Origin of the sequence: Amycolatopsis sp. cmx-11-51, from assembly GCF_047608665.1 — a bacterium.
GTDB lineage: Bacteria > Actinomycetota > Actinomycetes > Mycobacteriales > Pseudonocardiaceae > Amycolatopsis.
This window is the reverse complement of sequence record NZ_JADNQO010000007.1, coordinates 286,407-341,859: the sequence shown is the minus strand read 5'-3', so window position 1 is coordinate 341,859 and position 55,453 is coordinate 286,407. Positions and strand designations below refer to the sequence as shown.

57 protein-coding genes, 2 tRNA genes, 1 other RNA gene and 1 pseudogene (2 of these 61 only partly in view) are annotated in these 55,453 nt (G+C 64.3%); 28 read left to right on the top strand and 33 right to left on the bottom strand.

Translation table 11 applies throughout. From position 1 onward, the window contains the following. On the bottom strand, positions 1-176 hold the 5' portion of the coding sequence (locus ACM6LU_RS25025) for a DUF4191 domain-containing protein (protein ID WP_016331624.1). It extends 553 nt beyond the left edge of the window; 176 of the gene's 729 nt are visible here — the first part of the coding sequence; its start codon is at positions 174-176; its stop codon lies off the left edge, out of view. Between the two features lie 63 nt (positions 177-239). Here ACM6LU_RS25025 and ACM6LU_RS25020 point away from each other — a divergent pair, with 63 nt between their 5' ends. From ACM6LU_RS25020 to ACM6LU_RS24995, 6 genes are all read left to right on the top strand, one after another. Continuing rightward, positions 240-2,327 (top strand): ATP-dependent DNA helicase UvrD2, encoded by a 2,088-nt coding sequence (locus ACM6LU_RS25020; RefSeq protein WP_414940184.1) that lies wholly within the window; start codon positions 240-242, stop codon positions 2,325-2,327. 218 nt (positions 2,328-2,545) lie between these two features. Continuing rightward, a complete protein-coding gene (locus ACM6LU_RS25015; RefSeq protein ID WP_414940183.1) occupies positions 2,546-2,815 on the top strand; it encodes a hypothetical protein in 270 nt (89 codons plus the stop codon). Between the two features lie 167 nt (positions 2,816-2,982). Further along, positions 2,983-3,366: a WhiB family transcriptional regulator gene (locus tag ACM6LU_RS25010; RefSeq protein ID WP_414940182.1), complete on the top strand. Its 384-nt coding sequence runs from the start codon at positions 2,983-2,985 to the stop codon at positions 3,364-3,366. Next, positions 3,363-3,620 carry a hypothetical protein gene (locus ACM6LU_RS25005; RefSeq protein ID WP_414940181.1) on the top strand — a complete coding sequence of 86 codons (258 nt, stop codon included), beginning with the start codon at positions 3,363-3,365 and terminating at the stop codon, positions 3,618-3,620. Before ACM6LU_RS25010 ends, ACM6LU_RS25005 begins: the two co-directional genes overlap by 4 nt. A gap of 104 nt (positions 3,621-3,724) precedes the next feature. Next, positions 3,725-4,594 carry a class I SAM-dependent methyltransferase gene (locus ACM6LU_RS25000; RefSeq protein WP_414940180.1) on the top strand — a complete coding sequence of 290 codons (870 nt, stop codon included), beginning with the start codon at positions 3,725-3,727 and terminating at the stop codon, positions 4,592-4,594. Beyond that, the gene (locus tag ACM6LU_RS24995) at positions 4,591-4,770 is read left to right on the top strand and encodes a hypothetical protein (protein WP_414940179.1); all 180 of its coding nucleotides are present in this window, start codon (positions 4,591-4,593) and stop codon (positions 4,768-4,770) included. Before ACM6LU_RS25000 ends, ACM6LU_RS24995 begins: the two co-directional genes overlap by 4 nt. Positions 4,771-4,775: 5 nt before the next feature. Here the strand turns inward: ACM6LU_RS24995 and ACM6LU_RS24990 are convergent, their stop codons facing one another. From ACM6LU_RS24990 to ACM6LU_RS24980, 3 genes are all read right to left on the bottom strand, one after another. Further along, complete coding sequence (locus tag ACM6LU_RS24990) at positions 4,776-5,690, bottom strand: hypothetical protein (RefSeq protein ID WP_414940209.1); 915 nt, start codon at positions 5,688-5,690, stop codon at positions 4,776-4,778. A 142-nt stretch (positions 5,691-5,832) separates the two neighbouring features. Further along, entirely contained in the window at positions 5,833-7,173 is a 1,341-nt protein-coding gene (locus tag ACM6LU_RS24985) for an ABC1 kinase family protein (RefSeq protein ID WP_414940178.1), read from the bottom strand. Positions 7,174-7,250: 77 nt separating this feature from the next. Next, positions 7,251-8,285: a TOMM precursor leader peptide-binding protein gene (locus ACM6LU_RS24980; protein WP_414940177.1), complete on the bottom strand. Its 1,035-nt coding sequence runs from the start codon at positions 8,283-8,285 to the stop codon at positions 7,251-7,253. Between the two features lie 154 nt (positions 8,286-8,439). Here ACM6LU_RS24980 and ACM6LU_RS24975 point away from each other — a divergent pair, with 154 nt between their 5' ends. Next, positions 8,440-9,009, top strand: a complete 570-nt coding sequence (locus tag ACM6LU_RS24975; protein WP_414940175.1) for a M48 family metallopeptidase — start codon at positions 8,440-8,442, stop codon at positions 9,007-9,009. Positions 9,010-9,018: 9 nt separating this feature from the next. Here the strand turns inward: ACM6LU_RS24975 and ACM6LU_RS24970 are convergent, their stop codons facing one another. Next, entirely contained in the window at positions 9,019-10,374 is a 1,356-nt protein-coding gene (locus tag ACM6LU_RS24970; RefSeq protein WP_414940174.1) for a zinc-dependent metalloprotease, read from the bottom strand. Between the two features lie 203 nt (positions 10,375-10,577). On the opposite strand from ACM6LU_RS24970, the gene ACM6LU_RS24965 reads away from it, so the two are divergent. Then, a complete protein-coding gene (locus ACM6LU_RS24965) occupies positions 10,578-11,582 on the top strand; it encodes a PDZ domain-containing protein (RefSeq protein ID WP_414940208.1) in 1,005 nt (334 codons plus the stop codon). A gap of 129 nt (positions 11,583-11,711) precedes the next feature. Here the strand turns inward: ACM6LU_RS24965 and ACM6LU_RS24960 are convergent, their stop codons facing one another. Continuing rightward, positions 11,712-12,260 carry a PPA1309 family protein gene (locus ACM6LU_RS24960; RefSeq protein WP_414940173.1) on the bottom strand — a complete coding sequence of 183 codons (549 nt, stop codon included), beginning with the start codon at positions 12,258-12,260 and terminating at the stop codon, positions 11,712-11,714. Between the two features lie 155 nt (positions 12,261-12,415). Between ACM6LU_RS24960 and ACM6LU_RS24955 the strand changes: the two genes are divergently transcribed. Both ACM6LU_RS24955 and ACM6LU_RS24950 read left to right on the top strand, forming a co-directional pair. Then, the gene (locus ACM6LU_RS24955) at positions 12,416-15,409 is read left to right on the top strand and encodes a UPF0182 family protein (RefSeq protein WP_414940172.1); all 2,994 of its coding nucleotides are present in this window, start codon (positions 12,416-12,418) and stop codon (positions 15,407-15,409) included. Positions 15,410-15,476: 67 nt separating this feature from the next. Then, positions 15,477-15,550, top strand: a tRNA-Met gene (locus ACM6LU_RS24950). A gap of 162 nt (positions 15,551-15,712) precedes the next feature. Here ACM6LU_RS24950 and ACM6LU_RS24945 read toward each other — a convergent pair. Beyond that, on the bottom strand, positions 15,713-17,164 hold the full coding sequence (locus tag ACM6LU_RS24945) for an FAD-dependent monooxygenase (RefSeq protein ID WP_414940171.1): 1,452 nt from the start codon (positions 17,162-17,164) through the stop codon (positions 15,713-15,715). Positions 17,165-17,256: 92 nt separating this feature from the next. Here ACM6LU_RS24945 and ACM6LU_RS24940 point away from each other — a divergent pair, with 92 nt between their 5' ends. From ACM6LU_RS24940 to ACM6LU_RS24905, 8 genes are all read left to right on the top strand, one after another. After that, positions 17,257-17,850, top strand: coding sequence for a TetR family transcriptional regulator (locus ACM6LU_RS24940; protein WP_414940170.1), 594 nt, complete (start codon positions 17,257-17,259; stop codon positions 17,848-17,850). A gap of 83 nt (positions 17,851-17,933) precedes the next feature. Beyond that, positions 17,934-18,007, top strand: a tRNA-Met gene (locus ACM6LU_RS24935). Positions 18,008-18,285: 278 nt separating this feature from the next. Continuing rightward, complete coding sequence (locus tag ACM6LU_RS24930; protein WP_414940169.1) at positions 18,286-18,786, top strand: PadR family transcriptional regulator; 501 nt, start codon at positions 18,286-18,288, stop codon at positions 18,784-18,786. 66 nt (positions 18,787-18,852) lie between these two features. After that, on the top strand, positions 18,853-19,956 hold the full coding sequence (gene prfB, locus ACM6LU_RS24925; RefSeq protein WP_414940168.1) for a peptide chain release factor 2: 1,104 nt from the start codon (positions 18,853-18,855) through the stop codon (positions 19,954-19,956). Positions 19,957-20,091: 135 nt separating this feature from the next. Beyond that, on the top strand, positions 20,092-20,781 hold the full coding sequence (gene ftsE / locus ACM6LU_RS24920) for a cell division ATP-binding protein FtsE (RefSeq protein ID WP_005168409.1): 690 nt from the start codon (positions 20,092-20,094) through the stop codon (positions 20,779-20,781). A gap of 51 nt (positions 20,782-20,832) precedes the next feature. After that, positions 20,833-21,726 carry a permease-like cell division protein FtsX gene (gene ftsX / locus ACM6LU_RS24915; RefSeq protein ID WP_101612636.1) on the top strand — a complete coding sequence of 298 codons (894 nt, stop codon included), beginning with the start codon at positions 20,833-20,835 and terminating at the stop codon, positions 21,724-21,726. Positions 21,727-21,778: 52 nt separating this feature from the next. Beyond that, the gene (gene smpB, locus ACM6LU_RS24910; RefSeq protein ID WP_101612637.1) at positions 21,779-22,261 is read left to right on the top strand and encodes an SsrA-binding protein SmpB; all 483 of its coding nucleotides are present in this window, start codon (positions 21,779-21,781) and stop codon (positions 22,259-22,261) included. Beyond that, entirely contained in the window at positions 22,258-23,154 is an 897-nt protein-coding gene (locus tag ACM6LU_RS24905; RefSeq protein WP_414940167.1) for an amidohydrolase family protein, read from the top strand. The genes smpB and ACM6LU_RS24905 overlap by 4 nt, the downstream gene beginning before the upstream one ends. On the opposite strand, the gene ACM6LU_RS24900 is transcribed toward ACM6LU_RS24905, so the two are convergent. The 5 genes from ACM6LU_RS24900 to ACM6LU_RS24880 all read right to left on the bottom strand — a co-directional run bounded on the left by ACM6LU_RS24900 (position 23,144) and on the right by ACM6LU_RS24880 (position 27,409). Further along, positions 23,144-24,469 (bottom strand): acyltransferase family protein, encoded by a 1,326-nt coding sequence (locus ACM6LU_RS24900; protein WP_414940166.1) that lies wholly within the window; start codon positions 24,467-24,469, stop codon positions 23,144-23,146. The genes ACM6LU_RS24905 and ACM6LU_RS24900 overlap by 11 nt on opposite strands. Before the next feature lie 93 nt (positions 24,470-24,562). Further along, positions 24,563-24,814 carry a hypothetical protein gene (locus ACM6LU_RS24895; RefSeq protein ID WP_414940165.1) on the bottom strand — a complete coding sequence of 84 codons (252 nt, stop codon included), beginning with the start codon at positions 24,812-24,814 and terminating at the stop codon, positions 24,563-24,565. 81 nt (positions 24,815-24,895) lie between these two features. After that, entirely contained in the window at positions 24,896-25,537 is a 642-nt protein-coding gene (locus tag ACM6LU_RS24890) for a response regulator (protein WP_414940164.1), read from the bottom strand. Between the two features lie 52 nt (positions 25,538-25,589). Further along, positions 25,590-26,729 carry a sensor histidine kinase gene (locus ACM6LU_RS24885; protein ID WP_414940163.1) on the bottom strand — a complete coding sequence of 380 codons (1,140 nt, stop codon included), beginning with the start codon at positions 26,727-26,729 and terminating at the stop codon, positions 25,590-25,592. Then, positions 26,726-27,409, bottom strand: a complete 684-nt coding sequence (locus ACM6LU_RS24880; RefSeq protein ID WP_414940162.1) for a sensor domain-containing protein — start codon at positions 27,407-27,409, stop codon at positions 26,726-26,728. Before ACM6LU_RS24880 ends, ACM6LU_RS24885 begins: the two co-directional genes overlap by 4 nt. 156 nt (positions 27,410-27,565) lie before the next feature. Between ACM6LU_RS24880 and ssrA the strand changes: the two genes are divergently transcribed. Then, positions 27,566-27,938: a transfer-messenger RNA gene (ssrA, locus tag ACM6LU_RS24875) on the top strand. Positions 27,939-28,635: 697 nt separating this feature from the next. On the opposite strand, the pseudogene ACM6LU_RS24870 reads toward ssrA, so the two are convergent. From ACM6LU_RS24870 to ACM6LU_RS24820, 11 genes and pseudogenes are all read right to left on the bottom strand, one after another. Then, positions 28,636-29,643, bottom strand: a pseudogene (locus ACM6LU_RS24870) (recombinase family protein); the annotation flags it as partial. Positions 29,644-29,662: 19 nt separating this feature from the next. Next, a complete protein-coding gene (locus tag ACM6LU_RS24865; protein WP_414940161.1) occupies positions 29,663-29,824 on the bottom strand; it encodes a hypothetical protein in 162 nt (53 codons plus the stop codon). A gap of 174 nt (positions 29,825-29,998) precedes the next feature. Beyond that, on the bottom strand, positions 29,999-31,129 hold the full coding sequence (locus ACM6LU_RS24860) for a hypothetical protein (protein WP_414940160.1): 1,131 nt from the start codon (positions 31,127-31,129) through the stop codon (positions 29,999-30,001). Positions 31,130-31,153: 24 nt separating this feature from the next. Next, positions 31,154-32,194, bottom strand: a complete 1,041-nt coding sequence (locus ACM6LU_RS24855; RefSeq protein WP_414940159.1) for a DNA-methyltransferase — start codon at positions 32,192-32,194, stop codon at positions 31,154-31,156. After that, the gene (locus ACM6LU_RS24850; RefSeq protein ID WP_414940158.1) at positions 32,191-33,006 is read right to left on the bottom strand and encodes a replication-relaxation family protein; all 816 of its coding nucleotides are present in this window, start codon (positions 33,004-33,006) and stop codon (positions 32,191-32,193) included. Before ACM6LU_RS24850 ends, ACM6LU_RS24855 begins: the two co-directional genes overlap by 4 nt. 115 nt (positions 33,007-33,121) lie before the next feature. Next, positions 33,122-35,302 (bottom strand): type IV secretory system conjugative DNA transfer family protein, encoded by a 2,181-nt coding sequence (locus ACM6LU_RS24845; RefSeq protein ID WP_414940157.1) that lies wholly within the window; start codon positions 35,300-35,302, stop codon positions 33,122-33,124. Positions 35,303-35,849: 547 nt separating this feature from the next. Next, on the bottom strand, positions 35,850-36,062 hold the full coding sequence (locus ACM6LU_RS24840; RefSeq protein WP_414940156.1) for a hypothetical protein: 213 nt from the start codon (positions 36,060-36,062) through the stop codon (positions 35,850-35,852). After that, positions 36,059-36,322 carry a hypothetical protein gene (locus ACM6LU_RS24835; RefSeq protein ID WP_414940155.1) on the bottom strand — a complete coding sequence of 88 codons (264 nt, stop codon included), beginning with the start codon at positions 36,320-36,322 and terminating at the stop codon, positions 36,059-36,061. The genes ACM6LU_RS24840 and ACM6LU_RS24835 overlap by 4 nt, the downstream gene beginning before the upstream one ends. Beyond that, entirely contained in the window at positions 36,322-36,567 is a 246-nt protein-coding gene (locus ACM6LU_RS24830; protein ID WP_414940154.1) for a hypothetical protein, read from the bottom strand. The genes ACM6LU_RS24835 and ACM6LU_RS24830 overlap by 1 nt, the downstream gene beginning before the upstream one ends. Further along, positions 36,561-36,881 carry a hypothetical protein gene (locus ACM6LU_RS24825; protein ID WP_414940153.1) on the bottom strand — a complete coding sequence of 107 codons (321 nt, stop codon included), beginning with the start codon at positions 36,879-36,881 and terminating at the stop codon, positions 36,561-36,563. Before ACM6LU_RS24825 ends, ACM6LU_RS24830 begins: the two co-directional genes overlap by 7 nt. A 322-nt stretch (positions 36,882-37,203) precedes the next feature. Beyond that, on the bottom strand, positions 37,204-37,410 hold the full coding sequence (locus ACM6LU_RS24820; RefSeq protein WP_414940152.1) for a hypothetical protein: 207 nt from the start codon (positions 37,408-37,410) through the stop codon (positions 37,204-37,206). A gap of 85 nt (positions 37,411-37,495) precedes the next feature. On the opposite strand from ACM6LU_RS24820, the gene ACM6LU_RS24815 reads away from it, so the two are divergent. After that, a complete protein-coding gene (locus ACM6LU_RS24815) occupies positions 37,496-39,547 on the top strand; it encodes a hypothetical protein (RefSeq protein ID WP_414940151.1) in 2,052 nt (683 codons plus the stop codon). A 6-nt stretch (positions 39,548-39,553) separates the two neighbouring features. Here the strand turns inward: ACM6LU_RS24815 and ACM6LU_RS24810 are convergent, their stop codons facing one another. Genes ACM6LU_RS24810 through ACM6LU_RS24795 form a run of 4 tightly spaced genes read right to left on the bottom strand, consistent with a single transcriptional unit; the run spans position 39,554 to position 41,399 of the window. Next, positions 39,554-40,297 carry a hypothetical protein gene (locus ACM6LU_RS24810; RefSeq protein ID WP_414940150.1) on the bottom strand — a complete coding sequence of 248 codons (744 nt, stop codon included), beginning with the start codon at positions 40,295-40,297 and terminating at the stop codon, positions 39,554-39,556. Next, complete coding sequence (locus tag ACM6LU_RS24805) at positions 40,298-40,693, bottom strand: hypothetical protein (RefSeq protein ID WP_414940149.1); 396 nt, start codon at positions 40,691-40,693, stop codon at positions 40,298-40,300. A 20-nt stretch (positions 40,694-40,713) separates the two neighbouring features. After that, positions 40,714-40,983, bottom strand: a complete 270-nt coding sequence (locus tag ACM6LU_RS24800; protein ID WP_414940148.1) for a hypothetical protein — start codon at positions 40,981-40,983, stop codon at positions 40,714-40,716. Further along, a complete protein-coding gene (locus tag ACM6LU_RS24795; protein WP_414940147.1) occupies positions 40,980-41,399 on the bottom strand; it encodes a hypothetical protein in 420 nt (139 codons plus the stop codon). The genes ACM6LU_RS24800 and ACM6LU_RS24795 overlap by 4 nt, the downstream gene beginning before the upstream one ends. 536 nt (positions 41,400-41,935) lie before the next feature. Here ACM6LU_RS24795 and ACM6LU_RS24790 point away from each other — a divergent pair. The 3 genes from ACM6LU_RS24790 (at position 41,936) to ACM6LU_RS24780 (ending at position 44,966) form a co-directional block, all read left to right on the top strand. Next, the gene (locus ACM6LU_RS24790) at positions 41,936-43,321 is read left to right on the top strand and encodes a helix-turn-helix domain-containing protein (RefSeq protein ID WP_414940146.1); all 1,386 of its coding nucleotides are present in this window, start codon (positions 41,936-41,938) and stop codon (positions 43,319-43,321) included. Further along, on the top strand, positions 43,318-43,875 hold the full coding sequence (locus ACM6LU_RS24785; RefSeq protein WP_414940145.1) for an NUDIX domain-containing protein: 558 nt from the start codon (positions 43,318-43,320) through the stop codon (positions 43,873-43,875). The genes ACM6LU_RS24790 and ACM6LU_RS24785 overlap by 4 nt, the downstream gene beginning before the upstream one ends. 62 nt (positions 43,876-43,937) lie before the next feature. Next, a complete protein-coding gene (locus ACM6LU_RS24780; protein WP_414940144.1) occupies positions 43,938-44,966 on the top strand; it encodes a toll/interleukin-1 receptor domain-containing protein in 1,029 nt (342 codons plus the stop codon). Here the strand turns inward: ACM6LU_RS24780 and ACM6LU_RS24775 are convergent. From ACM6LU_RS24775 to ACM6LU_RS24755, 5 genes are all read right to left on the bottom strand, one after another. Beyond that, positions 44,959-45,399 carry an HIT family protein gene (locus ACM6LU_RS24775; RefSeq protein WP_414940143.1) on the bottom strand — a complete coding sequence of 147 codons (441 nt, stop codon included), beginning with the start codon at positions 45,397-45,399 and terminating at the stop codon, positions 44,959-44,961. The genes ACM6LU_RS24780 and ACM6LU_RS24775 overlap by 8 nt on opposite strands. Beyond that, a complete protein-coding gene (locus tag ACM6LU_RS24770; protein WP_414940142.1) occupies positions 45,396-46,262 on the bottom strand; it encodes a macro domain-containing protein in 867 nt (288 codons plus the stop codon). The genes ACM6LU_RS24775 and ACM6LU_RS24770 overlap by 4 nt, the downstream gene beginning before the upstream one ends. Beyond that, on the bottom strand, positions 46,259-46,777 hold the full coding sequence (locus ACM6LU_RS24765) for a TIR domain-containing protein (protein ID WP_414940141.1): 519 nt from the start codon (positions 46,775-46,777) through the stop codon (positions 46,259-46,261). The genes ACM6LU_RS24770 and ACM6LU_RS24765 overlap by 4 nt, the downstream gene beginning before the upstream one ends. A gap of 109 nt (positions 46,778-46,886) precedes the next feature. Next, positions 46,887-47,609, bottom strand: a complete 723-nt coding sequence (locus ACM6LU_RS24760) for a hypothetical protein (RefSeq protein ID WP_414940140.1) — start codon at positions 47,607-47,609, stop codon at positions 46,887-46,889. 215 nt (positions 47,610-47,824) lie between these two features. Then, positions 47,825-48,136, bottom strand: coding sequence for a resolvase (locus ACM6LU_RS24755; RefSeq protein WP_414940139.1), 312 nt, complete (start codon positions 48,134-48,136; stop codon positions 47,825-47,827). A 585-nt stretch (positions 48,137-48,721) separates the two neighbouring features. Between ACM6LU_RS24755 and ACM6LU_RS24750 the strand changes: the two genes are divergently transcribed. Then, complete coding sequence (locus ACM6LU_RS24750) at positions 48,722-48,937, top strand: hypothetical protein (protein ID WP_146044386.1); 216 nt, start codon at positions 48,722-48,724, stop codon at positions 48,935-48,937. On the opposite strand, the gene ACM6LU_RS24745 is transcribed toward ACM6LU_RS24750, so the two are convergent. Then, the gene (locus tag ACM6LU_RS24745; RefSeq protein WP_414940138.1) at positions 48,925-49,710 is read right to left on the bottom strand and encodes an IclR family transcriptional regulator; all 786 of its coding nucleotides are present in this window, start codon (positions 49,708-49,710) and stop codon (positions 48,925-48,927) included. The genes ACM6LU_RS24750 and ACM6LU_RS24745 overlap by 13 nt on opposite strands. A gap of 176 nt (positions 49,711-49,886) precedes the next feature. Here ACM6LU_RS24745 and hutH point away from each other — a divergent pair, with 176 nt between their 5' ends. The 4 genes in view from hutH to ACM6LU_RS24725 are tightly spaced (at most 4 nt apart) and all read left to right on the top strand, a layout consistent with a single transcriptional unit that may run on beyond the window. Further along, the gene (hutH, locus tag ACM6LU_RS24740) at positions 49,887-51,413 is read left to right on the top strand and encodes a histidine ammonia-lyase (protein WP_414940137.1); all 1,527 of its coding nucleotides are present in this window, start codon (positions 49,887-49,889) and stop codon (positions 51,411-51,413) included. A 4-nt stretch (positions 51,414-51,417) separates the two neighbouring features. Then, positions 51,418-53,070 carry a urocanate hydratase gene (hutU, locus tag ACM6LU_RS24735; RefSeq protein ID WP_414940136.1) on the top strand — a complete coding sequence of 551 codons (1,653 nt, stop codon included), beginning with the start codon at positions 51,418-51,420 and terminating at the stop codon, positions 53,068-53,070. Continuing rightward, positions 53,067-54,263 carry an allantoate amidohydrolase gene (locus ACM6LU_RS24730; protein WP_414940135.1) on the top strand — a complete coding sequence of 399 codons (1,197 nt, stop codon included), beginning with the start codon at positions 53,067-53,069 and terminating at the stop codon, positions 54,261-54,263. Before hutU ends, ACM6LU_RS24730 begins: the two co-directional genes overlap by 4 nt. Beyond that, positions 54,260-55,453 carry the 5' portion of a formimidoylglutamate deiminase gene (locus ACM6LU_RS24725; protein WP_414940134.1) on the top strand. 111 nt of this gene lie beyond the right edge of the window, so the window shows 1,194 of its 1,305 coding nt (coding positions 1-1,194); the start codon lies at positions 54,260-54,262; its stop codon lies off the right edge, out of view. Before ACM6LU_RS24730 ends, ACM6LU_RS24725 begins: the two co-directional genes overlap by 4 nt.

The following is a 55,453-nucleotide window of genomic DNA, read 5'->3' as shown; positions in this document are numbered from 1 at the left end:
CCGAACACGACACCGGTGATGACCAGGAGCGATCCGACCATCCAGGGGATGAGCGCCTTGTCTTCCTTGCGCTGCATCTTGAAGGCTTCGAAGATCTGCCCACGGCGAGCCTTGCTCGCGGCGCGCTTCTCCTTCTTGGCCAGCTTCGCTGCTTCCTTGTCCTGCTTTCCCGCCATGTGACCAGGATACGGCCGCGTGCCCTGTGCCGATCCCGTCGGGCCCTCTGCGAGGATCGGAGTGTGGCTAGCGCATCGTCCCCGAAGAGTCGTCCAGGCCTGCTCGATGGGCTCGATCCCGAGCAACGCGCCGCCGCCTGCGCGCCGAGGGGGCCGGTCTGTGTCCTCGCGGGAGCGGGAACCGGCAAGACGCGGACGATCACGCACCGCATCGCCCACCTTGTCCGTTCCGGGCACGTCGCCGCTGGTCAGGTCCTCGCAGTCACCTTCACGACCCGCGCCGCGGGTGAGATGCGCGCGCGTCTTCGGGGGCTGGGTGTCGACGCCGCCCAGGCGCTCACTTTCCATGCCGCCGCTCGGCGCCAACTCCGGTATTTCTGGCCCCAGGTCGTCGGGGATCGGCCATGGGAGCTGCTCGAGAACAAGTTCCGCTACGTCAGCCAAGCCGCCAACAAGGCCGGTCTCGGCACCGAGACGGAACTCCTGCGTGACCTCGCCGGTGAGATCGAGTGGAGCAAGGCCTCTTTGGTATCGCCGGACGACTATCCGGCCGTCGCCGCGCGCACGCAGCGGGACACACCCGCACCCGCGTCGCAGGTCGCGGAGGTCTATCGCAACTACGAGAAGGTCAAGAACGCCGCGCAAGTCCTCGACTTCGACGACCTCCTCCTGCACACCACCGCCGTTCTCGAGGAGCACACGGTGGTGGCCCAGGAGTTCCGTGAGCGTTACCGCTGCTTTGTCGTCGACGAGTACCAGGACGTCACCCCGCTGCAGCAGCGGTTGCTCGATGCGTGGCTCGGTGGCCGTGACGACTTGACCGTGGTCGGCGATGCCAACCAGACCATCTATTCGTTCGGTGGCGCCTCTCCTCGTCCGTTGCTGGAGTTCACGCGGAGGTTCCCCGAGGCGACGGTCGTGAGGCTCGAGCGGGACTACCGTTCGACTCCGGAGGTCGTCGCTCTCGCCAATCAGGTGATCGGTGCGGCGCGTGGCCGTCCCGCGGGGTCGAGGCTGAAGCTCGTCGGCCAGCGTCCTTCGGGGCCCGCCCCGCGTTTCGCCGAGTACGACGACGAGACTGCCGAGGCCGCCGCTGTCGCACGCAGGATCCGGGATCTGCTCGACGGCGGAGTGGCGGCCAGCGAAATCGCGGTGCTCTACCGCGTCAACGCCCAGTCAGAGGCCTACGAGCAGGCGTTGGCAGAGGTGAGTATCCCGTACCTCGTCCGTGGTGGCGAACGGTTCTTCGCCAGGGCCGAGGTCCGGCAGGCGATGTCCGCGCTGCGGATGGCATCGACCGACGCTGACACCGGCGAGCTGGTGACCAGGGTTCGTTCCGTGCTCGCGAAGGTAGGGCTCACTGACCAGCCTCCGGCCGGAGGCGCGGCGAAAGAGCGGTGGGACGCGCTCCTGTCGATCGTCGAGCTGGCCGAGGAGCTGGCTTCCACCGTCGACGGCGCGGATCTGCCCCGATTCGTGGCAGATCTCGAACAGCGGGCGACCGCGCAACATCCGCCGACGGTGGAGGGCATCACCTTGGCCTCGCTGCACGCGGCGAAGGGGCTCGAATGGGACGCCGTGTTCCTTGTAGGGCTCGCCGAGGGGACCGTGCCGATCCTCCACGCGGATGGTGACGACGCCGCCATCGAGGAAGAGCGCCGTCTCTTCTACGTCGGTGTCACTCGAGCACGAGAGCACCTTTCGCTGTCGTGGGCCTTGGCCAGGACGTCGGGGAACCGCCGAAACCGGCGACGCAGCCGCTTCCTTTATGGCTTGATCCCCGAAGACCACCCGGCGGCGCGGGTCGCCCGATCGCAGCAGCCGAAGCAGTCCGGCACCAAGGCACGATGCCGGGTGTGCGGCGGTCCGCTGCTGGAGACCCTGGACATCAAGCTGGGACGCTGTTCTCGTTGCCCGTCCAATGTGGATGAGCAGCTGCTCGAGAAGCTGAGGTCCTGGCGAGGGGAACGTTCACGTGAGCTCAAGGTGCCGGCCTTCGTCGTCTTCACGGACGCGACACTGGTCGCCATCGCCGAGCAGCGGCCGACCGATGACACAGCGTTGTGCGCCATCTCCGGGATCGGCGCGACGAAGCTCGAACGCTTCGGAGCGGAGGTTCTCGACGTCGTGCGGGCTTCGGTGGAGTCTTGACCGCGTCCCAGGCTTGATCCACGCGGCGAACCCGCTGCTCAGAGCTGATCTTCGTAGCTTCGACGGTTTTTCTGAAAAATAAGTTGCCCCGGTATGGTCAAGGGCAATAATCTGCAGGTACCGGGCGCGGGAAGCGTCTGGGATGGGGAAGAACTTCTACAACACAGCGTAGACCGCGGGACGGTTCGCGCGCGACAGAGAAAGGCGGTGCCGGTGAAATGACGATCAAGATGATGCTCACGAACCCCGGCACCCGTCTGTCTTGCGTTGCGGAAGTCCCGCAGGCTCAGCGCGAAGGCACCTTGATGCCCGTGAGCATCCTTGCCGCCCGCGGCGTCCAGCACGTCGACCTGAGCCGGATCGCCGTCGATGAAACCTTCACGCACGCCGCTGCCTTCGTTGGAGCGTACGTGAATGGTGGCGTCGATCTGCCGGTCATCAAGAAGCAGTTCCGTGTTCCGTTGTCCATACGGGAGCGAAGTTCCTGACCTAGTCAGGACTAGAGGCTCACGAAGGCCGCGGAACCGGTTACCGGATCCGCGGCCTTCGTGTTTTTTGCTGCACAAACAAGTTGGCTGCACAACCTAATTGGGGTTCAGCGTTGTCCAGTTCCACCGCCAGTAAGCAATCCGTCACGGAACAGAGGAGTGCACTTATGTCATCGGCCGTAGCTTTCGCGCCGGAGGAGGCCCTGCCCTTCGCCGACGCCGGCGTCGTCGACCTGCTCGACGCCATCGACTCGCCTGAGTCGATGCTTCCCTGCCGTTCGGGCGACGCGGACCTTTGGTTCGCCGAGTCGCCGGCAGAGCTCGAGCGCGCGAAGGCGTTCTGTGCGGACTGCCCGGTCCGTTCGGCCTGCCTCGCGGGCGCCCTATCACGGCGTGAGCCGTGGGGCGTCTGGGGTGGCGAGATCTTCGAGCGCGGCGTTGTCGTCGCGCGGAAGCGGCCTCGTGGCCGCCCCCGGAAGAACCCGGTCGTCGAGCCTGTCGTCGAGGCTCGTCCCGTCGTGCGCAAGGTCGAGCGGAGCGCAGCGGCATGACCGTCGAACCCATCACCACCAGGGATTACGAAGCGCGAACCGGTAACCGGACTCTCGCGCCGGCCAAAGCGAACGAGATCAAGGTCGAGGAGACCAGCGAAATGTTGCTTTATGAAGAACTGTCCAGAGCCCGAATACGAGAACTCGAGGAGGGAGTCCGCGCCCAGCGGGCTCGAAGCGGCCCACGCGCCGTACGCAGGTGGACCAGGGTCGCCCGCTGGGCGACGCGGCGAGCCGAGCGCCTTCAGGCCTGACCACTTGGGGGAGCGGGGGACCTTTGCTATCGCGCGGCGATAGCAAAGGTCCCCCGCTCCCCCTTTGGGGCGTGGTGCGGATCGGCGTGGTGTTCACTGGGGTAATGGCCGTACACACGCACGACGACATCGACTGGGCGGATCGGCTTCGATCGCTTCGCATGGCCGAAGCGCTCGACGCCGGGTCGACGCGGGTGGTGGCCCGCCGGTTGCTGGAAGGCATGCCGGAAGGACCGACCATCCTCGACGTCGGCTGCGGTGTGGGCGGGATGAGCGTGCTCTTCGCCAAGGAGCTTGCCTCCGCCGGCGCCAGGATCGTGTTGGTCGACGCGACCGAGCACCTGCTGGCCGAAGCACGCCGGGTCGTCAGCGCGGCCGCGGAGGACAGGGCCACCGTCGAGACGGTTCACGCCGACGTGGCCGACGACGGGCTGCCTGCCCGCCTTCCTCCGGCCGATCTGGTCTGGGCTTCACGCGTGGTTCACCACCTGCCCGATCAGCAGGCGGCCATCGACACCCTCGCCCGGCTCGCGCGTCCCGATGGGCTGGTCGCCATCTCCGAGGGCGGCCTGGACTTCACCTGTCTTCCCTGGGACCTCGGTATCGGCCGCCCAGGGCTCGAGGAGCGACTGCTCGCCGCCCGAGGCGAGTGGTTCGCCGAGATGCGGGCGGGTATTCCCGGCTCCGTCTCCATGCCGTACGGCTGGAACGTCGCGCTCCAGCGAGCAGGTCTCGACGACGTCGATTCCTTCGGGGTGCTCATTCACCACCCGGCGCCTGGGCCGGAGCTGCTGCGCGAGTTCGTCATGGAGCGGGTGACCTGGCTGGCCAAGGTGGCAGGCGACCTCCTGAGCAGCGACGATCACGAGACCGCGGCCGCCTTGGTGGATCCGGCGAGCCCCGCCTTCCTCGGCGCGCGCCAGGATCTGTTCCTGCAGGGGGCGAAGACGATCCATTGTGGACGGCGGTCGTGAGCGACCAGGTCGGCTGCTCGTTGTGCGGCCGGATCCGTGGCGCCGACGAGAAGCCCGCGCAGACGCTCGCCTGGGTTACCACCCGCGAGAAGAACACCGTGCGCTGGATGTGCCCTACCTGCGCCCGCCGCCACACCCGCGACATCGAGGGAAAGCTGCCGGACGAATACTGGTGAGCCGCTCAAGCGGCGTCATCGATCCGGCCGATCGTGCGGACCTTCGGCCGCGGCGTCCTCGCCGCTTCGGCGTACGCTCTGATGAGCTCGGCCGCGACCTCCATCGGAACCTTCCTCAGCTGGTCGATGGTACAGCGGACCAGCACCGTTCCGGTCGCGGTCAGCGCCAGGGGGTGGAAGTTCGCGGCGCCGTGTTTCGGGACACGGAATTGCCACGCCAGGCCGATGTCGTCCCACCAGGCATCGGCAGCGCCGATGGGACGTCCTCGCCGGTCGCAGATCGTCATGTTCCATGACGGCGAGGGCAGCGGACACCCGTCGAGGACCTTCTTCGCCAGCCCATGCGCGTAGGTCTCTTGGGGATCGACGCGACGTAGCGCCGCACGGACCGCGGCTGAGCCTCGCCGGTTACCGGAATCGAGCTCCTCGCTGAGCTCTTCGAGCGTGCAGAGACCCCAGTACACTGGTAGGGAGATCAGCTCGTCGATCCGCGCCGGATCGAGCTCCAGCCGGGCCAGATCGAGCGCGGCCCTGGCCGGTGGGGCGAAGGGGACACCGTCGATCAAGGTCGGCGGGGGCATCCGTGTGGTTCTTCGGGGCAGCATGCCGGGTTCCGCCGGCATGCGCCGATAGTCCGGGACGAGGAGATGGACCTCTCGTGTCACCGGGCAGTCCACGCCTCGCGCGCGAAGCGCGTCGGCACCCGTCACCACCACGTCCGGGCCGAACCGCGCGACGGCGGCCTGCAGCAGCTGAAGCCGGGTGGGCGCGGAGTCGCGCAACAGGATCACACCCGGCATCAGCCTTCGCCAAGGACCGCCGGGACTGCAGAGCTTCGCGGCGTAACGCGCGGTCACGCCCGCCTTGCGCAGCTCTCGGCTGGTGATGATCCCGGACTCGCTGGTGTTACTGAGCGCAATGAGTCGGGCGCTTCGTGTAGTGGTCATGAATCGAGGATGACCGTTGGGCCGTCCGGGTGGAACCACTTCCGCGAAGTTGTGGACAACTCGCTCGAACGACCCAGATTTTGGCTCAGTCCCAACGATCCCTGTGGATAACTTCTCAGGCCGCGAAGCCCGGCTGCCACCGTTCGACGATTGCGCGGGCGGGGATCTCCGCGTCGAGCTGACAGAGGATGCCGGTCGATCCGGCGGTCACCCGGTGGATCATCAGGTACTCGGGTGGCAGGTTGAGCGAGCGGCCGATCCGGAAGTCCCTGCCGCGGGTGTCGCCGACCCGCCCCGCCTGCCGTTGCATCCAGCGGCGGGTGAAATGGAACGTCTCGCCCGCCAGTGGTTCGGTGAACGGCGCGAGGTAGGCGAGCACGTCATCGGCTCGCAGGTCCGCGTCGGCCCGGATGAAGCCGGACTCCCTGAGCAGCCGCATGAGCTTCGAGGACTCGCCGTCGAGCGCCAGCCTGGTCATCTCGCCGAGGTGCTGCGGGATGCCTTCGGGCAGCCGGGACACCCCGCCGAAGTCGATCACGCACAGCCTGCCGTCGGCGGTCAGCATGAAATTGCCGGGATGCGGGTCCGAATGCAGGAGCCGGGCTCGTTCCGGCGACGAGTAGTGGAATTCGGTGAGCAGGCTGCCGGCGCGATCCCGTGCCTCCTTGTCGCCGTCGGCGATGATCTTCGACAGCGGGGTTCCGGTGACCCATTCCGTGACGACGACCTTCGGCGCGCTGGCGACCACTCGCGGGATCAGGAAACCCGAGACACCTTCGAACGCCTTCACGAAAGCGCGCTGGTTCTGGGCTTCCGCCTGGTAGTCGAGCTCTTCGTTCATCCGTTCGGCGAGTTCCGCCAGGAGCGGTTTCACCTCGGTCCCCGGCACGAAGGCCTGGAACAACCTGCTGAAACGTTGGAGCTGCCGAAGGTCGCTCCGCAACGCGTCGTCGGCTCCGGGGTATTGGACCTTGACGGCGACTTCGCGACCGTCGTGCCAGGTCGCCCGGTGCACCTGTCCGATGCTCGCGGACGCGGCCGGTTCGTCGTCGAACGCCGCGAATCGCTGCTGCCAGGCGCGTCCCAGCTGCTCGGCGAGGACCCGGTGGGTCTGCCTGGTGGGCATGGGCGGTGCCGCCGCCTGAAGCTTGGTCAGGGCCTCGCGGTAGGGCTTCGCCATTTCATCCGGCACTGCGGCCTCAAAGACGCTTAACGCCTGGCCGAACTTCATGGCGCCGCCTTTGAGCGTGCCGAGGACCTCGAAGAGCTGCTCCGCGGCCTTGGCGGACAGCGTCGCGTTGACCTCTTCGGCACTCTGCCCGGTCAGCCGCCTGCCCCAGCCTCCGACCGCCCGGCCGGCTATGCCGAGCGGAATACTGGCCAGCTTCGCCGTTCGCGCGGCCCCGTTGCGGGGGATGGCGGCTTCACGGTCCTCGGCGCTGCGGGAGTCGGTCACCTTCGCGATTCTGCCTTGATTCACTCCGCGCGCGCAGCCTGTTGAGGGCGTGCGTGTGGGCTAAGTCGCTCGCGGTATCAGCGAGCACCGCATCCGCATCCGGGATGAGGTGGCCAATCACGGTGACGAATGGCACCTTCGAAGAAATCGATCTCCAGGGTGGCGTTCCACGCGGGCGGTGCCTGGTCGCTGGGCGACAGGAGCCGCAGCGCCTGCGCGGCGGCCAGCGCGGCACACGCGTGCACGGCGCCGAGGTCCGGTCGTTGCACACGTCCCGCGAGCTGGCTCGCCACCCTTGGCCAGGTCTCGTCGGCGCGGGCGCGGTGCAGATCGGCACAACGCAGGCAGCTGCTGCGGCCGGGCACCACCAGCGGCCCGACGATGCCGATGCCGTCCCGGACGCGGACCGGCAGATGGCTGATGCCGTTTTGGACGAGTTCGTCGACCACTTCGGGCGCGGGTACCACGGCATCGGTGAGCAGCACGAGTTCCGGCTGGTGGTCCGAGTAGAGCCGACTGGTCGACGTTTCCCCGCCGGCGCGCCGCACGACCTGCGTCATCGCGTCCCGGCGGAACATGCCGATCTCGGCCTCGGTGTATCCCGAGCCCAGGTCGCGTTCGCGCACCGTGCCCGACGCCCGGACGTCGATGTGCCCGATTCCGGCGTTGGCGAGGAGCACCGCGATGGCCACGGCCAGCCTGCCGTCGCCGTGGACCGCCACCGCCGTGTGCCTGCGGCGCGTGGTGAGCGCGGCCTGATAGTGACGGGCGCGGAGCGACCAAAGTCCTGTCTCGGGCCTGGGGCTCGGATGCCGGCGGGGCTGCCCCGCGTCGGTCACCAGCCCGCGGATCGTCAGGTCGGCCATCAGCTCCCGAAGTTGTTCATCGTGTTCGCTCTGCGCGAGCACGATGTCGTCGACGGCCCGCTTTCCGTCCAGTTTGCGGAGCGCGCCGGCCACCTCGGAGGCCACCCCGGTGATCACCACCGCGTGCGCGGGGTCGAGGCCGACCTGGACCTCACCGTTCCCACGTTCCAGCACATCGAGGCCGGGAAGCAGGACCGGGAAGGCGGGCAGGACGATCGACCGCAGGTCCGGTTCGCGAAGGTTCATGATCGCAGGATCTCACTGCCTCGCCGACCATCCGCCAAGAAAGACCCGAATTATCCACAGGTATGTGCCGTTGTGGATAACTCGAGGCTGTGACCTTTCGGCTCTCGGACTTGTCGGTGACTGGCCTTACCGTGGTCGAGTGGTCGAAGCACGGATGCCCTCATTGAGGAGCCGGGACAATCCCCCGTCGGACACTCCCGAACACAAGGTCGAGGTACGGCGTAGCCAGCGCCGCCACCGGACCGTCACCGCGTACTGGGACGAGGACACCCTCGTCGTGCTGATCCCTGCCCGGATGACCCGGGCCGAGGAGAAGCACTGGGTTGCCGAGATGCAGCGCAAGCTGTTGCGCACGGGCCCGCGGCGAGCCGCTCCGCCGAAGGCCTCGGACGAGGCGCTGCTGGCGCGCTGCGCCGTGCTCTCGGCGAAGTATCTGGAAGGAAAGGCGATACCCGCGAGCGTTCGCTGGGTGCCGCCGATGCGGACGAGATGGGCGTCCTGCACACCGGTCGACGCGACGATCAGGGTCAGTGATCATCTGCGCCGGGTACCGGCCTGGGTGCTGGACTACGTCCTCGTGCACGAACTCGCGCATTTGAAAGAGCCAGGGCACAACGCGGCGTTCTGGGAGCTCGTACGCCGTTATCCCAAGACCGAACGCGCCATCGGCTACCTGGAGGGCCTGTCCTCCGCCGCCGGATGGGGCATCGCGGCGGAGGACTGAGACGGTGCCTCAGTTCTTGTCTTCGTCGCCCTTGTCGTTCTCGGGCTTGTTCTTCTCACGCTCGGTGCGTTCGATCTCGGCGATCGGGTCGATGCCCTCAAGGGTCGACTCGCCATCGCCGAGCCGTTCGGCGAAGTCGAGCGGCTCGGCGAGGTCCCCGGCGGTCGGCATCAGGTCGGGGTGGGACCAGAGGCCGTCCCGCTTCTCGATGCCGTGCTGGTCGCCGAGCAGCTTCCACAGCGTGGAAGCCGCCCGCATCCGCCTCGGCCGGAGTTCGAGTCCGACCAAGGTGGCGAAGGTCTGCTCCGCCGGGCCACCTGTGGCCCGACGGCGGCGCAGCGTCTCCCGGAGTGCGTCCGCGCCCGGGAGGCGGTCGCCGATGGCTTCGGCGACAACAACGTCGACCCAGCCTTCGACCAGCGCGAGCAGGGTCTCCAGCCGGTTCAGCGCCGCCTTCTGCTCGGGCGAGGTTTGCGGCTCGAGCAGGCCGGAGGACATGGCCTCTTCGATGCTGGCCGGGTTCGACGGGTCGATCTGTCCGGCAAGCTGCTCCAGTGCCGAGGTGTCGACTGAGATGCCGCTCGCGAACTCCTCGACGGTGGCCAGGAGGCGCTGCCGCAGCCAGGGAACGTGGGCGAACAGCCGCTGGTGGGCGGCTTCGCGTGCGGCGATGAAGACCAGCACCTCGCTGGTCGGCAGCTCCAGGCCCTCGGTGAACTTCTCGATGTTCGCCGGGAGCAGCGCGGAAGTCGCGGCGGGGCCGAGCGGAAGGCCGACCTCGGTGGAGGTGAGCACTTCGGAAGCCAACTGAGCCAGGGCGTTGCCGAGCTGAGAGCCGAAGGCCATTCCGCCCATCTGCCCCATCATCGAAAGCAGCGGGCCAGCGGCCTGTTTGGCCTCTTCGGGCAGGGCCTCGACCCACGCGCCGGAGACCTGCTGGGCGACGGGATCGCAGAGACGTTGCCAGGTGGGCAGGGTCTTCTCGACCCAGGTGCGCGCGGACCACGCGACGGTCGTCGAAGCGCCGGCGGGCAGGATCGTCGCGGCGTCGAGCCACAGCTCGGCCAAGTGGGCGGCGTCACGGACGGCCGTGCTCGAGTCCCCGCCGCTGGACGACGAAAAGCCGAGCTGGACGTCGCTGTCGCTGCTGCTGAGGTTCTGCAGTGCGATCTGTTTCGCCAGGTCGTAGTTGACCGGCCCGGTCGAGTTGCCCGCCTGGCTGAGCATCTGGCCCAGCTGGCTGAGCATCTGACCGAGCTGATTGAAGGCCTCGGCGCCGGAGGGCTGGCCGCTGGAATCCGACGGCTCGTTCTCGCCTCGTTTGTCGGGATCGGGCGGTCCGAAGCCGAACGGGGGTTTGCTCATGGCACCACCGTACGCGGGTCCTGGGACCCAGAGCTCGTCAACTGGAGTGATGCGCGTGGCCTTCACCGAGAAGCGAACACCGTCACCGTACGCTGTCACGCGTGACAGAGCCCTCGGAGGAGACCACAGCAGCGCGGAGCCGTGCGGGCTCCGCGAGTGACCAGGACCGCTCCGAACGGCGGCTGACCCGGCGGGGCTGGACGGTGCTGGTCAGCGGCGTGATGTTCGTGGCCCTCGCGCTGGTCGGGTTCTTCATTCCGGTGCCGTATGTGGCGATCAGCGCCGGCCCGACCTACGACACCCTCGGCAAGGACGCCGCCGGACAGTCGGTGATCCAGGTCAACGGGCACGAGAGCTTCCAGACCTCTGGCGAGCTGCGCATGACGACGGTCTCTCTGCGGGATGGCGGCATCACGCTGTTCAACGCGCTCGGACTCTGGGCGAGCGGCCGGTACGCGCTGGCGCCGCGCGAGGAGTACTTCAAGCCGGGTGAGACCAACGAACAGGTCCGGCGGGAGAACATCCAGCAGTTGCAGGACTCGCAGACCGCCGCTCAGGTCGCCGCCCTCCGCCGGAAGTTCCCGGTCAAGGTGCTCGCGAAGACGATCGTCTCGGGCAGTCCGGCGGACAAGGTGCTCGCCCCTGGGGACCGGCTTCTGGTGGTCAACGGAAAGACGGTCACGGAGGCGGCCGAAGTGCGGGCCGCGCTGGACGGCACCAAGCCAGGGCAGACCGTGCAGATCACCTTCAAGTCCGACGGGCAGGCCGAGCGCTCCGTTCCACTCACGCTGGCCCAGCGGCCCGACGGCCCGGAAGGCTTCATGGGTCTGACCGCGGTGGACCGCGCGGATGTCCCGTTCGATGTGAAGATCTCGCTGCAGGACGTCGGTGGCCCCTCGGCCGGTCTGATGTTCGCGCTCGCGATCGTCGACAAGATGGAGCCCGGCGACCTCGCCGCGGGCAGGCACATCGCCGGAACGGGCGAGATCTCGGAGAAAGGTGTCATCGGCGCGATCGGCGGCATCTCGTTCAAGGTGGTCGGCGCCCGGGAGGCCGGTGCCACCGACTTCCTCGTGCCCGCGCACAACTGCGCCGAGGCGAAGACCGCCGCACCCGATGGCCTGAACCTGATCAAGGTGTCCACGCTGGACGAGGCGATCGCGCAGCTCGAGAACTTGAAGGCCAGCAGGCCCACCGCCTCCTGCTGACCGCCGGGGTAGCAAGGACCTTTGCTATCGCTCGCGGATCTGACTGACGAGAGCAAGGGACCTTTGCTATCGCCCAGCGTGCTTCCTGGGGCGGGCGATAGCAAAGGTCCCTTGCTCTCTTTTCGCAGGTCAGGGCAGTAGGGTCGCCTTCAGGGCCTCGAGCAGGTTAGGGGCCAGCTCCGGGTTCTCGATGATTTCGTCGACCGGGACGTCATTGGGTTCTTCGGGCTGCCCGGCACCGCGAAGCCGCATGACGCACGCTCCGGGACCGTCCCGCAGCACGGCGGCCACGAGCCGGGCTTCGGTACGGCGAGGGTGGTCGGCGGCCGCTTGGCGCAGGCGTTCGGCATCTGTCTCAGGGGCGACCGGAAGCTCGGCCTCGGCGTCCGGCGGCAGCACGATGATCTCCTGCGCGAGCGCGCATCCCAGCACCAGATCGGGCCACGCGATCTGCGCCAGCGCCTCACCGAGGTCACCGTCCGGCAGCGATTCCTGGGCGACCGGCGTCAGCGGGGCCGACGGGTCGATTTGCCCGGCCAGTTCGGGCTGTTCGTCCAGCAGTGCCGCGGTCGGGACCAGCGCGAACAACTGCGGCGGCTGATCCCATCCTCCGGAGGCGACGAACTCCTCGACTTCGCGGGCCAGGCCGGCCACGCCCTGCTGCTTACTCGGTGCCATTGGCTCATCGTTCCAGGCGGCCGGGCGCGCGGCCTTCCGAGTCCGGTTTGGGCGGGTTCCGGGAACTTCCGACGGCATCCGTAGAGTTAGAGCATCAGGGGCCGCACGCGGTACGCGCCCCCCGCGAAAAGTTCACCAAACCAGGAGCGTGTGCAGTGGCCACTCGGCCCCCCGTGAGCCTGCCGAAGCTGTCCCGGCGTAGCCGGATACTGCTCATCATCGCCGCAGTAGTCATTCTGGCCCTTCTTCTGGGCGCGAGACTGCTCGATACCTATGTCGACTGGCTATGGTTCGGCGAGGTCGGCGCCCGCACGGTGTTCAGCACGGTGCTGATCACCCGCGTCGTCTTGTTCTTCGCTGTAGGGCTCCTGGTGGGAGGTGCGCTCGCGGTCAGTTTGATGATCGCGTACCGGACCAGGCCGGTCTTCGTGCCGATTTCCGGCAACGACGACCCGCTCGCGCGTTATCGGTCCGCCATCGTCGGCCGGATCCGCCTGTTCGGCATCGGCATCCCGGTGCTCACCGGGCTCATCGCCGGCGCGTCCGCGCAGAGTGACTGGCAGATCGTGCAGCTGTTCCTCAACGGCGCGCCGTTCGGCCAGACCGATCCCGAGTTCGGCAACGACGTCGGCTTCTACGCCTTCGACCTGCCGTTCTACAACTGGCTCCTGGGCTGGCTGTTCATCGCGGTCGTCATCGCCTTCTTCGGCGCGCTGATCTCGCACTACGTCTTCGGCGGCATCCGGCTCGCGGGCAAGGGCGGCCAGCTCGCCGGCCCGACCCGCGCCCAGCTCGCCATCATCATCGGCCTCTTCGTGCTGCTGAAGGCGGTCGAGTACTTCTTCGACCGGTACAACCTTCTGCTCTCCGATCGGGGACTTCCACTGTTCAACGGTGCCACTTACACCGATCTGAACGCGGTCCTGCCCGCGAAGCTGATCCTTCTGTGCATCTCGGTGATCTGTGCCGTCGCGTTCTTCGCCGGCGCGTTCCTGCGCAACCTGCAGCTCCCCGCGATCGCGCTGGTGCTGCTGATCCTGTCGAACGTGCTCGTCGGCGTCGCGTGGCCCGCGGTGCTCGACCAGTTCTCCGTGAAGCCCAACGCGAACGAGAAGGAATCCGCGTCGATCCAGCGCAACATGGACGCGACCCGGCAGGCGTTCGGCCTGACCAACGTCGAGTACAAGGACTACACCGGCAAGTCGGAGGCGACCTCCTCGGAGATCAAGGCGGACAAGGGGACCGTCCCGAACATCCGGCTCCTCGATCCGAACATCCTCAGCGACACCTTCACCCAGCGCGTCGGCCGCGAGAATTTCTACGGCTTCCCGTCCAAGCTCGACATCGACCGCTACACCCTCAACGGTGTCACGCAGGACTACATCGTCGCGGCCAAGGAGATCAAGACCGAAGGCCTCGCCGGCAACCAGACGAACTGGATCAACAAGCACCTCGTCTACACACACGGAAACGGCTTCGTCGCCGCGCCGGCCAACACGATCGACCGCGCGCTGAAGGATGCCAACTCCGACGGCGGCTACCCGATCGCCACCACCAGCGACACCCAGAACCCGGCGGGAGCCGGCGCCACCGACCCGAGCAAACCGGGCATCAAGGTGGAGGAGCCTCGCATCTACTACGGCGAGCTCGCGACCGACGCCGCATACGCGATCGTCGGCGGCACGGCGGGGCAGGCGCCTGGCGAGTACGACACGGCCGTAGACCGTTCCTATATCTACAAGGGCTCCGGCGGTGTGTCGATCGACAACTGGTTCGACCGGCTCGTCTTCGCCGCCGAATACGGAGAGCGGAACATCCTCTTCTCCGACGCCATCGGCGACGGATCCAAGATCATGTTCAACCGCGAACCGCGGGACCGCGTCGCCAAGGTCGCCCCGTGGCTGACTCTGGACGGCGACCCGTATCCGGCGGTCGTCGACGGCAGGATCAAGTGGATCGTCGACGGCTACACGACGATGAACAACTTCCCGTACGCCCAGCAGACCCAGCTCGGGCAGGCCACCAACGACTCGCTCAGCGGCACCACCCGCCAGGCCAACTCCTGGATCAACTACATCCGCAACTCGGTCAAGGCCACCGTCGACGCGTTCGACGGCACCGTGAGCCTGTACGGCGTCGAGGACAACGAGCCGGTGCTCAACGCGTGGAAGAAGGTCTTCCCCGGGCTCGTCAAGCCGAGCGGCGAGATCTCGCCGGACCTGCGGTCGCACTTCCGCTACCCCGAAGACCTCTTCAAGGTGCAGCGGGAACTCCTGTCGAAGTATCACGTGAACAACCCGGCGGAGTTCTACGCACAGCAGGCGTTCTGGAGCGTGCCGCAGGACCCGACGCAGGAAGGCGGCGTGAACGCGTCCGCATCCGGTATCGCCAACCAGCCCGGCTACTACGTTCTGGCCACCGCGCCGGGCGACACCAGGCCGCGCTTCCAGCTCACCAGTTCACTGACCGGTCTTCAACGGCAATACCTGGCGGCCTGGATGTCGGTGTCCTCGGATCCCGAGGAATACGGGAAGATGCGCGTCCTGAGACTGCCGACAGGCGCCAGCGGCTCCACCCAGGTCGACGGACCCGTCCAGGTACAGAACAGATTCCAAAGTGACCCACGGGTCGCGCAGGACCGGACCCTGTTCAACAACCCGAACGTCACGGTCACCTACGGAAACCTGATCACGCTGCCCGTCGCCAACGGCTTCCTCTACGTAGAACCGGTCTACATCCGGCAACGGAATCAGCTGAGCTATCCGCAGCTGGCCCGCGTTCTGGTCTCCTACGGCACCAAGATCGGCTTCGCGCCCACCCTGAACGAGGCCCTCGACCAGGTCTTCGGCCCGGGCACGGGTTCCGGGGTCACACCGCCCCAGACCGGCGGCACCCCCGGACCCACGACGCCGCAACCGCCGGGCACGACGACGCCGCAGCCGCCCGCCAGTGGAAATCCGGGGCTCGACAAGGCCGCGAGCGAGATGCACGACGCCTGGGCCAAGTACAAGGCGGCCCAGCAGGCGGGCAACTACGCGGATCAGGGTGCAGCCCTCGCCGCACTCGATGTCGCGTACCGGGCTTACGAGTCGGCCAAGGCCAACCCGCCGGCAACCAGCGCGCCGCCCACCAGCAAGCCCGGAGGGTGATGTCGCTTACCTAAAGGGCACCTGCTTTGCGCCTGCTGGAGACGCAGGCGTAAGGTAGGTGTCACGACGCGGGGTGGAGCAGCTCGGTAGCTCGCTGGGCTCATAACCCAGAGGTCGCAGGTTCAAATCCTGTCCCCGCTACAGAGGAAAGAGGCGTGGTCTGCGGAAACGCAGACCACGCCTCTTTCGTATTCTACCGAGGGTCGAACCCCCGGCCTCCCGCTGGAGGGGCCTCGCCCCCCAGCCCCCCAAAGTGACTCGGTCGCTCAGGTGCCCGACGCAAGGGGGAGCGGGGGACCTTTGCTACCGCGGCGGGGTGGGAGCGGTCCAGCAGGCGTAGCCATCGGGGCGGTACAGGACGGCCTCGGTGGAGGGCCACGGAAGCTCCGTGACGAGCTGGGTGGTCAGCCGGGGTGTCTGAGAGCGGGCCGCCTCGATGTGGAGAGACGTGGTCGTCAGGAGCACGAAGTCGCCGTTGTGGAAGAGCGTGCTGGGGCGGATGGGCCCGGCGTCGGTGAGGACGTTCTGGTCCGTCAGGCGCGATCCGAGCGCGGGGTGAGACGTGCCGTAGGTCGCATAGCGGATCCCGAGACCGGAAACCATGCCCGCCAGGTATCGGTTCACTTCGGGTAGCGCGACCAGATCGCCGAAGAGGGCGCGAAGCGCGCGAGACTCGTGAGACCGGGGAGTCAGCCCTAGCTGAGCAGCGACGTTGTGCAGCACTTGAGCGCCGACCGGGTGCCGTTCGGCCTCGTATGTGTCGAGCAGGTCGTCACTGGCCCAGCCGTGCACGGTCGCGGCCAGCTTCCAGCCCAGGTTCATGGCGTCCTGCACACCCAGGTTCAGTCCCTGGCCGCCTGCCGGGAAATGGATGTGCGCGGCATCGCCAGCCAGCAGTACCCGCCCGGCGCGGTAGTGCTCCGCCTGCCGCGCGGCGTCGGAGAACCGTGACGCCCACCGGATTTCCGCCATCGCCGCGGACTCGCCGTAGGAGTCGAGCAGTGCCTGCCGGACTTCGTCTTGCGTGACAGCGGACCGCATGTCCGCGGGCCGCGAGGCCCTGTCGCCATACACGAAGCGGTAGAGACCCGGTTCTCCCAACGGAATCAGGCCTTTGAACGTGGTTTCGCCGGTCGGCTCGCCGATGTTCCGCATCGTTCGCCACTGTTTCTGCGCACCGTCAGGTGTTTTGTCGAACAGGACGTCCGCGACCACGCCGAAACCTTCACCGTCCACGCCGGGAAAGCCCATGTCGAGTCCTTTGCGTACAACGCTTCGTGAGCCGTCGCAGCCGACGAGGAACTTCGCGCGCAGTCGCGTTTCTCCATCGTCTGTTCGGTACCGGACAGTCACAGAGGCGTTGTCCTGTACGAAATCGACTACTTCGCTGCCGCGCAGCACCTTTGTTCCTTGTGCGGCAAGCCGTTCCGTCAAGAACTCTTCGACCGTCGCCTGCGGAATCCCCAGTTGGAAAGGGAACCGAGTGTCCCAACCGTCGTAGTCGACGGGGATCATCGCGAAATGCCCGTCCTGCACCGTGGCGTAGGAGCGAGCCTCCACTCCGTCCAGAAGGCCGCGCAGCTCCAGCATTTCCGCGGTGCGCGGCTGCAGGTTCAGTGCCTTCGACAGTCCTGTGCGCTTGGAATGCCGTTCCAGCACCACGACCTCGACGCCGACGAGCGCGAGTTCGTGCGCGAGCATCAGCCCGGTCGGCCCCGCCCCGGCCACGATCACGTCCGTCCCCAGGTTGTGCATACCACTCCTTAACAACGTTAAATTGACCTGTGCCCAGCGTGCCCTTAACATCGTTAAATTGTCAAGGCGCTACCGCTGAAAGAGGGTTGAAAGTGGGTCTGACCAGGCAGGACATCGTCCGCGCCGGGCTTCGGCTGCTCAACGACGTCGGGCTCAACGGGCTGACGCTCCGCTTGATCGCGCAGGAACTCGGGGTCAAGGCTCCGGCGCTGTACTGGCACATGAAGAACAAACAGGAGCTGCTCGACGAGATGGCGACGCAGATGTACGCCGACGCGATGCCGGGCCGGGTACCGGAAGGCACGGGGGAAAGGGAGGCTCTCGAGCTGGCGTCACAGGCGATGCGCCGGATGATGCTCGCTTATCGTGACGGGGCGAAGGTCTTCTCCGGGACTTTCATGACCGACGACAGCCTGCTCGGTGACAATCCGCTCCATGGTCGGGTCGAAGCGGGGCTCGAACCGTACCTGGCTGGACGAGCGTTGTTCACCGTCTACAGCTACGTCGTCGGCTTCACCATCGAAGAGCAGGCCGTTTACCCGGTTCCGGGCGAACGGGACCCGCGCTACGACGTCACGCCCACGGCGTGGGTCTTCGACGAGGACGTCGAGGGCAGGTTCGGCGACGGGCTGACCATGGTGCTCAACGGCGTCTTCGCTTGGCTGGATGACAAACTTGCGGCATAAAGGCAGGTCAGCGGCCTCTGGGAAAGTTAAGGGTACCCCCCTGAAACCCGGCTTCTCCCCCATGTAATCTATTAACACAACGACGCGGGGTGGAGCAGCTCGGTAGCTCGCTGGGCTCATAACCCAGAGGTCGCAGGTTCAAATCCTGTCCCCGCTACAGAGAAAACGAAGCGCGGGTCTGCGGAAATCGCAGACCCGCGCTTCGTTGTTTTCCGGTTTTCGTACCGGGTGCACTCCGGGGCGATCACCGGCCGTCGTTGGTCGGGGCGGGGGACGCGTACCGCTGTCCGTGGCGAAGGCCGGTTGCGCAGCGTGTCCGGTCCATTGTGGACAGGCGTAGTGCGTTGGGCCGAATGAGCGCATATCACTAGCCACAATGGACAGATGTGCTGACCACAGTGGACACAGGTTCCGAAAGGTGGGACCGTAGAGTGCGTGTCCGAATTGAATGCAACAGCCGCCGCACTGCTCGGTCTTCTCCACGACGGTCCCGCCACGGGCGGGCAACTGGTCGCGGGGGCGGGTGAGCGTTTCGGCGCCTTCTTCAGCGTGACCCGCAGCCAGGTGTACCGGGAGCTCCCCGCCTTGTCGAAGGAGGGCCTCGTCCGCCTCGGCAAGCAGGGCCCGCGGTCGAGCCAGCAGTACCTCATCACCGCGGCGGGCAAGAAGGCGTTCAAGACGTGGCTGTCCTCCGAAGCCGGTCCTGACCACCTCCGCAGCCCGCTGATCCTGCGTCTCGTGCACGCCGGTTCGCTGACGGTGAAGCAGCGCTCGGCGCTGCTCGAGTCGGCGCGCACCAGCTACACCCTGCAGCTCGACGAGGCCAAGGCCGCCACCAAGGGCGCCGACGGGCCGTACGCGAAGGCGGTCGCCGAGTTCGCGCAGGCACAGGCGAAAGCGGCACTGAAACTGCTGGATTCCATCCCCCAGTCCTGACCCGGACAGGTGCCCACGACCGGTTCCCCGCAACCGGTCGTGGGTTTTGCCGTAACCTTGTCCGACGTGAGTGATGAGTTCGATGCGGCACTGAAGGACCTGGCCGGCAAGCTGACGCAGATCGAGTCGGTGATGGACCTGGACGCGCTGCGTGCCCAGGTGGCCGAGCTGGAGGTACAGGCATCCAGCCCGAACCTCTGGGACGACCCCGAAGCGGCACAGAAGGTCACCAGCCAGTTGTCTCACCGGCAGAGTGAGCTGCGACGCATTTCCGAGCTGCGGCAGCGGCTCGACGACCTGGGCGTCCTCTACGAGCTGGCCGAGGACGAGGGCGACACCGCCAGCGCGGCCGAGTCCGAATCCGAGCTGACGGCGCTCACCAAGGACATCGACGGGCTCGAGGTCCGCACCCTGCTGTCGGGTGAGTACGACCAGCGGAACGCCGTGATCACCATCCGGTCCGAAGCGGGTGGCGTCGACGCCGCAGACTGGGCCGAGATGCTGCTGCGCATGTACCTGCGCTGGGCGGAGCGGCACCACTACCCGACCGACGTCTATGACATCTCCTATGCCGAAGAGGCGGGCATCAAGTCCGCCACGTTCAAGGTGACCGCGCCCTACGTCTACGGCACGCTCTCGGTCGAGCAGGGCACGCACCGCCTGGTGCGCATCTCGCCGTTCGACAACCAGAGCCGTCGCCAGACCTCCTTCGCGCACGTCGAGGTGATGCCCGAGGTCGAGGAGGTCGACCACGTCGACATCCCCGAGAAGGACATCCGCGTCGACGTGTACCGCTCGTCCGGTCCCGGTGGCCAGAGCGTCAACACGACCGACTCGGCGGTGCGCATCACGCACATCCCGACCGGTGTGGTCGTTTCGTGTCAGAACGAAAAGTCGCAGCTGCAGAACAAGGCGGCCGCGATGAAGGTCCTCCAGGCGCGGCTGCTGCTGCGGAAGAAGGAGGAGGAGCGCGCCGAGATGGACGCGCTCAAGGACGGCGGCTCCAGCTGGGGCAACCAGATGCGCTCCTATGTGCTGCACCCGTATCAGATGGTCAAGGACCTGCGGACCGAGTTCGAGGTCGGCAACCCGTCGTCCGTTCTGGACGGTGAGATCGACGGTTTCCTGGAGGCGGGCATCCGTTGGCGCAAGCAGTCCGGAGCCGCGTAACAACCCTGCGTGAGAGAGCAAGGGACCTTTGCTGTCACTTTCCGGAAGAGAGTGATAGCAAAGGTCCCTTGCTCGCTTGGCCGCCGGGACCGGGCTACCCGGGCTTAACGACCGACATGGGTAGTATGCCGAACCGTGATCCGGCTCGAAGAGGTTTCCAAGGTCTACAAGACCTCGACCCGTCCCGCCCTTGAAAGGGTGTCGGTCGAGATCGACAAAGGTGAGTTCGTCTTCCTGATCGGTCCCTCGGGATCCGGGAAGTCGACCTTCCTGCGTCTGCTGTTGCGCGAAGAGGTGCCGAGCAAGGGTCGCGTGATGGTCTCCAACTTCGACGTCGCCAAGCTCGCCCGCCGCCGGGTGCCGCGCCTGCGGCAGACCATCGGCTGCGTCTTCCAGGACTTCCGCCTGCTGTCGAACAAGACCGTCGCCGAGAACGTCGCCTTCGCGCTCGAAGTCATCGGCAAGCCGCGCCCCACGATCCGCAAGGTCGTGCCCGAGGTGCTCGAACTCGTCGGCCTCGACGGCAAGGCCGACCGCCTCCCCAACGAACTCTCCGGTGGCGAGCAGCAGCGCGTCGCGATCGCCCGAGCGTTCGTGAACCGCCCGCTCGTGCTGCTCGCCGACGAGCCGACCGGGAACCTGGACCCCGACACCAGCCAGGACATCATGTTGCTGCTGGAGCGGATCAACCGCACCGGCACGACGGTGCTGATGGCCACCCACGACCATTCGATCGTGGACTCGATGCGGCGAAGGGTCGTCGAGCTTCAGCTCGGCAAGGTCATCCGTGACGACGCCCGAGGCGTCTACGGCATCGGCCGCTGACCGGCCCCTCCCTCCTCCGTAACCCACGACTTCCAAGGGACAGCAACCCCGATGCGCGCCAGTTTCGTCTTCAGCGAGGTAGTCACCGGCTTGCGCCGGAACGTCACGATGACCATCGCGATGATCCTCACCACCGCGGTCTCCCTCGCCATGCTCGGCTTCGGTCTGCTGGCCGTCGGAACGATCGACAAGATGAAGGCCAACTTCCTCGCCGACGTCGAGGTTTCGGTCTATCTGGTCAACGACATCAGCTCGGGTGACCCGAACTGCTCGCAGTCCGCCTGCCAGTCGCTGCGCCAGGACCTGCAGGGCAACGACGGCGTCGAGTCGGTCGTGTTCGAGAACCGCGAGCAGTCCTACGAGCGGTTCAAGAAGATGTTCGAGAGCCAGCCGGAACTGCTCGCGCTGACCGGGCCGGAGGCGCTGCCCGCGTCGCTGCACGTCAAACTGAAGAACCCCGAGCGCAGCCAGGCGATCATCCAGGAGTACACCGGAAAACCCGGCGTCAGCAAGGTCGACGACCAGCAGAAGGCATTGGACCGCGTGTTCAACGCGCTCAACGGTGTGCGGAACCTGGCCTTCGGGGCCGCGCTGATCATGGCCATCGCCGCGCTGATGCTGATCGCCAACACGATCCAGGTGTCGGCGTTCACCCGGCGCACCGAGGTCGGCATCATGCGCCTGGTCGGCGCGACCCGCTGGTACACCCAGCTGCCGTTCCTCCTGGAGGCGGTGGTCGCCGGTCTCGTCGGTGCGATCATCGGCATCGTCTTCCTCGTGCTCACCAAGGTGCTGTTGCTCGACCTGGTGCTCACGGGTGACGTGTTCCCCGCGGTCGGCATGCTCGAATTGCTGTTCCCGGTGGCGCCGATCCTGCTCGCCGTGTCGGTCATCATTTCGGCCATCACCGGCTACGTGACGCTGCGCCTGTACGTGCGCCACTGACCTGCCCGATAACCACCTGCCCGAACACAGAAACTCACGTAGAGTCGCCGCTATGCCCAAGGAACGTGGACACAAGGTGATCGTGTCGAACCGCAAGGCTCGCCACGATTACTCCATCCTCGACACCTACGAAGCCGGTCTCGTGCTCGTCGGTACCGAGGTGAAGAGCCTGCGTGAAGGACGGGCATCACTGGCCGACGCGTTCGCCACGGTGGACGACGGCGAAGTCTGGCTGCGCAACGTGCACATCCCGGAGTACGTCCAGGGCACGTGGACGAACCACACACCACGGCGCACCCGGAAACTGCTGCTGCACCGCCAGGAGATCGAGCGGCTCATCGGCAAGACCAAGGAGAGCGGGCTTTCCCTGGTTCCGCTGTCGATGTACTTCAAGGACGGCAAGGTCAAGGTCGAGATCGCGCTGGCCAAGGGCAAGAAGTCCTACGACAAGCGTCAGGACATCTCCAAGCGGGACGCGGACCGCACCATCAGCCGGGCCCTGGGCCGGGCGCTGAAGGGCCGGTACAACGATTGATCCACGGACCCGCTTCGGACGCCGAGATCCCTGGCTGGATCACGGCGCTGGGCATCGACGGGCTCGTGGACCTTCATCTGCACTTCCTGCCGAAGCCGGTCATGGACAAGGTGTGGGCCTATTTCGACCAGGCCGAGGAGCACTACGGCATGGCCTGGCCGGTGTACTACCGCACGTCGGAGGAAGAGCGGATCGAAACCCTGCGCTCGTTCGGCGTGCGCAAGTTCGCGCCGCTGGTCTATCCGCACAAACCCGGTATGGCCGAATGGCTGACATCCTGGGCGCTGGAGTTCGCGGAACGCGTCCCGGACGCCGTGCCGACGGGCACGTTCTACCCTGAGCCGTCGGCACTGTCCGTTGTGGACGGTGCGCTGCGCGCGGGCGCCCGCTGTTTCAAGGCGCACGTCCAGGTCGGCGCCTACGACCCGCGTGTCGCACTGCTGGACGGCGTCTGGGGCGCGCTGGCCGACGCGGGTGTCCCAGTGGTCGTCCACTGTGGACACGGACCGTTGAAGGGTGCCTACACCGGGCTACGGCTGTTCGAAGAGATCCTGGTGCGGCATCCGAACCTGACTCTGGTGCTCGCCCACGCCGGGATGCCCGAGATCGCTTTCACGTTCGAGCTGGCCAGGAAGTATCCGCGCGTGTACCTCGACACCACGATGGTCGGGGTAAAGTTCACCCAGCGCGGCAATCCGCTCCCGCCGGACTGGACGGACCTGCTGGCCGAGTTCCCCGATCGCGTCGTGCTCGGCACCGACTTCCCCAACATCCCGTACTCCTACGCCACGCAGCTGCAGGCGATCGCCGGCTGGGCCGCCGACGATCGCCTTGGTGAGCCGTTCCTGCGGGCGGTGCTGCACGACACCCCCGCGAAACTGCTCAGCGTTTGAGCTGAGCCGATTCGGTGATCGTGAGCGCGCGGCCGAGCAGCCGAGTCCCCAGATCCGAGACCGAGATCTGCTTACCGGCCAAGACGAATCCGCCCGTCGCCAGCGCCACCCACGGCACCGGTCCCTGGGTGAGGCCGTCGCTCAGCGGGGCGAAACCGTGCGCGGCCAGTCCCAGCAGGCCACCGGCGATCGCCAGCCCGGCGACGACGAGCTGAGGCGTGTGCGCGGTCGACGCCGGGCCGTCGCTCTGCGTTTCGAAGCGGGCGAAAAGCCGCAGGAGACCGAGGAGCACCAGTCCGCAGGCGCCGAGCCAGACCGGGATCATCGTCAGCCACAGCACGGAACCCGGTTCGGGAGTCTCGTAACCCAGGCCGTAGACCGCGACACCGGAGACGACGATCAGCGCCGGCATATGCCACAGGTAGACGCTCATGAACCGCGGGCCGATCCACGCCAACGCGGCGTCGAGGTTCGGGCGGGCGGCCAGTGCGTTCAGCTGCGGTTTGAAGGCCAGCAAGAGGCCGATCTGACCGATCGCGAGGAAGGCCAGCAGCACGGTCGGCGGGCTCATGTTCGACACCGGGGCGCCCGGCATACCGATCATGCTGGCGGGGTACGGGCCGAAGGCGACCAGCAGCGCGGTAATGCCGAATCCGGCGGCGGACATGCCCAGCGCGGCGTTGCGGCTCAGCGAGCCGAGACGACCCTGTGTGTAGTGGAAGCCGAGCTGGTGCACGGCCATCCAGACGAAGACGGCGTTCGCGAAACCGATCAGGCCGAGGTCGTTGAAGCGGGCGAAGTCGACGAGGACGGCGGCGGCGAGCATCACGAGCGGGACCTTGAGGCCCCAGCGACGGTGCGCCGCGGCCAGCGTCGGGGTGAGCAGCACGGTGAGCACGTACACGGCCAGGAACCACAACAGCTGTGCGGCGATCGCGCCGCCGACCTGCAGAGGCTGCTCCGGAACGCCCATGCCGCGCAGGATGTCCGGGACGAAGAGCCAGACGGCCACGAGCGGCAGTACCGGGATCATCAGCCGCCTGAGGCGGGCCGCGAGCCAGGAACGCGAACTTTCCGCGCGGCCCAAGGAGATCAGGTTCGCCGCGCCACCGGCGAAGAACACGAGCGGCATGACCTGGGAAAGCCAGGTGATGACCCACCAGCCGGGCGTCGCGAGTGCGTTCCCGGTGAAGAGATGGCCGTCGGCGTAGGAGAGCACCGGCATGCCCCAGTGCTGAACGACGACCGCGAGGATCGCGACCGCTCGGACGATGTCCAGGAACCTGTCCCGGCCCTGTTTCTGACTCGTGTGCATGGGAAAGAGCCTGGTGCTTCAGAGCCTCGTAAACAGCGGGGCGGACCGCCGTATCGATCTTCCGGTTTTCCCCCTCCGGAGGTGGAGTTTTCCCTACCCCACACCGTCGTTCTCGGGCTCCGGCCGCGGCGCGGGTTCCGGGACCGGGGCGGAGCACAGCCGGAATTCCCAGCTGTCGTCCTCGGCGAGGCCGAGTTCGTACCGGGTTTCGATCTTCGGCCCGTCGTGCAGATGGACGTGTTTGAGCACGGTGCCCGCGATCGGCTCGGTGTCACCGAGTTCCTGGACACGTCCGTCGAGCGGCCCGCCGAAGAAGCGGACGCTGTGGGAGGGCCTGTCGGTCATGGGTCCTCCTCGGTTCGGCTCGTCTCTCACCAACAGTCTGCCCATGTTAGGTGAGTGACGGCTTCGCCACCAAGAGCTACTTCAGCGTCCTAAGTAAGTGAGAACCGCGCGGACCCGGCGGTGCTCCACCGAACTCGCTTCGAGGCCGAGCTTCGAGAAGATGTTGCCGATGTGCTTCTCGACGGCGCCGTGCGAGACGACGAGCGAGTTCGCGATAGCGGTGTTCGACAGGCCCTGCGCCATCAGCCCCAGCACTTCGGACTCGCGGGCCGTGAGCGCGTCGAGGGGGTTCTTGCGGCCTCGTGCCATCAGCTGCGCGATGACGTCCGGGTCGATGGCCGTACCACCGCCGGCGACCCGCTTGACCGCGTCGAGGAAGTCGCCGACGTCCGCTACGCGCTCCTTGAGCAGGTAGCCGACTCCGCCCGCGCCGCCGGACAGCAGCTCGACCGCGTAGCTCTCTTCGACGTACTGGGAAAGCACCAGGACAGGCAGCCCAGGAATGGCCTCACGGGCGCCCAGCGCCGCGCGCAGGCCCTCATCGGTGAAGGTGGGCGGCATCCGCACATCGACGATCGCGAGATCCGGCCGGTGCTCCTTGACCGCGCCCAGCAGGTCGTCGCCGTTGTCCACGGCCGCGACGGTCTCGATGTCCTCGTCGGCGAGCAGACGGATCACCCCCTCGCGCAACAGAACCGCGTCTTCGGCGATGACAACCCGCATGCTGCCCCCAGCGTCGTGAGTGAATGGCGGAGCCTATTCACTCACGAGCTGGTCACCATTGACACGGCAGGTCCGCGCGAATCACCGTCGGGCCACCGGGCGGGCTGAGAACGGTGATCACGCCGTCGATCGTGGCCGCCCGGTCGGCGAGTCCGGCGAGACCGCCGCCAGGCCGGACCTCGGCGCCGCCGTGCCCGTTGTCAGTGATCTCGACGATCACCATCGAGTCCGTGCGCCACACCTTCACACCGGCTTCGGTCGCTCCGGAGTGCTTCGCGATGTTGGTCAGCGTCTCGCCGACGATGAAGTACGCCGTCGTCTCGACCGCCCCCGGTGGCCGCGGCTCGACGTCCACCCGGACATCGACGTGGATCGGAGACTTCGCGGCCTGCGCGGACAGCGCGGCGTCGAGGCCGCGGTCACCGAGCACGGCCGGGTAGATGCCCCGGGCGAGGTCACGCAGTTCCGAAACCGCGAGTTTGGCGTCGAGGTGCGCTTCGTCGATCAGTTCGCGCACGGCGTTCGGGTCATGGTCGAACTTCGACTTCGCGCGGCCGAGGCTCATCGCGACGGCGACCAGGCGCTGTTGGGCGCCGTCGTGCAGGTCGCGCTCGATGCGGCGGCGTTCGGCCTCGGCCGCGTCGACACCGCGGGCCCGTGACGCTTGCAGGTGTTCCGCCTTTTGCTCCAGTCGCTGGGTGCGGTTCGGGCCGAGGAAGGTGAAGGCCAGATTGCCGTGCAGCCAGGCGAGCCACGGGGTCACCCAGATCGCCATCGGCAGCAGCACGATCGAGGCGAGCGCGATCGGGAGTTCCACACAGGCCAGCGGGAACGCGAGCATCAGGTAGGCGAGGTCGCGCCACGTCGTCGGGTCGGTCAGCCGGGTCAGCCAGCGCTTGATCAGCGAAAGGCCGTCCACGGAGAGCCGCTCGACCGGTTCCAGCGGTGTGCCGAGCATCTTCCGCGCCCAGCCGCGCTCGCGGTCGGCGGACCAGCGGACGAAGCTGGTCGTGGCCATGAGGATCGGGAAGCCGATCCACACCACCACGGTCGCGATCCCGACCGCGAGGCCGGTGACGATCAAGATGAACTGGAGGAGCCGGAAGAACCAGCTGACGATCACGTAGACGATCGACTTCAGTGGCCGCGGTCGCGGAATCTCCACGTGCTGTACCTGCTGATCGATCGTCATCCGGTCACCGTGCTCTCGCCCCAAGAGTCCTCGAGACGGCGGCGCTGGGTGTGGGTGGGCCCGAGCAACGCCGTCGCCAGCCGCGCGTGCGTGCCGGCCAGCGCTTTCGTCAACGCTACCGAGAGGGCGACGCACAGCACCCCGAGAGCGGCCCACGGCAACGCCGAGACCGTCGAGTCGACGGTGAACCACGGAACGTCGTAGTTCGGGAACCGGTACTCGCCGCCCGGGAGGAAGCGGTAGTAGATCGGCAGGCCGGCGAGGCCGAGACTGGTCGACCAGAACACCGTGACCAGCACGAACTCGACGATCCCGACCGGGAACAACAGGAGGAAGTAGCCGAGGTCGCGCCAGGTCGAGCCGTCCTTCAGCCGCGCCTTCCAGCGCACGGACTGGCCGCCGACGGGCAGCGGGAGGTACGGCAGGTCGATGTAGCGGTCGAGCAGCGCATACACCCTGGCGCGCTCCATCCGGGCGGCCCCGCGGACCGCCAGGATCACCAGTGCGAGGATCGGAATCCCGATCCAGACGACCGCCGTGCCGATGCCCAGCCAGAGGAACGCCATCAGGAGCGCGAACGCGCACGTGCCCATCGGCAGGTTCATCAGCAGGTAGACGAGTGAGCCGCCGAACGACGGATCGGACCTGCTCAGCTCCCGCTCGGCCGCTAGCGAACTCATGGTCGTGCTCCTCTCTGGTTCGAGGAAACAAGCATCGCCTGCCGGAGGGGAGCGGTGACATGGTGCCCGCGGGCATCTCCCCGGTGGGGTTAGCCCCACCGCCGGGATCAACCCGGTTGCCGTCCGCGTTATGCTGTACAGGTTGTGTCCCATCAAGGGGGTGAACGGTTTCGACTTTGGACGTTGAATCAGGAGAAGCGTGCCGGTGCAGGCGAGAGACCACCGTAAGCGTCATCGCAAACCAATAAGCGCCGAGCCTAAGAGCCAGCGCGAGTTCGCTCTTGCTGCCTAAGCAGTAGAGTGACTCTGTCGGTCCGGGGTCGCCTCCGACCCGGTCACCGGCATCAGCTAGGAGGCTTACCGCCGCACTCGGCTACGGGGTGCGGTTGGGAATCAAACAGTGGCTGGGCTCGTCACTTCAGCTTGTTCGCGTGACTGAAGGGGCCAAGTAGAGACATAGCGGACTGCGCACGGAGAAGTCCTGGTGACACGCCAGAGGACCCGGGTTCAATTCCCGGCACCTCCACCACAGCGGCCCTACTTGAACCCTGACCCAAAAGAACGGTTTCAAGTAGGCCTGCTTCGGTAGACAGGTCAAGCGAGACCTCTCCCTCACGGGAGGGGTCTCGCTTGCTGTTTGTGGACTTTGTCACTGTCGCGGTGTACTGCGAGGCGGCCGGGCTGCCTACCTCTACCAGCGCGTCGATACCCTCGGTGAGTTCGTGACCCGCCACGGTCACGGTCGGCTCCTGACCGTCTGGATCGATGACGTTGAGCTTGAGTTTGCCGAAAAGGATCGCTGTTAGGGCCTTTTTGACCGCTGCGTTCCCTCGCTGGTAGGCCTGCTGGGGATCGGTCAGCAGCTTGAGCGCCAGCATGAAGAACTGGCGGCCTGCGTCGAGCTTGGAGCCGGTGTCGGTCAGTTGCTCTTGGATTTCCCGCCGTTCGGCCTCGATCGCGGCCAGCTTCTTTTTGATCTTCGCCTTCGGCCAGGCAGGGTCATCTACAAGGTCAAGGAAGCCGTCTTCCTTGGCGTCAAGTTGAGCCAGCCGGGCGGTGAACCGCTTTTTGAGGCTTCGTAGGCCGCCCTGCTCGGAGGCCATGACGGTGGTGAACTGTGCCGTCAGACGACTGCGGAAGTTCTCAGACAGTCGAGCCATCGCAAAGTGCCGCTCCACGGCGGCTTCGATCTGCGCCATGCCGAGGTACGGCAAATCGCAGGTGTGCTTCTGGCGACCCCGGCAGAAGAAGTAGAAGTAGGTGCCACCGTTGCCCTTGCCGCGCATGATGACCATGCGGTGATCGCAGCGGTAGCACCAGAGCAAACCCTTGAGCCAGTGGGAGTGCCGACGTTCCCTGGTATCGCCACCACCATGGAGCGCGAGAACGCGCTGGACACGATCGAACAGTGGCTCGTCGACAAGGGCCGTGTGGCGGCCGGGATATTCTTCGCCCTCATGGGTGACGAACCCGCAGTAGTAGCGGTCTTTGAGAATCTCAGAAAATTGGCTGTGCGACAGCGGGCTTGCTGAGCGATCGCGTCGTGGCCGGATGCGGAGCCCGGCAGCGGTGAGTTGCTCCAGCACTTCCGATACGGTGTAGCGCCCGGTGGCATACAGCTCGAAGCCTTTAGTGATAAGTGGTGCGCGTTCGGGATCGACGGCAATGGTACGAACTTCGCCGCCCTCGGCTTTGGCCTCCCGCACGTTGAGGTAGCCAAGTTTCGCCGGGCCGACGCTGCCGCCGTTTTTCACCTTCTGTCCCATCTTGTAGCTAATGTCCGCACCGCTGGCTTGGGACTGGTACTGGTCAACGGCGTGGATGATGCTCTCCACCATCGCACTTTCGGGATTATCGCCCATGTCGAGCACGGTTGACACGATGCGCGTACCAACCTTGGCAAGATCGCGCTTAGTGATGCCCGCATCAACGCTGTTACGAAATACCCGGTTGAAGTGGTAGACGATCACGTAGTCGATGTCTTTTTGTGCCTTTACCCATGCGATCATCTCCTGGAAGACGGGGCGCTTCTCGATACTGGTGGCAGTTCGACCGGGTTCGACAAATTCGCGCACGATGTCAGCATTCAGTGAGTCACTTTTTTGCTGCCCCTTTTCGCGCTGAGCCGGGATAGAAATGCCTTCTGGATTGTAGTCGGTGTTGACCTGACTTGGCGTCGAAACGCGCAAGTAGAGGACGGATCGTTTCCGTTTGCCGGTAATCTGCTTGCGCATGTGGCGATTTAATGTTGTTTCACTCATCATCTCCTCCTTCGTTGCTATCCGCCTCGGCGGCTTCTTCGGCCAGCTGCTGTCCCAGCATGATGACTACTTGCACGAGTAGGTCAACGTCTATCTCGTCGAACTGCCGACCGTACGCTTTCACCTCCCAATTGGGCTTTTTCTTCGATGTCATGCATTGGTCCTCCTTATTTTCTCATTAATTTTTTCCCGTGCCAAGAAAGGTCATCCTGTCCTTTCTTTCGGATGCCGCGTTTTGGCGGGGTATATCACTTTCCTGAGTTGTGTGGTGACGGGTAGCAGCAATGAGTGCTACCCGTCACCCTTCAAGGGGGGTACTCAGCCGGGATTACTCCTCAGCGTCGGTCTTGCGACCCCTGGTGCGACTCGGCTTCGTTGGCTCGGTAGCAACTGGTTTGGCTGTCTCCGGGTCGTCCGAGGCCGGCGCCGCCGCGGCGTCAACCTGTGGGCTGGCATTGCCGAACAGGCCTTCGATCGCCGCCTTGCGGGCAGCAGCCTCTTCCTCGATCTCCGCCAGAGCGACAGCAGCTCGCTTGGCGAAGTCCGGTTCGGCCTGCTTGTTGGCTACGTACTGCTCGACAGCCCGCAAGATGGCCACCGTCAGGTTGATGCCATCCAGCTGGGCCACCAGCGAGAACTGCGCGTGCAGCCCTGGCGGTAGCTTGATGCCGAGCGTTTTGGTGCCGTTCTTGCTGGGATCAGTCACGACTGATCTCCTCCTCGGTGTGGTGTGACCGCCCATGTCTGCGGATGCAGCACGTGGTGAGCGGCCACAGGCCACCGGGGAGTGGCCCGGTGCGTCACCGGAGGAAGACGTGGGTTTTGCCGTCGTGGCCCGAGGCGACGTCCCAGCTTTGGGCACCTTCGCTCGCCATCTTGGCGTAGTCGATGGTGACGTAGGGCGTAAGAATGGGTCGGTGAGGGCCTCGTCAAGCTCACGTGCCCATTCCAAGTCTTCGGCCGTCGCCTTCGCCCAGGCTTCGGGACTGTCGTAGCTGCCGACGAAGCAATCTTCGAACTTGTCCAGTATCTCCGGGTCACTGATGCCGACCAGCTCCGCGTAGGCTCCGTACGCGGCGCCGAAGTCGGCCACTCCCTTGGCCAGTCGCGCAATGAGCGCGGTGTCGGTGCATCCTTGCAAGGTGAGTCCGGCAAACTCTTCGGTCCGGGCAACGGACCATGCTTTTTCCCAGGGGAGCCCAGGCAGCGTCGGTGAGCTATCGAGCATGGCGGCAATGTCCGCGTCGAGTTCGTCAGGGTCTTGGTGGGCGTCGATCCATAAGCTGTAGGAAATTCCTCGTGCTGCACTGGCGAGATCGACAACCTCGACCAGTGGGTGGTAGCGGGGTTCGGTTTCGGCGGCCGAGTCGTTCGTCGTTTCACGTTCTGGCGGGTCGATGTTATACCCGTTGATGCGGGGCTGTTCACCTCCGTCTTGGTTGAATGGTGGTCGTTCCATTGCGGTATTCCTCCTTTACTTTGGTTAGCTTGCTGTCGTTGAATGCTTTTTGCGCCAGCTTATTAGCCGCTGCTGGGCAAGATCGGCATAGGACGGGTTGAGTTCGATTCCCAGCCAGTCGCGTTGGTAGCTTTCGGCGGCGATAGCGACGGTGCCTGCGCCAAAAAACGGGTCGAGCACACGACCTGGTCGCCACTGCTTGTGTGCACACGCTGGACGGAGTGGCCCCGTTGCCAGACGCCGACCATTCACGACGCGAGGTTCACGCTGCCACGACGCGCCGCAGACAGTGCATACTCGCTGCGGGCAGGTGCTCAGCAGTGGTCGGCGTACGAGTTCCGTCGGGAAAGTAGCGAAGTGTGCGCCCCGATAGCTCGCGGTGGCGATCGACCACACATCGCCCGGGTTCTTTCCCAGCGGGTGACTCTGCCGCCCGGCGCCCTTGAGGGCGGCCAGTCCTTGGTTGAGATTGATGCGCGGCGACACTCCATTACCCAAACTGGGTACGGCGTCGCGCGGCGGATAGTGCGGTTGTGTTCGTCGCTGCGCGTCGGTCGTCTTCGTGTTCGGTGCATCCCGAATGGCGTTAAGGTCGAAGAAATAGTTTGGCTGCTTCGTGAAGAAGTAGACAAACTCATGCGTCGTCGTTAGCCGGTCAGTCACGCTCGACGGCATCGGGTTTTTCTTCGACCACACCACCTGATTCCGCAGTAACCACCCGGTACGGGTTAAGCGCAGCGCCACCCTCTGCGGCCCCAGGAGTAAACTTTTCTTTGAAGCGCCTTCGCGGGGAGCGCGGGCGTAACTATCGCCGAGGTTGAGCCAGAGTGAGCCGCCAGGCGTCAGGACGCGCCACAGTTCGCCGCAGATGCTGGCGATTTCCTCCGCCCATGCATCGGCGTTCGCTTCTGCGCCGATCTGACCGTCGTGGCCGTAGTTCCGGATCGCCCAGTACGGCGGACTGGTGATTATCGTGTCTACCGCGGCGTCCGGCAGCTCTTTAAGCCGTTGCCGCACGTCGCCGACGAGCACAACGTTTAACGGTATCTTCTTTGCGTGATTCATAGGGCACCTCCTTTATCTGGTAGTTGGGTAAGTTGCGTGGCGGCATGGCTCGTGAGTGCCACCTTAAATAGCTGGCGGGCGTCTTCGGGTACACGACGAATGGTGCGGCTCAGTTCCGAGAGTCGGTTAGTGTCCGGCACCAGCCACCACACCAACGGAAAGACGTCGCGGGCGCGTTGCTCCAAGCCGCTACGCCAGTAATTGATGTAGACGCCGAGTTTGCGGGCAATCGTCGGGGTTGATTCGGTGTCCATATCCTGCTCGATGAACGCCGCGAGTTCGTAGTCGCCGACTCCCAATCGCACATACGCGTCCGGCTTGAGCGTGACCCGCTGCCCACCGCTGCCGCTGAAGTGCCGCCACGCCTCAGGTTCAGCGGCAAACTCCAGCAGTTCGCTATGGCCGGCGCGGTCATCTTCGGTCAGCTGCACGTAGAGGTCACTGACAGCCAGCACGTGATCCTGGAAGGCCGGTTTGGTGTCGTTGACCCGTCGGTGTCGGCGGCCCGAACCTGAGTGGGAGGCATCGAGCACGGCGAAGCCCAAGCCGCTGAGGCCGATCACGTAACCGTCGCTCCCGGCGTGGAGCCCTCCCATGCGCCGAGCAAGTCTGACGATCACCCCCAGTTCGCTCAGACGCTTCAGGGCGGCGCGCGTCTTCCGGGCTTGTGTTGGCCTATGGCCATCGGCGAAGTGCAGACGTTGCAGTTGCTGACCCGTCAGGAGCCGAAGTTGACGGAGTGACAACAAGATGGCGAGGTCGCGCTGCGACAGCCGCTGGCGAAGCCGCAATGTTCGTCCACGGCCCGTCATTGGACGCCTCCACGGGGGTGAAGTGTCGTTGGCGGCAATGGCGGGTTTCCGCTGGTAAAGGGCGTGACAACTCGATGCCATAGGGAGGGCGGACGGTAGGCTGCGAGGAAGGTCGTCATGTCGTCCTCCGTCGTTTGGATCCGACACGTTCGTCCGGTGTCGTATCAATGCCCTGCCACCGCTCGATGAGTTGGGCGTCGAGCCGGTGAGGGTCGACGCCGTATCGCTCGGTGATCTCGTAGCGGGCGACGACGGGATTTTCGGTCGCTGGTGGCAGATCGGGGGTGGCCACGATGAACGGATCGCTGGTCGCGCCATCGACCAGTACCTGTACCGCAGCGTGGTAGGCCGGAAGCTGCATCAGTTGGTCGGCGGTGATGCCGCCACCGAGCACGCCCGCCAGTTCCTTGGCGTCAGCCTTGGCCGGTCGGTAGGCCACTCTCGAACGGGTGTTCGCGAGGACTGCCGCCCGAAGGCTCGGCGTCAGCTGGGCCAAGTGCTGGTGGGCCAGCGCAAAGGCCGTGTTCATACCCCGAGCCGTCGCCAACATGTCGGCGAAGTCCATCCCAGCAGTGAAGTTCTGCCATTCGTCAACGACCACCGACACCGGCCGCCGCGAAGCCGCGGGCACCAAGGCTTGCCGCTGAATGGTTTCGCGCAGCTGACCGAGGATCAGGCTGCCCAGTAACCGGGTGGTTTCCGGTCCAATGGTGCCGATGTTGAGGTTCACCAGCACGACGGTCGGGGTATCGCCGAATAAATCGTCGAGCTGAAGCTTCGGTGACGGCTGCCCGAGCAGTTGGCGGATCGGCGCCCTGGCGGTGAATGCTCGTGTTTTATTCAGAATCGGCATGACGACGCGGTTTCGTTCCAGTTCTGACAGGCTGTCAAACCAGGCCGCCCACGGCGCAATCGTAATCGGGTCACTGGTGATCGCAAGGACGCGGCGGCGAAAGCCGTCGTTAGTCAGCAGTGCTGGAATGTCGGTCAAAGTCCCATCCGGCAATCGAGCGGCCATGATCAACGTGTGTAGCAAGACGTCACTACTTCGCGGTCCAATCGCACTGCCGAACAGTTCGCGGAACAGTTGAAGGAGTGAGTCGGCTCGCCGTTCGGCTGTGTCGACAGGGCCAGCCAGAGGATTGAATCCGGTGACGGCTCCACCCATACCGGGCTCAATCAGTCGAATGGCCGAGCGTTGGCCTGCCGGAATCTGAGCGAGAATATCTGTCACCAAGTCGCCTTTTGGTTCGAGCAGAAAAATGTTTCGCTCAGCTTCAATGTCGCTGAGTATCCAACGAGCAAGCGTGGTGGATTTCCCGGCACCTGTCGGGGCGATGACATGCACGTGGCTTGTCGAACTCTTCACCGGAAGCCGCGCAAGCGCTCCTTTTGTCTGCGCGTGTGTACTCGTGCCGATGATGCGATCACTCTTCGCCAGTTCCGGTTTGTCCGCCGGAACCAACAATTTGCGAGGTGGCGCGCTTGCCGTAATACCGCTTCCCGGGACGCGGACACCTTCGACGGGCCAGCCTAGGAGCATCGCTAGTTCGGCGGCGTTGACACTGCCGCTCCAGGTGCGCCGTTTACCCATGACGCCCAGCAGTTGATGAGCGATCCGGCTGGATTGGCGTGAACTGGTAATCGTTGCATTGGTTCCGGCGGCAAGCGACAATGCGCTCACCACCGCCCCGATAAGTTGCCCACCGCGTTTTGAGTCGGCGGCAACGGCGCCAATCCGACCGCGAACACCAAAAAGTGGCTCGGCGATTTTCTCACGCCAGGCGGTCTGTTCACCGCTGCTTGGCTGACGAGGCGGCACCATGCCCAGTGATTCCAGTAACGTAAACTGAGCGGGACGCTGGCTACGGCGATGACTTGGCCCGATAACCCACTGGACAACCAGCGACTCATCAGCCCCAAGCCGACGGCGTTGCTGCAAAATGCCCGCGGCGACACTTCCGGCCGTATCCAGCCGCAGCGGGTAGGCGGCGCTGGAGGGCCGTACCTCTCGGGCCGTCGTGGGTAATCTACGGGGAGACGAGGTAACGGCAACCAGTGCCAGGCCGGGCATCTGCGCCGTTAAATCTCCGGTTAAATGGCGGGCGACGGACTCATCGCAGCCGATCAGCCACCGGGCACTGTCCTTGGTAAGCCATACCTCAAACACCACGATCGGCTGCAATCGTCGGACTCCCACCCCTGGCCGGCCCCCGAGGACCCGCAGCATTTTGGTGAGTCCAGCCAAACTAAGGGCGCCGGGCGGGAACGCCTCGCGCCACTCAAGCTCAGCCATCTGCCTGTACCCCACGCAATATATAAATTGGCATAGGAAAAAACCTCCTCTCGGTAAGACTCGAAACGAGGGGCGCCTAAGGTCATAGCAAAGAGAGCTCCAGCTTGACGAAATGGCCCAGCTGGCGCGATAATGACTAAGTGGCACCCCTCGGTTCGAGAGTGCTAAATTAGTTGGACTGAGCAATCTGCGTTATTCACGTTGCTCATGCAGCTACCTATTATTTCTGCACGATCGATTCGTGATGGCCGACTTGCTTAGTCCGGAACTTATTATCTAGTAGAATGCTATACTAAAACAAGCACTTTGCACCGTTCTACAACACCGATCGGTACCCTTCGACCTCTGGCGGCGCGCCATCCGATTGTGCATCGGCGCTGCCCTGATCTGTGCGGCGCTCTCGCCACTCACGGTGCAGCGTGACAGCGAGGCGCCGATACCTCTCTTCTCGTAGCTCACGTTCCAGGTCTTCGTCTTCATCGAGGAGGCGTTTACGTCCTCGTCTGGGCATAGCTCTCCCGTCGGTGGAATACCGATAACTACAGAATTATTTCTTGCGAATCCGGCTAAGCACTGCCCAGTAGATTCCGGCAACCACCAGCAACGGTAGGAGTCCTGCTACCAGTGCCGCCGCCAATCGCACCGTGCTTACCAGGATGTAGACCGCCGCGGAGAACACCACCAGGGAGAGCGCCAAGCCAAGCAGCCGTCCGGCCAGCGGTGGCCGCTCCTCCGACGAGTGCTTCCACCAAGGGCTCATGACGCTTCGTCCTGGTCGAGATCGTCTTCCTCCGAGGCCCTGGTCGAGCGCCGGAACCGGTACTGGTTCCACAACTGCTCCCGACTCTGGCCGGTGTGCCAGACAAGGAGCTGGATGCCGTGCTCAGCGGCTCGCAGCTTCTCGTCAACCCGCTGCTCACGGGCGCGAAGCGCACGGGAGTGGACGGCCATCCCGATCACGATGCCGACCGCCACGCCCACCATGAAGCCAACGATGAGCGTGGCGCCCCAGAACGTCATCACGAGGGCCACCGCCTCGGTGGATCGCGGTGTTCGGCGTCGCGCAGCGCTTCCCGTGCGGAGAAGTACACCTCGTTGACCTTGCGGTTTTGCTCCATGGCCAGCCATTCGGCCTTGAGCACTTCCCGCTGGGCGTCCAACTGGCCGCGGTCGTCCTCTAGCTCGGCGTGCGCCCAGCTGTAGGCGGCCCAAGCCACACCGGCCAGCAGCAATATGGCGGCAACGACCAGGCAGAACGTCACCATGACGACGACCGCCCGGTCTCGGCCACGATGTGCGCCAAGGTAACCGTAGCGGTGTCCACGATTGCCTTATAGCGCTCCTCACCGAGCGGGTTGCGTTGCAACGCGCCGGCCTCCATGGCCGTCAGGTCTTCTACAGCCCGCAGGGCGCTTCCGGCCACGAAGTCAACGGCCTGGGTATGAGCAGCCTGAACGAACGCTCGCCCCTGTACGAGATCGACTTCGCTACGGATGGCCCGCTCGAGGCGTGAGGAAATAGAACGACCGCTGGCGCGGTCGAGAGATGAGGAGGGGCGTGGGACGAGGGGGTTGGGCATTTCGATTTCCCTTCTACTTAGATGCGACAAACACTCACCCCTCGCACACCCATAAATAGGGAAGCAAGGAAACGCCAAATTGACCGAAATGAGGTGAGTCGACAGTTCTGTACCTGCGGAGCGACGCTGCAACCGCATATAAGAACTGAAGCAGAAGGCAGATGAACTGAGCTAGCGCGTGACCACTTGACCAACAGCGTGACCACGGCCTTGCATGTCTCTGAACAGGCAAAACACCCGCAAGACCGGCTCGTGGTCAAGTTAAATGAGGACGCAAAAAGACCACTTGACCATGGTTGAAGTCAAGTGGTCAAGCAGGCGTCTACTGCTTATCTTGGGTTTTGTCAATAGGGTTTTTCGGGGCAGATGGCCAGTCTCCATTTTCTTTATGACTTTCCTCCCATATCCAGTCGAGGAGCCTTAAAGTGTCAGCAAAACCGCCCTCCTCGAAGTTTGGGCGATCTTCCTCCGGCGGCGCTTTAGATTCGCCGCCTGGGTCTTCAGGTTGATGTTGCAATCTTTCGTTCATAGAGCTGTTCCTGTTTACAGGAACAGTATAACAGTTTTGTTACGGTTTGTGCGTTCTGGACCCGAGTGTTCTATAATGGCGCGTCGTGCATGAGGGCGAAGCGGCTAGCGGCGAGGACCACGATCCACGCGAGGAGCACCTCAAGCGAGCGTTGACGCACCTCGCAAACGATTTCGGCGTCCGACGGCCGGATCTGATTCGGGAGCTGGGCGGCAACAAGCTAGCTCCGCTTCGAAATGCGTGGGCAGTCAGGACTGAGGATCTAACGACGGCCCAATTTTTCATCGCGTCCAGGCTTCACTACTACATAAAAAAGATTACTCCGCGATCCGAGAATAAGACAGTATTCACTGGATCGCTTGAAAAAGAAAAATACAAGTACGCGGTGGCTGTCTCATTCAATATTATCGAGGCGCCGCTAGACCCGCAGGGCTTTTACAAAAGCGCGCCTTTGCGTGACTTAAAAATCACCAAGCGCAGGCGTTGGATGGAAGGTAAAGACGACTCAGGGGAAGCAGGTAGCTACTACCTGCCTGAGGCGTTTCAAGTAAGCGAAAAGTCGGCCCGAAGATACCTTGAAGACGCTATCGGCCAAATCGCTGCGCTCATAATCAGAGACAGCGGTAACACGAAAGTCGCGCAAGAAATAGATAGCGATGAGGGGTGGTTGGCAGACGCTGATAGCTCGGAGGCACTTCAAACACTCCAGCCAGGGCCGCTATCCACTCGTTTCGCGCCTACTCCAATCGACGAGTCGGCGGCGGTGCATTCCTCGGAACCTGCCGAGACAATTCTTGATCGTGAGGCGACTCCAGAGCCGCCTGCTTTGGACTCAGCTAGTCAGCCAGATTTCGAATCTTCTTCAGGGCTCGATACAAATGAGATGCAGGTACTGGAGCCAGGCGATCCAGCGTTGAGGCTGGATCGGGACCTACCGGTGCCCTTAGGTCAACCATTACCCGATTCGCCAAAAGCGCGTGTGGCAACTTCAGGCGCAAGAGTTCCGACGATCCCCACCAAGGTCCTTTTGCGCGCGACGCGAGGACTTGACTTACGCTTCATATTTATCATTTTTGTGACGGGATCAGGGCTCTTTCTTACTTGGAGTGTAGCGCCCTCGCTGCCCTGGGATAGTATTTTGCGTGAGCCGACTCGATTTTTGCTCGAAAATAGGTACTTCTACTTCGTGTGTTCTGGCACAATAGTTACGTCATTGGCAATTTTGTGGGCTGGTCTGGTTTGCAAGAGAAGCAGCGACAGAGAGAAATGGAAAGCGGTAGGCGATATCGCGTGCAAGTGGTCTTTTGTGACTATACCGATTGCTATCGTGCTAGCTGCGGCTCTCGTCGTTGCCCATGTCCAGGCCAAGTTCGAAACGTCTGAGTATTCTGCGCTCCAGAATGAAGCCAAACTTTGGGCCGAAAAGCAGTACCTAAGGTTCGAGGAACAATCACCGGCTAACCAGCAGAATGCTTGCCAAAGTCCTAATAGGTATATTGAACCCCATAGCCCCAAGCTAGTCCTTGGTAGGCTTAAAAAAGATGCGCTCGAATGCCAGCAGAGTGCGGGCTTTCTGACACTTTCGACAACGTCGATGAACGCGCTTCCCGGCAATGAGGGATCTCTAGATTTAGGGGATATCTTCGCTGAGGTTCTAATGTCCCCTCAATATGGGACAGATTGGTCACGTTGCGGACTCGCAGCGTACGTTCCGGATGTGCTAAATGCTCGGTTTGGGGAGCCGCCCATTGAACGGGTCTTAATGTTCAGCTTTGAGTATGTCGATGACGGTTGGAAATCTGGGTACAAGCCTGTCGTGATAGCAATAGGTGAACTCGGCCAATACGAGACGGTAGCACGAAGTTCGATTGTCGTACCTCACGTCAATGGTGAAGTCGTGGGAGAACCCAGGGATGATTGGCTAAAAGTATCTGTACTGCGTACAAAAAACAACTATACTTACTTTGTCAATGAGCGAAAAGTTTTAGACTACCATTGGGCCCATGGAACAGGGCTCAGCAACTTGATGCTTCAAGCCTACGCTCGCCAGCCACTCTCTCAAAAAGGCGGCATTTTAACATCCTGTCGATTTGATGATTTCTCTTATAGAATACAGTCAGAAAAATCGATTCAATGAGCATTCTTACTGCATGTTAGTTCTTTCAGCGACGTCCACCTTCCCGGCCGCCCTCGATTCAGCCAACACGTGAAAGAAGACATCCCCCGCAATCTCCATCGACACCTCGTACTTCTTGGCAATATCTTCTGGTGCCAAGATCCCGGCCTCTTCGAGACCAGTCGAACACTGGCTAAGGAAGTCGTAGGCGATGAGCTGCGCCTCTGAGAAAACCTTCCGCTCGTGTGTCTTGCGGACGTACCGCGGCGGCGTGAATGCTTTCGGCGAGCGTTTAGGCTTCGGAGCCGTGAAAGTGGTCGGTATGTTCGCAGCAACGACGTGGCCTTCGTCGCTGTGCTCGACGAATCCCTGCTGCACCAGGATCCCGACGGCTCGGCTAACTGTTGCCGTGTGAACGCTGTAACGCTCGGCGATCTGCCGCTGGAAGGGCAGCCTTCCCGTGATCGTCCGGTCGGTGATCGCCATAGCGAGCTTGGCCGCAAGATCGACAAGCGTGATCGGCAGCGTGTGCTGTCGGGCCGATACGTACCTCGCGCCGTGCTTTGTGACGAGCCCTTGTGTCTGGACAAGCTTCAAGGCGCTTCGCGCGGTGCTCGACGACGTCCGGTAGCGCTTAGCCAACTGGCGGGCAGTGGGAAAAGCTGCGTGCCACGAAGAGCTTTCATCCTTGAGCTCGCGCCCGACGAGGTGGGCAATCACCTCGGGGAGGGTGGCGCGCTGGTTCTTGGGGCCGGTGGTGGGATTGGACATTTACCGTTCTTTTCGTGGATGACTGTTGTGTGGGTCGTCTGACAACCCCTGCAACCCCTCAAGCACCCGCTGCATTAGCGCAGGATCTGGCTGGTTCAAGGGTTTCCGGGGATACGGAGTCGGCGCTCGGCGGACGTATCCCCGAACCCGTTTCGGCAGCGGCACTGCAGGCGGAAACTGCTCGGTGGGGTCGTCGGCCGGTGGAACGACGGGAAATACCTCGGTATCTGCATGGGCGACGCGTTCCTGCTCGCGCTCCTTGGCAATCCGTGCGGCGATGCCTTTGACCGACCGTTCGCGGTGGCGAGCGAGGAACCGCTTTCGTCTGCGATCGCTGGCCTTTTCCTTGCCGAACCACACCGCCACGACGCTCACCAACACCGTCAGCACCGCCACGGCGAACCACCCCCAGCCGTTCACGGTGCTGCTGGTGGCGGCTCGGGGTCTGGTGGCTCGCGCAGTGCGTGCCGTCCCTCGGTCGCCGGCGGAAGGACAAGCCCGGCGTCTGGCTCCGAAGACGTCTCGGCGTGGTTGTGCAAGAGTTCACCGAGGCCAAGTAGCAACTCGGCGAACTCTTGCTGTTTGGCGGACGGTATCTGACCGGTGAGCAGGCCGTTGATCACCCGTGGAATGTGCTGGCTCACCGCGCCAAGAGCCCGGACAAGTTCGGTGGTTTCAATCCTCACGAGTCGGCCTCGCCGAGCTCGTCGGTCAGTACACGCAGCGTGGTGCCGGTACGCCGAACTTCCAGCGCCAGACGATCCGCCACCGATGGCTCGGTGGACAAATGGCGCCGAGTAAGGACAAGCAGACCGTCGACGTCCGGCAGCTGCAGTACGTCCGTCGCTGCGGTGAACCCCGGCCGGATCAAGGCGTCGGGTTTGAGCCCGATGTCGCGGAACACCACGGAAAGCCGCAGTCCCCGGGCGACGCTCCACCAGGTCAGGACGTCGGCGCAGGCTTCGATGTAGGCGGGCTTAGGGTGCTCGGCCCACACGTAGCCGTAGACCGTGGGCAACGCGCTCGCCCCCGCCTCGACCGGCGGCATGGCAATGAGCCGGGCTGCCAGCGCTTGCAGTTCGGGAAAGACGTCGTTCGCCACTGCTAAAACCCCTCGCGCAGCCGGTAGGCCAACCGCACCGATCCACACGGCCACACCCGGTCACAGCGAATACACCGCTCGAGGGCATCGGGGGTGTGCGTCGCCAGGTAGAGCGTGATGAGGGCGTAGAGCTGTACGGGCTCTGGCATTCGTGGAGTTGGTACCGCCGTGAGCGCGTTGTTCCTGCGCTGCCAGTACTGCGGCACCGCACTGGGAGTCCGGGCATCTGTTGCTGTTCGTACGGTCATGGCCGACCGCTCCGTCCCGTTCGCATCGTTGGGTTTCCTGGAGCGGCACCCGGCGCCAGAGGACCAATCGCGGGCGGTTACGGGGATCTCTTGCGGGAGACCGCCCAGCGACCCCGGGAGGCGTGGGAAACGTCTACCCCGACGCCGGATGCCAGGTCATGACCTTGGTTGCCGGATGATGGCCACACCAGACAAAAGATCCGTAAATTCCTCCATGAATCTCGCAACCCAGGGGCGTGACCTGCGGTAATGTGGCCGTCATTACCACGTGCGATCGAGAGAAGACGGATGGTTGCGAAGCGGCACGGCCTGGTCAGCGCCCGGAAAGCTGCTGGATTCAGTCAAGAATCGCTCGCGGAGGCACTCCGCGTTGCGTCCAGCTCGGTCAGCAACTGGGAGCGAGGCAAGACTGAACCTGTCCCGTACAAACGGCCGAAGCTGGCGAAGCTGCTAGACATCACGGCGTCGGAATTGGAAGCCCTGCTGCACGAGGGCATCGGTGAAGTGCTCCCCGCTCCGATCGTTCCGAGCAAGGTTGTAGTGACGCCGCGCAATGACGCGACGTTCGCGGCTTTTGAGATCCCGCCACAGTACAAGCCGTCGCTCGACGGTGCGCTGGTCAGTTTGGCCACGCTCGCCCACGTCGACGAGTCGGGCGTCGCTAACCTCCCTGCCTCCGCGTTTGCCGAGGATCTTCCAGCGCAGGCCATCTTGTCGTGGCTGGTGGGTGCTGCGTATAACGATGTCCGGTCGTCCGGCAGTCCGGTTGTGATCCGTGACATCGACGAGATTGTGACCACGACCAAGGCACTCGACCAGTTGGATCGCCAGTTTGGGGGCGACTACAGCCGGGGACTCGCTGTCAAGTACTTGAGCGGCCGAGTTATGCCGCTTCTACGGAGCCCGTCCTCGACGCCGCTCCGGCGCGAGCTATTCCAAGCTGCCGCCGTGCTGTGCGAAGTCATTGGCTACATGGCGTATGACGGACAGCTGCATGGGTTGGCGCGACACTACTTCGTGCAGGCCTTGCGCCTGGTCAAGGAAGCCGACAATCCGACATACGGATCGTTCGTCTTGGCCACCATGAGTCACCAGGCGCTCTACTTGGATCGTCCCGACCACGCCCTGACCTTGGCCCAGTCGGCGCAACATCACGCGGGCAAGAAATCAGTACCTGCCGTCGCTGCCGAGGCGGCAATGCTGGAGGCGGTCGCCTTTGCGGCGCTGGGAGATCGAAGCAGCAGTACGCAGGCGCTTGGCCGGGCTGAGGCTTCGTTCCACCGGCACGGCGCCGTCGCCGACGTTCCGTACTGGGTGGCTCATTGGGACGATGCGGTCTTCGCAAGCTTTGCTAGTACTGCCTGCCTGGATCTTGGTGATACGGCCGCGGCCGCACCATACCTCGAGGTGCTTTGGGAGAACGCTCACCACCAGGTGCGGCGGCAGGTTTTTGCCGCTGGCCAGCTAGCCAAAGCCGCGCTGCTGGAGCGTGAAGTCGAACGTGCCGTGCACTATGGCACGATGGCCGTCGAAGCCGCTGCGGCAGCCAAGTCGAAGCGCTCGCGCCGGATTGTTCGCGACCTGCTCGTCCAGCTCGACGGGCATCGGCAGCTGGCACCGGTGCGAGAGCTGACCAGTAAGGCAGTCGCGCTCCTACCAAGCGAGGCACTGTGAGTGACGACCAGCCCAACCACTGCGGCGACCGTGTTGTCTTCGCTCATGACATACGTGACGAGGGTGAGCCAGAAGTCGAATTCAATCCCGGCATCGCGGGGCGGCTCCCTCGGAAGAATGTCGCCAGTGGCGCGCTCATCCGCAACGCCGCAGGCCGGGTGCTGTTCGTGAGCCCGACGTACAAACCGTTCTTGGAGATCCCGGGTGGCCTGACGGAGGATGACGAATCTCCGCTCGCTGGTTGCCGCCGTGAGATCAAGGAAGAACTTGGTATCGACATCCCCGTCGGCCGGTTGCTGCTTGTGGACTGGATGCCGACGCGTGGCGTCTGGCGAGACAGCTTGCAGCTCATATTTGATGGCGGGGTGCTGAACACCGAGCAGATTGAAGCCATCCGACCGGCAGCAGACGAGCTGAGCCGCTTTGAATTCTTGGAGATCGACGAAGCCAAGCAGCGGTTGCAGCCGTCACTGGCGCGACGTGTGGAGCTGGCGCACCGGGCCTTGATCGACGGCGAAACGCTCTACGGTGAGTTCGGGCGGCGTGGGGTGTAGGAGTACAGTGTCCGCAACCCAAATGTGATCATTGATGTCGAGCAATAAGACTGGATGTTGCCGTGTCGGGTATTTTCGTCAGCCATGCTTCCGCAGATGAGCAGTTTGTGACGCCGTTTGTAGAGCAGATTTTACAACTTGGTTGTAACCTCTCGCCTCAAGAAATTTTCTACTCTTCGGGCGCTGACACTGGAATCGAACCTGGCGAGAATCTGAACACTTATCTGCGAGAGAAAGCCAGAGATTCAGATCTGGTTATTGCCGTCATCTCACCGATGTATCAAGCCAGCGCTTACTGTGTGGCAGAACTCGGTGCCGCTTGGACCAAGTATGGCGCTCTATTTCCTGTTTTGACACCCGGTATGAAATATACTGACCTGGAAGGAATTCTATCGGGCTTGTTAACGGGTTACATCAATGATCGCGACACGCTTAACAAGTTGCATGACCGGGTTACGAAGGTGACCGGACGCGCAGTGCTAGCCACAACGTGGGGGAAACGCGCTACACGCTGGCTTGCTAGTGTTGACGACCTTGCAAAGGGTCTAACTGTTCCGCAAAAAATAGATCTGACCGAGTTTTGGGAACTCAAGGATCAACTTAAGGAAGCCCAAGAAGCGTTACGCAGTTCAGAGAATGACCTTCGTGAGCTTGAGCGACAGAACAAGCGCATTGTCGTCGCAAAGACTGCCGAGGAGGTGCGTGAAGCTGCGCTTCCTGAGAATGAGATTGAGCGATTTCGCGCCCTTCAAGATGTCATGAGGAAGTCTTTTCGCAAGATTCTTCCAATTGTGGAGGATGCGATCTGGTACAAGACGCAGAATCAACGACTGGCATGGCCACATGCCGGAAAGGACGAGGGGAGTCATGACGACGCAGCCTATTCGCTGGAACAGGGACATCTAGTTGAAACCTTTGAAGAATTAGATGCCAATCTTGAGTTTCCAGATGTTATGGAGGCGTATTCTGCAGCCGAGGCTCTTGCTGCGTTCATCAAAGAAGTGACCCCAGAGTTCGATGAGTGGTTTCGGTCCGAATACAACGCTCCGGCAAATCTAGGGTATAAGCGTGCATGGGATGCGATCAAGTAATAAACGGTCGAAGTCTTTCGGCGATGGTATCCGTCTCGGCGACCGAAGCTTCGTCTACTTCATTCCACTCCGTTCCGCCTTCAGGCAGCGTTCCGGCAACATGGAAGTGTACGTGCGGAATCGTCTGATGGGCGGGCGTGCCGTTGTTCTGCCATACTGCTACCCCCTCCACCTTGTAGGCCTCGGTAATTGCCTTAGCCGCCGTGACTACTGATGCCATGATGGCGGCTCCCTCATCCTTGCTGACGTGAAGCAGCGTCGGCCGATGAGAAATGGGAACTACCAGGAGATGCCCGATTCCTCGTTGCTCTCGTGTCACTAACGTTGCGGTCAACGAGTTCCGCGTCAGAATAGTAAATGGTCGAGCGCCACTCAGATAATCGCAGAAGGGACACGGTTCAACTTCAGGGATTTCCAGAGACCCACTACTCATGACGGCCTCAACGACTTGAGAAAGGCCTGCAATTCGAGCATGTCTAAGTTTCGAACAGCACGTTTCTCGACCACAATGTTCAAGCGGCTCGCGATCTTCTCTTTTCGAGATGCGAACATGTACGAGAGAGCTATGAATCGGATTGAATCTTGCGCCGGGAAGTATTGAGAGATACGCGCCTGCCCGCCTCCGATGACTGCTATGGAGATGGGATCACCGTTGCCTTTGGCGCGAACCTCGTCCCAGACATTATTGAGGCTTCGCCAAATTCCATCGACGCTTCCGCGCGCTTCGTTCCGATTGTTCATTTCAGTGTAAGCAACACAGAAGTACAGCTTCCGAACCGCCGGCATGATCGTAGCTACAGCCCCCAAAGGGTAGGCGATTTGCTTTCCCTGCTTGCGATCCTCGGGTTTGAACCGACGTGCAACAGGGTGATCCTCCAGCGCGGCACACAGCGCATCGTCGAGAGCGCGGTTGTCATTGCGATAAATCCGTGTGAGAAGTTGCGCCTGCACGCCGAGCTCATCGATAACATGAGGTATTTCCGTGTCAAACGTGGTAGTCATTCCAATAACAACGTTGCCCTCTTGCTCGAATAAGTCACCCTCGACGACGTGAATCTCCGTGTTGGGTGAACTATAATTCATCTGGACAGGCCGTGGCCACGATTGGTAGAGACCGAATCCGAGTGATAGCGCAGCCACGGCTACGGCAATGACTTTCCCTACGGGCGGCAGCAAGTCCGGGAACAGTGCGTCGGTTACGCCTGCGAAAATAGCAAAGAAGCCGATGCTTGCCAGAGTTTGCGTTGCAAATCGGGTCCAGAATCGACGCTTAGTAAAGTCTCTGGCGATACTCATCGTTGCTGCAGACCGAGCTTCGTGTAGGTTTCAGCTTCGTAGTAATGAGGTCCGCTATTTTTCCCGGTAGCGAACGCGGTTACGTAGCCGTCTAGTGCGTACTTGATAATTTTTGGCTGAAACGACACAGACATCGTGTAGTAGTTATCGTCTAAAAATCGCTGCGGGATGAAATTTTCATCTATGTTCCGGTCGCCGTCGAGGTTTGCAACTACCACTGGCAGGTTAAGCTTAGCTATCACCTCCACCTCGTAGAAGAGGAATGAATTGCCATTCCCCGCTTTCGCCTTGCCCTTGCTGCTGCCAAGCAAGACAACCTGCTTTGTGTTTGCGAGCCGCTCGCGCAACCGGAGTCTGATCGTGTCCGGCCGGCTGGTGTCGAGCGCTGTATTCAGGTTATGTGCATCGAAGAAGTCGAATTCGATATTCTCGTTCTTGTGCCATGCAGTCATGAGCCAATACGATTTGATATCTTCGCTGGCGAAAGCGACGTATGTCTTGTTGCGGTAGCTCATGGCGGCTCTCCCTCGTTAGCGGCTACAGCATGAGGTGAGACCCCACGCGCGATACTGTAGTCTAGATTTTGGCCCCGCCGGTTGTACTCGCGGAGCGAATTTACCGTCTTTAACTCTTAGCTGGAGAATCTCCCTCTCCTTTTTCCAGTGCTCCGCCAGCGCCTCCCAGCTCCATAAGCCTCATTATTTCTTCACTGGGGGCGGGCCCTGCTAGATCTTGATGACTTTCCCGCCGCTGCTCGGTGAGGAGTTCTCGAATCTTCTTCAGCTCCTGTGCGATTTCCTTCAGCTTTGCTTCTGGAGCTGTTGACGACGTCGCCTCGGTAGTTGAGCGAATGAGCATCACGTCGAGGGGAAACGCGTCCTCGTACGGAGCGCCGTTGTTGTCGGTGTAAGCAATCTTCACGACCACTTGATCTGGCGTCGGCTCGAAGTTTACGAACTGGCCGCCAAGCGGACGGCCGGAGTAGTAGACGTTTTCAAGCGACATCCCTGGAGTCATCACCGGTATCGGCTTTTCGTAGCGCCGCTTCAAGAACGGCGTGACACTCTCGGCGGCTTTTGCGGGCTCAGGATCCGGGATCGGCGGATCGAACGACACCGTGACGTTGCGGGCCACGCTGGGGCCGTAGTTCTTGATGACGAGCTTCTGGCTCCCACGGACGTACGGCACGCTTTCGAGCTCGGCGGCGACCATCGGCTGGCTGCGGTTTTTGCTGTCTCGGCGAGCTTGCCTGAGCGTCCGTACACCGTTGAACGCGGCCACGGCGGCCGCTGTCGCCCCGACCCCTGCGGCGCCTGCAGCGAACCAGGCTGGTTCTAGCCAGCTCACATTGAGACTCCTTTGACTTTGTCACCCGACGTGAGTGGGCGATTTCAACCTGTAGACACCATTCTGCCCTGCGGTGATGTCGATCACAGCTGCGGGCGTCCATCGGCAGCTGCCTCGACGCTTGGCGCGTGCTCGAGACCACTCCTGGCAGCTGATTGGCCTCCGGCTGTCATGCCTGTGGTGAGGTCTTCGCGTCCACCCAGGTGGCATGCAATCTATGAGGCCTGGCTCCTTGGGCGTTGCTTGCGGACGCCGTGCTCACGAGCCAACCGCTTGACGGTCGCTACGCTGACGCCGTAACGCTCGGCTACCGCCTTCAGTGTGCCGCCTGTGCGATACGACTCGACAAGGCTCTCAATGTCGGACGGCGACAAACGATCTGCGATACGCCACACATCGGATTGGGTGCCGTTGACGGTGACAAGATCATCGTTGGCATCTGACGAACCGTTCTGGATCTTGTTTAGGACGTTGACCAGCGGGTTTACGAGGTCTTGGCGGTTGGAATAGCGGCGGCAGAGCTCCACTGGTCGACGGAAGCGGCTCCGCCCCTCGGGGTGGGGCCGCTTCTTCGTGTGTCGTGGGAGCTTGGGCTGAACCGGCTGCGGCGTAGCAGCGGTCTCGCTCTTGCTGCCAGATCGAGTCGGCGTCGAGGTCCTGGTACTCGGTCCGCAACCGCCGAGCGAGGAGGCAGAAGCCCGAACTGGGCCGGCCACTCTCCTTGGAGACGCCGAGCGCGCTCCACAGCGGCTCTCCGCGGTCCGCGGCGCGGGTCGACGCCTGGTCGAGGAACTGACCGAGGTGATCGGCGCGCACGCCGATTGAGCACTGGAGATCATCGTCCGGAGTATGAGATGTGATCGCGGACAGGGTCAGCGCGAGCCGCGCCGTCGTGGCGGGGATTGGGCGCTTGGCGCCGGACACTGGTGTGCCGTTTCAATGCCCGACTTGAGTTCTCTTTGAATCACAGAGCGTAGCTAAATCTAGATCGATTTCATCTCAATTCACCCGCGCCGGGAACAGTCGACGGGTGGGATGTCATGCTAGGTGTCCGACCATGGCCCTCTTTCGAACCGACCCCGTGTCGCCGGAGGGCCGGAAGAAGGTAGCAGATGACCTGGGCTAGGCATTCCAGTCGTCCCGACCCCGCTGAAGACCAGAGCCGGATGGCGGGTGTGCGCGCGGAAGAAGAAGTCCGCCTCACCCTGCAGAACGGCAGAGCCGCGCGAACCGTCGCCGGGCACTCTTCGAGTGCTCTCGACTGTGCGGAACTGCTGGCGATGCTCGGCCTTGAGGGAGTCCAGAAGAGGCACGCTCAGCGCACCTGACCCCCGATCCGGGTGGTCAGTTCGGCCGCGGTCAGACGGACCTCTTCGGCGAGGTCAGGCCAAGTTTCCTCGCAGCCTTCAGTTCCTGGGCAGAGGTGGCGGAGGGTCACGCTGATCGCGGCCATCGGCCGGCCGCCGTGGTCGAAGACCGGGCAGGCCACCGAGGCGAATCCATCGGTGACGTGTCCGTCTTCCACCGCCCAGCCGAGCCTGCCCTCCGCGTTCAGCGTGCGACGCAGTTCGGCGAGGGTGCGCGGGCCGCGACCGGTACGCAGGACGAACGTCGACGCGGCAGGGAAGAGCGCACGCACGTGCGGTGACTGCAGGTGCCGCAGGATCGCCCTTCCCGACGCGGTGAGCTGGCCGGGTAGCCGGACGCCGACCTCTGTGACCAGTGTTTCCGGCCGCGTGGGTCGCTCTTTGACCAGATAGAGCGACTCGTTGCCGTGCAGCACGCCGAGATGCGCGGTGTGGCCGACCCGGTCGGCGAGTTTGCGCAGCAGCGGGACCGCGAGTCTTTCCAGCGGGTCGTGCCTCAAGTAGGCCGAGCCGAGTTCGAACGCGGCGATGCCGAGACCGTACCGGCGTTCGGTGGGCAGGTGTGCCACGAAACCGGCGGCCTCCAGTTCGGCGAGCAGGTGATATGTCGTCGAGCGCGGGAGGTCGAGTTCGCGCGCGATCGCGGTCGCGGACATCGGGCCCGGCCGGGCGGCGAGAGCGCGAAGGATGCCCAGGCCGCGGCGCAGTGCGGGTACCTCGCTGCTCTCACCCATCGTGACCTCCTGTCTCGCTCAGCGGTGGTAGCAAGGGACCTTTGCTACCGCTTACTTAGGCACGCTAAACAAGCGACAGCAAAGGTCCCTTGCTACCACCGTGCGTGTCTTGGATACCAGACACAACCACCGGTTGGGGCCGCCCACCAGCGGGCATGGCGTTGTCCAATGGGGCCATGCCGGAAACCGTACTTCTGGGGTCTGAACCGCTTCGGCCCGAACAGGTCGTCGCGGTCGCCCGTGACCACTCGCCCGTCGCGGTCAGCGAAGCGGCCGAGAAGAATCTCGCCGCGACGCGTCAGCACATCGACAACCTCGCCCATGCCGAGACGCCGACGTACGGCGTTTCGACGGGCTTCGGGGCTCTCGCCACCAGGCACATCCCGCTCGAGAGCCGCACGGCGCTTCAGCGGTCGCTGATCCGTTCGCACGCGGCCGGCGCGGGCCCGGTCGTCGAGACCGAGGTCGTGCGCGCGCTGATGTTGCTGCGTCTCCGCACCCTCACCAGCGGCTACACCGGCGTCCGGCCGAGCACCGCGCAAGCGCTTGCGGCCCTGCTCAACGCCGGGATCACCCCGCTCGTCCACGAGTACGGCTCTCTCGGCTGCTCCGGCGACCTCGCGCCTCTCGCCGCCGTAGCGCTCGCGCTGATGGGGGAGGGCGAAGTCGAGTACAACGGCGAAGTCGTTCAGGCGAGCGTCGCACTGAAGCATGCTGGGATCGAGCCGGTCGTTCTCGCGGAGAAGGAGGGCCTCGCCCTCACTAACGGGACCGACGGGATGCTCGGCATGCTCCTGCTGGCTGCGGCGGATCTGGGCAAGCTTCTTGATACCGCCGACATCACCGCGGCGATGAGCGTCGAAGCGCTCCTCGGCACCGATCGAGCCTTCGCAGCCGATCTCCAGGCCCTGCGGCCGCACCCCGGGCAGGCACTGAGCGCCGAGCGCATGTGGAAGGCGCTTCAGGACTCGAAAATCGTCGAGAGCCACCGCGGTCCGGACTGCAACCGCGTTCAGGACGCGTACTCACTCCGCTGTTCGCCCCAGGTGCACGGCGGCGCACGCGACAGCCTCACGCACGCTGAACTCATCGCCGAGCGTGAGCTTCACTCCGCGGTCGACAACCCGGTCGTGCTGTCCGACGGCCGCGTCGAGTCGAACGGCAATTTCCACGGCGCCCCGGTCGCGTACGTGCTCGACTTCCTCGCCATCCCGCTCGCGGACGTCGCCAGCATCGCCGAGCGCCGCACGGACCGCATGCTCGACAAGTCCCGTTCGCACGGCCTGCCGCCGTTCCTCGCGTTCGACCCCGGCGTCGATTCCGGCCACATGATCGCCCAGTACACGCAGGCGGCCGTGGTCAGCGAACTCAAACGCCTCGCGGTGCCGGCGTCGGTCGACTCGATCCCGAGCAGCGCCATGCAGGAGGACCACGTCTCCATGGGCTGGTCCGCCGCACGCAAGCTGCGCAAGGCCGTCGAGGGCCTGAACACCGTTCTCGCCATCGAACTGCTCACCGCCGCGCGGGCACTCGACATGCGCGCGCCGCTCGCCCCGTCACCGGTCACCGGCCGGGTCCGGGATCTGGTCCGCACCAAGGTCGAGGGTCCCGGCCCCGACCGTCACCTGGCGCCGGAGATCGCCGCCGCCGAAGAACTCGTCGCGTCGGGCGCCGTCCTCGTCGCGGCCCACCTGGAGGTCTGAGCCCATGTCCCGCACGGTCCGTGCCGCCCGAGGCACCACACTCACCGCGAAGAACTGGCAGACCGAAGCCGCGCTGCGGATGTTTCACAACAACCTCGACCCCGACGTCGCCGAGCGCCCCGAGGACCTGGTCGTCTACGGCGGCACCGGCAAGGCCGCCCGCAACTGGGCCAGTTTCGACGCGATCACCCGCGAACTGACCACTTTGGACAGTGACGAGACACTGCTCGTCCAGTCCGGCAAGCCGGTCGGTGTGTTCCGCACGCACGAGTGGGCGCCGCGCGTGCTCATCGCGAACTCCAACCTCGTCGGCGACTGGGCGACGTGGCCGGAATTCCGCCGCCTGGAAGCACAAGGCCTGACCATGTACGGCCAGATGACCGCGGGGTCCTGGATCTACATCGGCACACAAGGAATTCTGCAGGGCACGTACGAAACCTTCGCCGCTGTCGCGAAGAAGCGGTTCGGCGGAACCCTCAAGGGCACGCTCACCGTCACCGCCGGCCTCGGCGGCATGGGTGGCGCGCAGCCGCTGGCCGTCACGATGAACGACGGTGTCGCGCTCGTCATCGAATGCGACCCGCAGCGCGCGCACCGCCGCGTCGAGACTCGCTACCTCGATGAGGTCGCCGGCGACCTCGACGACGCGATCCGCCGCGTGGAAGCCGCCAAGAAAGAGAAGCGCGCGTTGTCCGTCGGCGTGATCGGCAACGCCGCCGAGGTGCTGCCCGAACTGCTGCGCCGCGGCGTCGAGATCGACATCGTCACCGACCAGACCTCCGCGCACGACCCGCTTTCCTATCTGCCCAAGGGCATCGGCGTCGACGAGTGGCAGGACTACGCGGACAAGAAGCCCGACGAGTTCACCGAACGTGCCCGCGAGTCGATGGCCGAACACGTCGAGGCGATGCTCGGCTTCCTCGACAAGGGCGCCGAGGTCTTCGACTACGGCAACTCCCTGCGCGGCGAGGCGAAACTCGGCGGCTGCGAGCGCGCGTTCGACTTCCCCGGTTTCGTGCCCGCCTACATCCGCCCGCTGTTTTGCGAGGGCAACGGCCCGTTCCGCTGGGCGGCGCTGTCCGGTGACGCGCAAGACATCGCGGCGACCGACCGCGCGATGCTGGAACTGTTCCCGGAGAACGAATCCCTCGCGCGCTGGATCAAGCTGGCAGGCGAACGCGTTGCCTTCCAAGGACTTCCGTCGCGGATCTGCTGGCTCGGCTACGGCGAACGGCATCTCGCGGGCCTGCGGTTCAACGAGATGGTCGCCAGCGGAGAGCTGAAGGCGCCCGTGGTCATCGGCCGCGACCACCTCGACTCCGGCAGTGTCGCCTCGCCGTACCGCGAGACCGAGGGGATGGCCGACGGCTCCGACGCCATCGCCGACTGGCCGCTGCTGAACGCGCTGGTCAACACCTCGTCGGGCGCCACGTGGGTGTCGATCCACCACGGCGGCGGCGTCGGCATGGGCCGCTCGATCCACGCGGGCCAGGTCAGCGTGGCCGACGGAACCCTGCTGGCCGCGCAGAAACTCGAGCGCGTGCTCACCAACGACCCGGGCATGGGTGTCATCCGGCACGTCGACGCCGGGTATGACCGCGCCGCCGACGTCGCCGACGAGCGCGGCGTCCGCGTTCCGATGCGGGACGCCGAGTGACCGCGTCCTCGCTGCTGGAGGAGATTTCGGACGTCGGCCGCGACCCGAAACGCGGCGGCTACTCGCGTCACGCCTTCGACGCGGCCGAAACCGAACTGCGCGCGTGGTTCGTCGAGCTTGCGGGGCGGCTGGGCCTTGGCGTCGAGACCGACCGCAACGGCAACATCTGGGCCTGGTGGGGAACCCCCGGCCCGGACGCGGTCGTCACCGGGAGTCATCTCGATTCGGTTCCCGGCGGTGGCGCCTTCGATGGCCCGCTCGGTGTCGCGAGCGCGCTCGAGGCGGTGGAGATCTTGCAAACCAAGGGATTCCGCCCCGCCAAGCCGTTCGCCGTCGTCGTCTTCGTGGAGGAGGAGGGTGGCCGGTTCGGGGTGCCGTGTCTCGGGTCTCGGTTGCTGACCGGGACGATCGACGCGGACAAGGCGCGCGGCCTGCGCGACCCCGACGGCGTGACGTTCGCCGAAGCGGCGGCGAAATCCGGCCTTGAGCCGGAACTCGTCGGCCGTGATTCCGAGCGGCTCGGCCTGATCGGGCGGTTCCTCGAACTGCACGTCGAACAGGGGCGCGGGCTGATCGACCTCGGCTCACCGGTTGCCGTCGGCAACACGGTGATCGCCCATGGTCGCTGGCGATTCTCCTTCCAGGGTCAGGGAAACCACGCCGGTGCGACGCTGATCGGTGACCGTCGTGATCCGATGATCCCGGCGGCCGAGACCGTGATCGCCGTGCGGAAACTGGCGAAGGTGACGGCGGACGCCAGAGCCACGGTCGGCAGGCTCGTGCCGGTTCCGGGCGGTACCAACGTCATCGCGTCCACTGTGGACCTGTGGCTGGACGCGCGGGTGCCGGGCACGGGCACGCCCGAGCTGGTCGCGGAGATCGCGAAACTGGCCGAAGACGCGGCAGGTCAGGAAGGGTGCCGGGTCGAGGTGACCAGGGAGTCGTATTCGGGCGACGTGATCTTCGACGACGCGCTGCGCCGCGACCTCGGCACCTGGCTGGGCGGGCCGCCGGAGTTGCCGACCGGTGCCGGGCACGACGCGGCGATCCTGGCCGGTTTCGTCCCGTCCGGGATGCTCTACGTGCGCAATCCCACCGGTATCAGCCATTCTCCGGAGGAGTTCTCGGAAGCGGAGGACGTCGACCACGGTGCCCGCGCGCTCGCGGACGTCCTCGAAAAACTGTCGACATGACGACATATTGGTGTGCGCGGGCCTGGCTGCCAGACGGGATCACCGATGCCGTCCGGATCGAGGTCGACGCCGGGAGGATCACTTCCGTGACGGCGAACGCGCCTAGCGAAGGTACTGTCCTGAATGGACTGACCTTGCCCGGCTTCGCCAACGGGCACTCGCACGCGTTTCACCGTGCGCTGCGGGGCCGGACGCACCACGACCGAGGAACCTTCTGGACGTGGCGGGAACGGATGTACTCGCTCGCGTCCAGGCTCGATCCGGACACGTACTACCGGCTGGCGCGCGGTGTCTATGCCGAGATGGTGCTGGCCGGCTACACGAGTGTCGGCGAGTTCCACTACCTGCACCACGCGCCGGGCGGAAAGCCTTATGCCGAGCCGAACGCGATGGGGGAGGCGCTGCGGCACGCGGCCGAGGACGCCGGGATCCGGCTCACGCTGCTCGACACCTGCTATCTCGCGGGCGGTATCGGCGTCGAACCCGACGAGGTGCAGCGGCGGTTCTCCGACGGTTCGGCCGGGAAGTGGGCGCAACGAGTCGGCGACTTGCGGGAGAAGGAGACGTTCCGGGTGGGCGGCGCGATCCATTCGGTGCGTGCCGTTCCCGAAGACCAACTGTCCGAAGTGGACAACGGGACGCCGGCCGATCGGCCGCTGCACATCCACCTTTCCGAACAGCGGGCCGAAAACGAGCAGTGCATGGCGGCCTACGGCTGGACACCGACGGGGCTGCTCTACGACCACGGCGTCCTCGGCGAACGGCTCACGGCGGTGCACGCGACCCATCTGACGCCGCTCGACATCGAACGGCTGGGCGCGGCCCGCAGCCGAGCGTGTTTTTGCCCGACGACCGAGCGGGATCTCGGCGACGGCATCGGTCCCGCCCGGACGTTGCTGGACGCGGGGGTGCGGCTCAGCGTCGGCAGTGACAGCAACGCGGTCGTCGACGCGTTCGAGGAGACCAGGGCGCTGGAGCTGAACGAGCGGCTCGCCAGCGAGCGGCGTGGCCGGTTCACCGCGGACGAACTGCTCACCGCGGCGACGGATCACGGTGCCATCGGCTGGGACGAGGTGGGCGAGCTGACCGCGGGGGCGGGGGCGGACCTCGTCACGGTCGGACTCGGTTCGGTGCGGACCGCGGGGATCGAGCCGTCCGGGGTGGTCTTCGCCGCCTCCGGCGCGGATGTC

What these genes read in the sequence shown, in the direction of transcription:
- ACM6LU_RS24945 (WP_414940171.1), bottom strand. Translation starts at nt 17,164, where the DNA reads ATGCACAACCTGGGGACGGACGTGATCGTGGCCGGGGCGGGGCCGACC.
- ACM6LU_RS24770 (WP_414940142.1), bottom strand. Translation starts at nt 46,262, where the DNA reads ATGAGTATCGCCAGAGACTTTACTAAGCGTCGATTCTGGACCCGATTT.
- ACM6LU_RS24775 (WP_414940143.1), bottom strand. Translation starts at nt 45,399, where the DNA reads ATGAGTAGTGGGTCTCTGGAAATCCCTGAAGTTGAACCGTGTCCCTTC.
- ACM6LU_RS25005 (WP_414940181.1), top strand. Translation starts at nt 3,363, where the DNA reads ATGACCGTCGAACCCATCACCACCAGGGATTACGAAGCGCGAACCGGT.
- ACM6LU_RS24900 (WP_414940166.1), bottom strand. Translation starts at nt 24,469, where the DNA reads ATGCACACGAGTCAGAAACAGGGCCGGGACAGGTTCCTGGACATCGTC.
- ACM6LU_RS24840 (WP_414940156.1), bottom strand. Translation starts at nt 36,062, where the DNA reads ATGAGCCCTTGGTGGAAGCACTCGTCGGAGGAGCGGCCACCGCTGGCC.
- ACM6LU_RS24850 (WP_414940158.1), bottom strand. Translation starts at nt 33,006, where the DNA reads ATGACGGGCCGTGGACGAACATTGCGGCTTCGCCAGCGGCTGTCGCAG.
- ACM6LU_RS24745 (WP_414940138.1), bottom strand. Translation starts at nt 49,710, where the DNA reads ATGGGTGAGAGCAGCGAGGTACCCGCACTGCGCCGCGGCCTGGGCATC.
- ftsX (WP_101612636.1), top strand. Translation starts at nt 20,833, where the DNA reads ATGCGCGCCAGTTTCGTCTTCAGCGAGGTAGTCACCGGCTTGCGCCGG.
- ACM6LU_RS24970 (WP_414940174.1), bottom strand. Translation starts at nt 10,374, where the DNA reads ATGAGCAAACCCCCGTTCGGCTTCGGACCGCCCGATCCCGACAAACGA.
- ACM6LU_RS24855 (WP_414940159.1), bottom strand. Translation starts at nt 32,194, where the DNA reads ATGAATCACGCAAAGAAGATACCGTTAAACGTTGTGCTCGTCGGCGAC.
- ACM6LU_RS24980 (WP_414940177.1), bottom strand. Translation starts at nt 8,285, where the DNA reads ATGAACCTTCGCGAACCGGACCTGCGGTCGATCGTCCTGCCCGCCTTC.
- ACM6LU_RS24810 (WP_414940150.1), bottom strand. Translation starts at nt 40,297, where the DNA reads ATGTCCAATCCCACCACCGGCCCCAAGAACCAGCGCGCCACCCTCCCC.
- ACM6LU_RS24895 (WP_414940165.1), bottom strand. Translation starts at nt 24,814, where the DNA reads ATGACCGACAGGCCCTCCCACAGCGTCCGCTTCTTCGGCGGGCCGCTC.
- ACM6LU_RS24830 (WP_414940154.1), bottom strand. Translation starts at nt 36,567, where the DNA reads ATGGTGACGTTCTGCCTGGTCGTTGCCGCCATATTGCTGCTGGCCGGT.
- ACM6LU_RS24960 (WP_414940173.1), bottom strand. Translation starts at nt 12,260, where the DNA reads ATGGCACCGAGTAAGCAGCAGGGCGTGGCCGGCCTGGCCCGCGAAGTC.
- ACM6LU_RS24860 (WP_414940160.1), bottom strand. Translation starts at nt 31,129, where the DNA reads ATGGAACGACCACCATTCAACCAAGACGGAGGTGAACAGCCCCGCATC.
- ACM6LU_RS24880 (WP_414940162.1), bottom strand. Translation starts at nt 27,409, where the DNA reads ATGAGTTCGCTAGCGGCCGAGCGGGAGCTGAGCAGGTCCGATCCGTCG.
- ACM6LU_RS24820 (WP_414940152.1), bottom strand. Translation starts at nt 37,410, where the DNA reads ATGAACGAAAGATTGCAACATCAACCTGAAGACCCAGGCGGCGAATCT.
- ACM6LU_RS24885 (WP_414940163.1), bottom strand. Translation starts at nt 26,729, where the DNA reads ATGACGATCGATCAGCAGGTACAGCACGTGGAGATTCCGCGACCGCGG.
- ACM6LU_RS25000 (WP_414940180.1), top strand. Translation starts at nt 3,725, where the DNA reads ATGGCCGTACACACGCACGACGACATCGACTGGGCGGATCGGCTTCGA.
- hutH (WP_414940137.1), top strand. Translation starts at nt 49,887, where the DNA reads ATGCCGGAAACCGTACTTCTGGGGTCTGAACCGCTTCGGCCCGAACAG.
- ACM6LU_RS24825 (WP_414940153.1), bottom strand. Translation starts at nt 36,881, where the DNA reads ATGCCCAACCCCCTCGTCCCACGCCCCTCCTCATCTCTCGACCGCGCC.
- ACM6LU_RS25010 (WP_414940182.1), top strand. Translation starts at nt 2,983, where the DNA reads ATGTCATCGGCCGTAGCTTTCGCGCCGGAGGAGGCCCTGCCCTTCGCC.
- ACM6LU_RS24865 (WP_414940161.1), bottom strand. Translation starts at nt 29,824, where the DNA reads ATGACATCGAAGAAAAAGCCCAATTGGGAGGTGAAAGCGTACGGTCGG.
- ACM6LU_RS24790 (WP_414940146.1), top strand. Translation starts at nt 41,936, where the DNA reads ATGGTTGCGAAGCGGCACGGCCTGGTCAGCGCCCGGAAAGCTGCTGGA.
- ACM6LU_RS24765 (WP_414940141.1), bottom strand. Translation starts at nt 46,777, where the DNA reads ATGAGCTACCGCAACAAGACATACGTCGCTTTCGCCAGCGAAGATATC.
- ACM6LU_RS24835 (WP_414940155.1), bottom strand. Translation starts at nt 36,322, where the DNA reads ATGACGTTCTGGGGCGCCACGCTCATCGTTGGCTTCATGGTGGGCGTG.
- ACM6LU_RS25015 (WP_414940183.1), top strand. Translation starts at nt 2,546, where the DNA reads ATGACGATCAAGATGATGCTCACGAACCCCGGCACCCGTCTGTCTTGC.
- ACM6LU_RS24975 (WP_414940175.1), top strand. Translation starts at nt 8,440, where the DNA reads ATGCCCTCATTGAGGAGCCGGGACAATCCCCCGTCGGACACTCCCGAA.
- ACM6LU_RS24750 (WP_146044386.1), top strand. Translation starts at nt 48,722, where the DNA reads ATGACCTGGGCTAGGCATTCCAGTCGTCCCGACCCCGCTGAAGACCAG.
- ACM6LU_RS24845 (WP_414940157.1), bottom strand. Translation starts at nt 35,302, where the DNA reads ATGGCTGAGCTTGAGTGGCGCGAGGCGTTCCCGCCCGGCGCCCTTAGT.
- ACM6LU_RS24890 (WP_414940164.1), bottom strand. Translation starts at nt 25,537, where the DNA reads ATGCGGGTTGTCATCGCCGAAGACGCGGTTCTGTTGCGCGAGGGGGTG.
- hutU (WP_414940136.1), top strand. Translation starts at nt 51,418, where the DNA reads ATGTCCCGCACGGTCCGTGCCGCCCGAGGCACCACACTCACCGCGAAG.
- smpB (WP_101612637.1), top strand. Translation starts at nt 21,779, where the DNA reads ATGCCCAAGGAACGTGGACACAAGGTGATCGTGTCGAACCGCAAGGCT.